Source organism: Paraburkholderia hiiakae (genome assembly GCF_904848665.1).
GTDB lineage: Bacteria > Pseudomonadota > Gammaproteobacteria > Burkholderiales > Burkholderiaceae > Paraburkholderia > Paraburkholderia hiiakae.
Map to the genome: position 1 here is coordinate 1 of NZ_CAJHCQ010000019.1, position 55,835 is coordinate 55,835.

A 55,835-nucleotide genomic window follows, 5' to 3' on the forward strand; every position below is an offset into this window, starting at 1 on the left:
TTGAACTCTGCCGTGTACACCTGGTGCGGTACCTTGAACATCTCTGCTTTCCTTCCTTTGGGTCGAGTTTATACGCGACCTGCTGGAAGGCGAAATTTCAAGGGAAGCTCATTGTTCCCTGCCAATAAACCCGCCTTCGAGTGGGTTTTTTGTTGTCCAGTGAAATCCGATCCTGGCACGCGTTGAAATTTGGGGGACTGTCCATGAAGAAACAAGCACTCGCACAGTTGGCACTCGCTGCCGTTGCAATCGGCATGACCAGCGCGGTACACGCCACCGATGTCAACGTAGGCATCAACGTGGGTACGCCTGTCGTGGTGGCGCCGGCGCCTGCGGCCATCGTCGTGACGCCGGGCTGGCATGGCGACCGCTATTGGGATGGCCACCGTTACTGGACTCGCGACGACTGGGAAAAGCACCATCATCACGATAAGGGTTGGCACTGCCCGCCCGGACACGCCAAGAAAGGCGAGTGCTGATAGGGCCGCCCGTCCGGTCCCGCGCACAGCATGAATGAACCCGGCTTTCGGGTTTCGCTTTTCTGGCGCCCTCGCTCCGCCCCCCCTTCCCGACGATCAGCGCCCGAATCCGTCCGCTTTCGCTTTAGCTTCCCGCCGCGGCCGGTCATTCAGGATCTGGTGACGCATGGGGTCAGTCAGCTTCTTCCAGGCCTTGATCTCATCCCGAGTGCGAAAACAGCCGGTACAGAGCCCGCTTTTACGCTGAAACGCGCACACGTCGATACAGGGTGATTTCGCCGCCATCGCTCACGCCGCCGCGCTTAGCGGATTCACTTCGACCGTGACATGAGAAAGGCTCCGGAAACGACGGAGTGCGCGATGATAGAAGTCCGGGCCATGCGAAGCCTGGTCCGTTGCGACCGACAAAGCTGCACTGAGGTGTCCAGGCCCCACCCGCCAGACGTGAAGGTCGAGCACCCGGTCACCGTTGTCCTCGATCAGGTTACGCACACCCTCGGCCGTGCGGTGATCCGAATTCATGTCCAGCAGGATGGCACCGGTATCGCGCAGGAGACTCCAGGACCAGTTCGCGATCACCACCGCGCCAACAATGCCTGCAAGTGGATCCATCCATAGCCACCCGAACGCGCGGGCAAGCAGTAGTCCGATAATCGCCAGCACAGAAACCGCTGCATCAGCAATCACGTGAACGTACGCCGCGCGGATGTTGTGGTCACGTGTGGCCGCCGCGTGCGCGTCGTCCTGGTCATGCTCTTCAAACTGGATTGTATGTTCGCCATCGGGAAGCTGGACGACGACCTTGAAGGCATGTGGCTCCGGTATGTCGTCCTTCGATTCCAGATAGCCGTCCCGGGCCACGAACTCAAACGTCTGCCGATGCCCGTTTTCACGGACCGTCGTCATGCGCACGTCCGCGGGGTCGCACGTGCCCGCCTGCGCCTGGATCCGGAATACCGGGGGCACGCCGTCCTCGAAAATCGAAACGGTGAAGCGCCCGTCTGCCGTGACGATCTCCGTGACTTCTTCGTGTTCGTGATCGTCGTGGCCGTGTCCATGGCTATGCGTGTGCCCGTGATCATGACCATGACTGTGCCCGTGATGACCGCCACTAAGCAGCCAGACACTGGCAAGATTGACGAGCAGACCGACAACGGCAATGGGTATCGCCTCACTGAAATGAATCGGGACCGGCGCGAACAGGCGGCGCACCGCCTCGTAACCGATCAGGAGTGCGATCATTGCGAGCACGATGGCGCTGGTGAAACCGGCGAGGTCGCCCAGCTTGCCAGTGCCGAAAACGAAGCGTGGATCGCGCGCGTGACGGCGCGCATAGGTGTAGGCGAGCGCCGCGATCAGCATCGCACCCGCGTGCGTTGACATGTGCAGTCCGTCCGCCACGAGCGCGAGCGAACCGAACAGGCTCCCGCCAACGATCTCGGCGACCATCATGGCGCTACAAAGCGCAATCACCATCCAGGTCCGGCGTTCGTTTTCCTCATGGGCGTTGCCGAGAAAAATATGGTCGTGCCCGGCCCCGAAGGCCGCATCTTCAAACCTGCTCATCACGTCTTTCACTTGAAATAACTATGAACCACTTCGATTAACTGTTCCGTGCCGCTCCCATGCTCGTCGGCCGGCTCGGCGTCCACGAGATGCGTGCGGATATGGTCCTCAAGCACCACCGCAAGCAGTCCGTTCATCGCGCCCCGCGAACTGGTGATGAGCTGAAGCACGTCCATGCAACCGCGCTCCTCTTCCAGTGCTCGCTCGATCGCCTCAATCTGCCCCTTGATCCTGCGAACCCGGTTGAGCAGCTTCTGTTTCTCGCGAACGGTATGACTCACGGCATCTCCTTATAGGGTAGGGGGGTATACTAGCACGACGATCACCGGATCGCTGAAGTCCATCGCGACGGACACCCTTTCCTCGTCGTCGGCCCCTGCGAGTTCAACCTGGCGGCTTGCGCTACGTGTTTGATCGCGCGTTAAAACGTCTGTTCGTCAAAACGGACGTCTACAAATACGCCGAGCGATCGGTGCTTCCCCCTCCCTCCGGTAACCGAAAGCACGTTTCACATTGCGGAATACCCTTCGAATTTTCCGGAGCGGTGGCTTTTCGCTTTGTGAAAACATGTTCTACAGCGCAAAAATCGCCATCTATCTTCTTGATAAATAAAGAATAAATAAGTCATATGTCTTATATAAGACATTGCTGCGACGCATCAAGAAAACCCTACAATTGAGTCATGCAGTTCGCTTCGACAGACGCAGCGGCACGCCGAACTTAACTAGTCAAACGCGCTTCCCTCTCAGGAGATACTCATGGCCCAATATCAAGACGACATCAAGGCAGTTGCTGGTTTGAAGGAGAAACAAGGCAGCGCCTGGAATGCCATCAATCCCGAATCGGCCGCACGCATGCGTGCCCAGAACAAGTTCAAAACGGGCCTGGACATCGCGAAGTACACCGCGAAGATCATGCGCGCCGACATGGCCGCCTATGATGCCGACCCGGCTAAGTACACGCAGTCGCTGGGCTGCTGGCACGGCTTCATCGGCCAGCAAAAGATGATCTCCATCAAGAAGCACTTCAACAGCACCGAGCGCCGCTACCTTTACCTGTCCGGCTGGATGGTCGCCGCGCTGCGCTCCGAGTTCGGCCCGCTGCCGGACCAGTCGATGCACGAGAAGACCTCCGTCAGCGCGCTGATCCGCGAGCTGTACACCTTCCTGCGCCAGGCCGACGCCCGTGAACTGGGCGGCCTGTTCCGCCAGCTCGACGCTGCACAAGGCCCGGCCAAGGCCGCCATCCAGGCACAAATCGACAACCACGTTACCCATGTCGTGCCGATCATCGCCGACATCGACGCGGGTTTCGGCAACGCGGAAGCCACCTACCTGCTGGCCAAGCAGTTCATCGAAGCAGGCGCATGCTGCATCCAGATCGAAAACCAGGTGTCCGACGAGAAGCAGTGCGGTCACCAGGACGGCAAGGTCACCGTGCCGCACGAGGACTTCCTCGCCAAGATCCGCGCGATCCGCTACGCCTTCCTGGAACTGGGCGTGGACGACGGCATCATCGTGGCCCGTACCGACTCGCTGGGCGCCGGCCTGACCAAGCAGATCGCCGTGACCAGCACGCCGGGCGACCTGGGCGACCAATACAATGCCTTCCTCGATTGCGAGGAATTGTCGGCCGATGCACTGGGCAACGGTGACGTCGTCATCAAGCGCGACGGCAAGCTGCTGCGTCCCAAGCGCCTGCCGAGCAACCTGTTCCAGTTCCGCGCCGGCTCGGGCGAAGCACGCTGCGTGCTGGATTGCGTCACCGCCCTGCAAAACGGCGCCGACCTGCTGTGGATCGAAACCGAAAAGCCGCATATCGCCCAGATCGCCGGCATGGTCAGCGAGATTCGCAAGGTCATCCCTAACGCCAAGCTGGTGTACAACAACAGCCCGTCGTTCAACTGGACCCTGAATTTCCGTCAGCAGGCGTATGACGCGATGAAAGCCGCAGGCAAGGACGTGTCGGCATACGACCGCGCCCAGCTGATGAGCGTGGAATACGATCAGACCGAACTGGCAGCCTCCGCCGACGAAAAGATCCGCACCTTCCAGGCCGACGCGGCGCGTGAAGCCGGTATCTTCCATCACCTGATTACGCTGCCGACCTACCACACCGCCGCACTGTCGACCGACAACCTGGCCAAGGAATACTTCGGCGACCAGGGCATGCTGGGTTATGTGGCTGGCGTGCAGCGTAAGGAAATCCGTCAGGGCATCGCCTGCGTCAAGCACCAGAACATGTCCGGCTCGGACATCGGCGACGACCACAAGGAGTATTTCAGCGGCGAAGCGGCCCTGAAAGCAGCGGGCAAAGACAACACGATGAACCAGTTCTGATAGCGGTTAGCACTCCAATCAAAACGCCAGCCCATACAGGCTGGCGTTTTTTTATCCGGCGAGATTGCTCGCGGGGTATCGCTTCCGGCACCGGAATCACGGTGTCTCGTTCAGGGATCAAGACCCAGGTGCCCGGCGCGGCGATGCCAGGATTCTCGATTCCACATCGACTCATGCCCTGGTGTAGCCCGTGCACGCAGACTTCCCACGCATTAACCCGGCTCGCCTGCTCGACGACCTCAAGACGTTGCGCAGCTTCGGGGCCACCGGCCCCGGCGTGGTACGCCTGGCGCTTTCGGCGACGGATATCGAGGCGCGCCGCTGGCTCGCCGCGCGCATGACCGACGCTGGACTCGACGCGGCCATCGATGGCGTCGGCACCGTGTTCGGACGCTCGCGCAAGCCTGGCCCCGCGCTCGTGATCGGCTCGCACACCGACACCCAGCCGACTGGCGGCTGGCTCGACGGCGCGCTCGGTGTGATCTATGGCCTGGAAATCGCTCGCGCCCTCGACGAGTGCGACGCAACGCGCGACTTCGCGGTGGACGTTGCGTCGTGGATCGACGAAGAAGGAACGTTTTCGGGTTTCCTTGGAAGTCGAAGCTTTGTGGGCGTTGCGATCGATGCCTCGTTGCGAAGCGCGCGCAATCAAGAAGGTCTGTTGCTCGGCGATGCACTCGCCCAGGCAGGACTCGCGAATCTGCCGCGGGTCACGCTCGATCGCACGAGGCAGCGCGCGTATCTCGAACCGCATATCGAGCAGGGTGGGCGGCTCGAAGCATCGGCGAAATCCATTGGCATCGTGACGACGATCGTCGGCATTCGCGAGTTTCAGTTGTGCTTCACCGGGCAGCGCAATCACGCAGGCACGACGCCGATGTCCATCCGACGCGATGCGGGTGCGGCGCTGGTCGCGTTCATCGCACGTATTGACGATGCGTTTGGCCGCTTGGCGAACGCGGATACGGTGTGGACCGTCGGACGCATCGATCTGGATCCGGGTTCGTTCAGCGTGGTGCCTGGCAAGGCGCTGATGAACCTGCAGTTCCGCGACGCAAACCCCGAGCGGCTACATGCGATGGAAAGCGCGCTTGTCGAGTTAGTCGATGTCTGGAACACGCAACACGCCGTGCACGCGGAGCTGATCGCGTGCGAGGGTGCCGAGGAACCTGTCGCGATGGCCCCGGAATTGCAGGCGCAACTCGCGCAAGCGGCTGAAGCACTCGCGCCCGGACAGTGGACGCAGATGCCAAGCGGTGCGTCGCACGATGCACAGGTCATCGCGCCTCACATTCCTGCCTGCATGCTGTTCGTGCCTAGCATCGGCGGCGTCAGTCACGATTTCATCGAGGACACTGCGGAGGCGCATATCGTGCTCGGTTGCGAAGTTGCGGCGCGGGCGGCAGCGGGAATCGCCCAGGCTTTGCGGCGCCAGGTGTAATGCTTCAGGGCGTGGGTTCAGGGGTTTTGTATGCGCGCGTCGCTGGCAACCTCGCCCTCCACTCGCGCAATGACGCTCAGGTAGTCGGCGGGTGTATCCATGTCGACGCAAAAACGATCGTGCGCCGCCTCGTGGAGAAACACCTCACCGCTATGCTCTGCGATCAACTTGCGGCAGCCCGGATTCAAGCGGCCGCCCACCACCTCGGGGCAATAGCTCGACGCAAACACCACAGGATTGCCTCGCGCGCCTTCGAACATCGGCACGAGGATCGATCCGTACGACATCGACGCGTAGGCCTCGATCAGTTCACGATAGTCGGCCGTTTCGAGGAGCACCTGGTCGGCGAGGCAAATCATCACGGCGTCGCACGGCGCCTGCAGCGCGCAAACACCGCTCGCGACCGAAGTCATCTGTCCTTCCCGGTAGCGTGGGTTGCTCTGGAAACGCACGTCGAGGCCGTCGAGCGCTTCAAATACGGCTCGGCTGTTGAATCCGGTCACGACGACAACCTCTTGAGGTTGTGCCGCAACGAGCGCGCGCACGACGCGCCGCACGGCAGGCTCGCCGCGCACCGGCAGCAACAGCTTGTGGCGCCCCTCCATGCGCGCGGACAAGCCCGCCGCGAGCACGACAGCCGAAAACGTCGCGCCGCTCATTGCTTACCCGCCGGTGGGTCGCCGGGGCGCGCGGCAGCGTCCTGCGCGGCGGCCAGATAGCGCTCGGGAGCACGCTCGAATTCTGTCTTGCAGCAGTCGCAGCAGAAGTACACCTTGCGGCCGCCATAATCGACAACATGTTTCGCCTTCGCGATCTCGACGCTCATCCCACACACGGGGTTCACGTACCAACCCGCCTCTTCCACCGGCGCGCCGAGCGCCTCGCACGGCGGCAATGGCGGAACGGCTTCGGTGGCGATGCTCGCCTGCGGCGCGGCGGCCTGTGCGCGTGCCGCCGCCTCTTCCATTTCGTGCCGCAGGGCGACGAGCCCCGCCACGGCGCCTAGCGCAATCTCCTGCGGCGTGTGCGCATGGATCGCTGGCCCCGCCGGTGCGTGCAACGCCGCCAGCCGGGTCTCCTCGATGCCGCGCAGACGCATAGCCGCGCGCAACTGCTCGGCCTTTCTGTGACTCGCGATCAGGAGCACCGCCACCGCGGCGCTGCGCAACGCCGCTTCGAGCGCATCCTCGTCGCGCTCGCCTTGTGTTGCGACCAGTACGAACGCCGTACCGGCGCGATCCAGCGCAGCGGCGTCGACACCCGGCTGCCCCGCTCGCGCGACGTCGGCCGCGATGCTCGCGCGAAACCCGACGCGCCGCGCAAGCACACACGCTTCGCGTGCCGCGGGCGTCGCGCCGAGCACGGCCACGAGCGGCGCGGGCACGGTGGGCTGGATGAAGAGCTCCAGCGTGCCATTGCTCGCGCACGGCATGGCATGCGCCTCGACTTCGGCCTCGGCCGCCGTCGGATCGTTGCTGATCCGCACGCGGCGGGGCTGCCCTGTGCGGATCGACTGGCGCGCGGCCTCGATGACGATCGTCTGCGAGCAGCCCCCGCCTACCCAGCCATGCAGCGCGCCGCTGGCCTCCACCAGCGCCTGGGCGCCGACGTGTGTCGAGGTTGGCGGGGCCGCACGGATCACGGTGACGACCGCGAACGGCGCGCCTGCATCGATCAGCCGCTGTTCGAGTTGCAGCAGATCCGCGGCGTCCGGAAGGGTCTCGCTGGATTCGGCATGGACATTCATTGCAGCGCCTCGAGAATTTGAGGAAAGATCCGTTCGAGGCCCGCGAGGTCGCGGGCGCCGGAAAACAGGTCGAGATGCGGCAGCGCGGCCTGCATGCCCGCGCTGACGGGTTCGAAGCCGGGACGATCGGCGAGCGGGTTGAGCCAGACGAGCGAATGGCAGCGCCGCCGGATCGCGGCAAGCGACTCGCCGAGCTGTGTCACGTCGCCGGCGTCGTAGCCGTCGCTGACGATCACGACCGCGGTGCGCGCATGCAGCAAGCGCGGCGCGTAGTGCTCGTTGAACCCGACGAGACTTTCGCCGATGCGCGTCCCGCCGGCCCAGCCCTCCGAGATGAGGTGCAGGCGCTCCTGGGCGCGGCGCGGATCGGGGTCGCGCAGCGCTTCGTCGACGCAAACGAGCCGCGTATGAAAGATGAAGCTGTGGACGTCGGACAAACGATCGCTCAGCACGCGCGCAAGCCGCAGGAAGAAGAAGCTGTAGAGGCTCATCGAGCGGCTCACGTCGAGCAGCAGAACGATGCGCGGGCGCTGCCGGCGCTTGCGCCGCCACCCGAGCTCGACCGGCAGCCCGCCGCGCGACACGCTGCGGCGCAGGGTCCAGCGCAGATCGATCGTGCGCCCGAGACTCGCGCGTTGCTCGCGGCGCATCTGGATGCCGCGCAGGCGCTGGGCGAAGCGGCGGATCGCGGCGTCGATGGCGAACAGTTCGGTGCGATCGTTCAGGTGACGGAAATCCTCGTGCGCGAGCGACTCGCTGCGCGTGGCGCCTTCGTTCGCGGCGGCGCCCTCTCCCGCCGCACCGTCGCCGCGTCCCGCGAGCGAAACCGGCATGCCCTCGCTCGCATCGGACGGCCCGTTGGCCGCGTCGTCGCGCGCCAGGGGCCCGGCGCCGCCAGCACGCGTTTGCGCCAACCTGCGCCGGTTCGGCGCCAGGAAATAGGCGTCGAACAGGTCGTCGAAACGGCGCCACTCCTGTGCGCGCGAGCACAGCAGCGCACGCAGGCTCCAGCGCAGCACGTCGCGATCTGTCTGCCCCATGCGCTGCACCACCTCGAGCGTGGCGGCAACGTCCGCGCTCGTAACGCCGAACGCGTTCGCGCGCAGCCAGCCCGCAAAGCCCGCATAGCGCGCGACGAGGCTATCGGCAAGATCGTGCGGCGCGGCGTCATGCGAGGTGCTGTCGATTCCGGTCAGCATGATGCCACCAGTTTTTCAACCACCGGCCGCGTGAGACTGGCCTGATCCTCGCGCGTTTTCACGAGCGCGGCGAGCGAATCCATCACGCGGTCCACGCCGCCTTCGTCGAGCGCGCTCACGCCGAGGCGCAGCAGCGCGGCCACCCAGTCGAGCGTTTCCGCGAGGCCGGGCTTGCGGCGCAGCGCCATTTCGCGCACCGCATGCACGAATTCGACGATCTGGCGCGCGAGCGCCTCCGGCACTTCGGGAACCTGGGTCCGCACGATCATGAGTTCGCGCTGGAACGACGGATAGTCGACGTACTGGTATAGGCAGCGGCGGCGCAGCGCGTCCGAAATCTCGCGCGTGGCGTTCGACGTCAGGATCACGTAGGGCCGCTCGGTCGCGCGGATCACCCCAAGCTCGGGAATCGAGAGCTGGAAATCAGAAAGCAGCTCGAGCAGGTAGGCCTCGAACGCCTCGTCGGTGCGGTCGATTTCGTCGATCAGCAGCACGGGCGCGGGTGTGGCCGTAATGGCTTCGAGCAGCGGACGCTTGAGCAGATAGCGCTCCGAGAAAATGTCCTGCTCCTTGTCCCGCAGAGGCCGCGGGTCCTGCTCGAACAGCTTGATCGCCAGCAGTTGGTGAACGTAGTTCCACTCATAGAGCGCCGCGTGCGCGTCGAGGCCCTCGTAGCATTGAAGCCGGATCAGCGGCGCGTCGAGCAGCCGCGCCAGCGCCTTCGCAACTTCGGTCTTGCCCACGCCCGCCTCGCCCTCCAGCAGCAGCGGGCGGCGCATTTCCATCGCGAGCAGCAGCGCAGCCGCGAAGCTGCGCTCGACGATAAACCGGTGGTCCGCGAGCTTAGCCTGCAGAGCGAGGACGTCCGGCATGCGGTCGGTCGACGTCATGGCGCGCCTCAGCGGCCTTGGGCCTTATGCGTGAAGTGAGCGCGCAGCCAGTCACGCACGATGGCCCACAAAAACGCAATGCCGTTCAGCTCGGCGGATTGCGCAGGCGGTGCCGCCTTGTAAACCGGCGCCGTTGCCGCCGGGTCGGCCGCGGTGGCCGAGCCGGCCGCGTCCGCGGCAGCGCCCGGCGCATCAGGCACGTCCTGCGGCGGCGCCATGGCACTCAGCCGAGCCGAGAAGTTCGCGACAAACTGCTTGAGCAGTTGCTCAGACACGGGCCCCATGAGCCGCCCACCCAGCGCGGCGGCCTTGCCGCTCATCGTCACCTCGCTTCTGCCGACCAAAGTGCAGGTCTCGCCCGTGGGCTGCACACTGGCCGTGAGATCCATCGTCGCCGCCGAGCTACCGGTCGAATCCGTTCCTTTGCCGAGCAGATGCAGGCTGCGCGCCGCGGCGTCGAGCGCAAGCACTTCGATGTCGCCCTTGAACGACATCGTCGCCGGCCCGAGCCGCACCGTGATGTTTCCTTTGTAGTGCGTATCGTCGACGCGCTCGGTAATCTTCGCGCCTGGCATGCAACCGGCCACCGCCTCGATGTCTTGCATCAGCGCCCAGGCGCGGGCCGCGCTCGCGTCGAGCGGAAATGCCTTGTCGAGTACGACTTTCATTCTGGATTCCTCATTCTCGTGCGCTTCGACTCAGGCGGCCCGCGTCAATCCGAGTTCGCGGCATTGCTGCCACACGCGGTACGCGTTGTGCGGCATGTTCATGTGCGTGACGCCGAGATGTGCGAAGGCATCGACCACGGCCGACGTGAAACACGGAATCGAGCCGACGTGCGGCGATTCGGCCACGCCTTTCGCACCGATCGGGTGATGCGGCGATGGCGTCACCGTGAAGTCCGTTTCCCAATGCGGCGTTTCCACGGCCGTCGGCACGAAGTAGTCGAGCAGCGTCGCGCCGAGCAGATTTCCCGCCTCGTCATAGGGCATTTCCTGGCCAAGCGCCACCGCAAACCCTTCGGTCAGGCCGCCATGAATCTGCCCCTCGATGATCATCGGATTGATCCGCGTGCCGCAGTCGTCGAGCGCGTAAAAGCGGCGCACGCGGATCTCGCCGGTATAGCGGTTGATGTCGAGCACGCACACGTAGGCGCCGAACGGAAACGTGAAGTTGGGCGGATCGTAATAGTCGACGGCCTCGAGGCCCATCTCCAGCCCTTCGGGAACGTTGTTGTAGGCGGCCCACGCCACCTCCTTCACGGTCTTGAACTGGTCGGGCGAGCCCTTCAGGACGAAGCGGTCCAGATCGAATTCGACGTCGTCGGGGCTCGCTTCGAGCAGATGGGCCGCGATCCGGCGTGCTTTCTCGCGGATCTTGCGCGAGGCGCGTGCCACCGCGGCGCCTGCGACGGGCGTCGAACGCGAACCATAGGTGCCGAGCCCGTATGGCGCCGTGGCGGTATCGCCCTCTTCCACCGCGATTTTCGAGGCCGGAATCCCGGCCTCCGACGCAATGATCTGCGCATAGGTGGTCTGGTGCCCCTGGCCCTGCGTGATCGTGCCCATGCGTGCGATGGCCGAGCCGTCCGGATGCACGCGAATCTCGCACGAATCGAACATGCCCACGCCGAGGATGTCGCACATTTTCGACGGCCCAGCCCCGACGATCTCGGTAAAGTTCACGAGGCCGATGCCCATGAGCCACTCCGCATCGGGGTCGGCGCGGCGCTGCGCCTGCTCCGCGCGCAGCGCGTTGTAATCGACGGCGGCCAGCACCTTGTTCAGCGCCGTTTCGTAGTCGCCGGAATCGTATTCGAGGCCGAGCGGCGTGGTGTACGGAAACTGGTCCCGGCCGATGAAGTTGCGCAAGCGGATCTCCGCCTTGTCGATGCCAAGCTTCTGTGCGAGCACGTCCACCATCCGCTCGATCAGGTAGACGGCCTCGGTCACGCGGAACGAGCAGCGGTAAGCGACGCCGCCCGGAAACTTGTTCGTGTACACGCCATCGACGCTGACGAACGCATTGGGGATCGCATACGAGCCCGTGCAGACATGGAACATGCCGGCCGGCCACTTGGTCGGATCGGCACACGCGTCGAATGCGCCGTGGTCGGCCACCACATTGACGCGCAGCGCCTTGATGCGACCGTCCTTGTCGGCGGCCAGTTCACCGGTCATGTGGTAGTCGCGCGCGAACGCGGTGCTGGAAAGGTTCTCGCTGCGCGACTCGATCCACTTGACCGGACGCCCGAGCACGATGGACGCCACGATCGACGTCACGTAGCCCGGATACACGCCGACCTTGTTGCCGAAACCGCCGCCGATGTCGGGCGAAATGATGCGGATATTCGACTCGGGGATCGACGACAGCAGCCCGACCACGGTGCGCACGACGTGAGGCGCCTGCGACGTGATGTAGACCGTGAGATCGCCGCGCACCTTGTCGAACGACGCGACGCAGCCGCAGGTTTCGAGCGGACATGGATGCACGCGCGGATACAGGATGTCCTGCCTGACTGTGACCTCCGCACTCTCGAACATGCGGTCTGTCTTGTCGCGGTCACCTATCGTCCACGTGAAAATATGATTAGGATGCCTACGCGCACCATGAGCGCCCGTGTCCTTGTCGCGAATGTCCTCGCGAATCACGGGCGCGTCGGGCTCCAGCGCCTTCATGGGATCGACGAGCGCGGGCAGTTCCTCGTACTCGACTTCGACGAGTTCGGCCGCATCGGCGGCAACATAGCGGTCGTCGGCTACGACGAACGCGACTTCCTGATTCTGGAAGCAGACTTTTTCGTCGGCGAGCACCGCCTGCACGTCGCCTGCGAGCGTCGGCATCCAGTGTAATTTGAGGGGCTTGAGGTCATCCGCCGTGAGCACGGCGTGCACGCCGGGATGCGCGAGCGCGCGCGACTTGTCGATGCGCTTTACGCGCGCATGGGCGTAGGGACTGCGGACCATCACGCCGAACAACATGCCCGGCATCTTGATGTCGTCCACGTAACTGCCCTTGCCCTGGATGAAGCGCGGATCCTCGCGGCGCTTGCGCGAGCAGCCCATGCCTTCGAGCGCGGCGAGACGTTCGAGATTGGCGTCCAGATTGCCCATGACGTGTCTCCCGGCGCTCAGTGCGCGTGTGCCGCGCCCGCTTCGATGAGCGGATGCGAGGTTTCGACCGCTTCGCCGCGCAGCTTGCGCGCCGCGTATTGCACGGCCTTCACGATGTTCTGATAGCCCGTGCAGCGGCACAGGTTCCCCGCCATCCAGTAGCGGATTTCCGCTTCGGTGGGATCGGGGTTCTCCTGCAGCAAGCGGTACGCGCGCATCAGCATGCCCGGCGTGCAGAAGCCGCATTGCAGCCCGTGCTCCTGCATGAAGCCCTCCTGCAGCGCATGCAACGCGCCGCCTTCGGCAAGCCCTTCGACCGTGCGGACCTGGGCGCCCTGCGCCTGCACCGTCAGCAGCGTGCACGACTTCACGGACATGCCGTTGAAATCGACGGTGCAGGCGCCGCAATGCGACGTCTCGCAACCGATATGCGGCCCGGTGTGCTGGCACTTCTCGCGCAACGTGTGAATCAGCAGTTCGCGCGGCTCGACGACGACGTCGACCTCGCTGCCGTTGAGGCTGAACGACACCATGGTTTTGCTGGCCATTTCTCGCTCTCCCTGAGTTATGGGCGTGCCGGGTTCGCGGCCCGTTCGTACGCCGTATTGAGCGCCCTGCGCGTCATCTCGCCCGCCATCGCGCGTTTGTAGTCGGCATCGCCGCGCAGATCCGGCGCCGGATCGCAGGCCGCCATCGCGAGCCGCGCCGCCGTGTCGAGCGCGAGTGTGTCGAAGGGCTTGCCGATGAGCGCCTGCTCGGCGTCCACCGCGCGAATCACCGTGTCGCCGACATTCGTCAGAGCAATGCGCGCGTGCTCGACATCGCCGCCGCCCAGGCGCAACGTGACGGCCGCGGCGGCGGTCGCGAAGTCGCCGGTCTTGCGCTTGAGCTTCGCATAGCAATAGCCAGTGCCGGGTTGCGGCACGGGAATGCGGATGCCGGTCATGATCTCGTCAGGCTCCAGCAGCGTCGCATAGGTGCCGACGAAGAAGCCGTCTGCGCTTACCACGCGCTCGCCGGCCGCGCCTTGCAGCACGAACGACGCATCGAGCGCGATCATCAGCGCCGGATGGTCATTGCCAGGATCGCCGTGCGAAAGATCCCCGCCCAGCGTGCCGCGATAGCGAACCTGCGGGTCGGCAATCTGGCGCGCACCCTCGACGATGAGCGGACAGCGCGCCTGCAGCAACGGTGACCAGATCAGCTCGTTCTCGGTCGTCATCGCGCCGATCCACACCACGCCGTTTTCCTCGCGAATGCCCTTGAGCTCGGCGAGGGCGCCGAGATCGATCAGGTGATCGGGCTGCGCGAAGCGCAGCTTCATCATCGGCAGCAGGCTGTGTCCGCCCGCAAGCAGCTTCGCCGTATCGCCATGCGCGCCGAGCAACGAGAACGCCTCGGACAAGGTTTTTGGAGCGTGGTATTCGAATGGGCGGGGAATCACACTAGTCTCCTTGTTGTCATCGTCCTGCAGTTCAGGATTTCACAATGCAACGCAGCAATTCAACGCGTTTTCGCGAACGGCGTCCTGGCTGCGCCGGGCACCGGAAAACTTGCGCGAAAGAGGGAAAGGACATAAAACGGAGGCAACGTCCCGCCGCCGCAGACGCCACGCACAAAGCCGCGGCCGCATCGGGGAGAACCCTGGATGAAACCGTTCGAGCACGCCATGCCGACCACCGACGCGCGCCGCGCCGAGACTTTTCAGCACCGACTGGAGCAGTTCAATCCGGGCGTGGTGTGGCTCGACGCGCAGGGGCGCGTCAGCGCGTTCAATGACGTCGCGCTGCAGATTCTCGGGCCTGCCGGCGAGCAGTCGCTCGGCGTGGCCCAGGACAAGCTGTTCGGCATCGATGTCGTGCAGTTGCACCCGGCAAAAAGCCGCGACAAGCTGCGCTTCCTGCTGCAGTCGCGCGACGTCGGCGGCTGCCCGGTGAAGTCGCCGCCTCCGGTCGCGATGATGATCAACATTCCCGACCGCATTCTCATGCTCAAGGTGTCACGCATGTCGGACATGAACGGCACGTGCGGCACCTGCATGATTTTTTACGACCTCACCGACCTGACGACCGAGCCGTCCTCCGAGTCGCTTGCCGGCGCGCCCACGCTGCCTCGGCGGCTCTACAAGATTCCGGTGTACCGCAAGAACCGCGTGATCCTGATCGACCTGAAGGACATCGTGCGTTTTCAGGGCGACGGCCACTACACGACGATCGTCACGAAGGACGATCGCTACCTCTCCAACCTGTCGCTCGCCGACCTCGAGTTGCGGCTCGACAGCAACACATTTGTGCGCGTGCATCGCAGCCACATCGTCAACCTGCCGTACGCCGTCGAACTCGTCAAAGCCGAGGACAGCGTGAACCTCGTGATGGACGACGGCGAACGCAGCGTCGTGCCGGTGAGCCGCTCACGCGCCGCACAACTCAAAGAGTGGCTTGGCGTGGTTTGAAGGCAGGCGCCGATCGCTTCACGTCTGCCGACCGGACTCGTTCGTCCTAGAATGAATATCAGGGGGCGATATGAAGCGCGAACTGGTCACGGGGCTACTGTGCGGCGCACTACTTGCCGGTTGCGTGACATCCGGTGTCGAGGTGAGGCCCGAACAGATGGCGAACTTCAGGCACGGCGTGACCACCCTGCAAGACGTGATTACCGCGCTCGGCCCGGCGTCGGTCGAGACCGCGCTGGACGACGGCTCGACGCTGCTTGTGTACACCTACGTGACATCACGTCCGCACCCGGAAAGCTATATCCCGTTCATCGGTGCACTGGTCGCCGGTGCCGACACACACTCGTCTGCGGCCGTGTTCCTGTTCGATTCTCAGGGCCTCCTCAAAAGTGCGAACACCACGAGCTCGAACGTCGGCACGGGCATGACCAGCGCCCATACGGCGCAGCCCAAAGCGCCCGCGCCAGTCTCCGAGGCGCCCGTTGTGGTCAAAAGCGTCCCGCCACCCGCCGTTCAGAACGTCGAGCCGACGCCGGAAGAAGACGTCGAGCCCGCGTCGCAAATGCCCCACGACCCGCAACCAGAAATAACTATTCAGCCGGCTCCCGTTGAATAGCCATCGCCCTTCGTGCAGGAACGTGCGTCCGATCGTGCGCGTACGTGCGCTACAGCACACTTGGCGAAACGTAGCGGGAATACGCTAGGAGTCCAAAATTAGAAGCAGTGAACGCCGAAGGAGTCCGGCAGCGGAGGACGAAATGTCAAACTTGCCCTGGCTTTCGCAATACCCCGCTGGCGTTGCGGCAGACGTCGACCTCGATGACTACCCCTCGATGGCAGCCCTCCTGGAAGAGGCCGTTGCACGCTTTGGCGACAGGATCGCCTTTCATCAGTTCGGAGTGGATCTCACCTATCGTCAGCTGGAAGAGAACTCCGCACGCCTCGCCGCCTATTTCCAGAAAGACCTTGGGCTCAAACCCGGGGACCGCATCGCGCTAATGTTGCCGAACTCGCTGCAACATCCCATCGCGATGTTTGCCGCGCTGCGGGCCGGGCTCACCGTTGTCAACGTCAACCCGCTCTATACCGCGCCGGAACTGGCGAATTTGATCAAGGATTCCGGCGCGCGCGCGATCGTGGTGATGGAGGTTTCCGCGGCCACGCTCCAGCAGGCGCTCGTCCATGCCGCCATTGAGCACGTGATCGTCGCGCGTGTCGCGGAGATGCAGAACTTCCCGAAATCTCTCCTTGTCGACTACGTCGTCCGAAAAAAGAAAAAGCTCGTCCCGGACTGGACGATCGCGGGTGCGATCGCCTTCAGGACCGCCATGACCGCCCGCCCCGCCGCGGACTTCGTCAGGACAGCGCTGAATCGCGAGACAAGGGCATTTCTGCAATACACCGGCGGCACGACCGGTGAGCCCAAAGGGGCCGTGCTGACGCATGGCAACGTGCTCGCCGACGTGCTGATATTTGCCGCGTGGGTCAAGCCGGTGTTTCGGGCGAGCGGCGAAATCACGCTCATCGCACTGCCCCTCTACCACGTGGCTGCCCTGGTGTGCCAATGCCTGGTTTCGTTACATCTGGGAACCCGTTGCATTCTCGTGATGAACCCACGCGATATTCCCGCCCTCGTGAAGGACTTTACAAGGCACCGGCCAACCGTGTTTGGCGGCCTTAACACGCTATTCACGGCGCTGATGAACAACGCAGACTTTGCGGCGCTCGACTTCTCCTCATTGCGCAGTACCTTCGCGGGAGGCACCGCGACCCAGCCTGCAGTTGCCGAGCGCTGGCAGAAACTCACTGGCATCCCGGTGGTGGAAGCCTACGGGCTTTCGGAAGCCGCGGGCGCGGTGACGGCCAATCCCGTCACGCAGACTGCCTTCGAGGGCACGATCGGCGTGCCACTGCCGTCCATGCGCATTGAAATCCGCGACGAAAGCGGCGCGGCTGTACGCGCCGGTATGCCCGGCGAAATCTGCGTCGCAGGACCCGTCATCATGCAAGGCTACTTCAACCGGCCGGAGGAAACTGCCCATGCGATCGGCGCCGATGGATTCTTCTCGACCGGCGATATCGGGATCATGGACGAGCGCGGTGTCATCCGGATTGTCGACCGCAAGCGGGACATGATTCTGGTCTCCGGTTTCAACGTCTACCCGAACGAGGTGGAGGGCGTGCTCTTCCGGCATCCCGGCATTCTGGAAGTCGCGGTCGTCGGTGTGGCGGATTCACAATCCGGCGAGACGCCTGTCGCCTTCGTGGTGAAAAAGGAACCAGGGCTGACCGAGTCGGAAGTGATCGAGTTTGCGCGCACCAGCCTCACCGCTTACAAAGTGCCGAAGCAGGTGGTCTTCGTAAACGATCTGCCGAAAACGCCGGTTGGAAAAGTGCTGAGGCGAGAATTGCGAGAGCGGCTGAGCGTCTAGCGCGGCGCTGCTATTCAGCGGTGTCATAATCGGGGCAGTCGTGCCCCCTGACCTGCGCGACAAGAACCGCGTGCCCCAATTTCATGGATCAACCTGGCGACTTCATCGTGCGCACCATGTCGGCCGACGAGGTGGCCATGTCGGTCGAATGGGCCGCTGCGGAGGGATGGAATCCCGGCCTGCATGATCCGCACTGTTTCAGGGAAGCGGACCCGAACGGTTTCTTCGTCGGCGTTTGGCGCGGCGAGCCGGTGGCGTGCATTTGCGCCGTCGCCTATGACGACAGCTTTGGCTTCATCGGTCTCTATATCGTGAAACCCGGATTTCGCCATAGAGGCTTCGGCATACGAATCTGGCAGCACGGCATGCATTACCTGGGACACCGCAACATCGGTCTCGATGGCGTCGTTGCCCAGCAGGCGAACTACAGGAAGTCCGGGTTCCGGCTCGCATACCGCAACATCCGCTATCAGGGACGCGTGAGCGGCATCGGTTGCGCGCATGTGGTGGCGGCGGCCGACATACCGTTCGAGCAGTTGCTTGCCTACGATCGCCGCTGTTTTCCGGCGCAGCGCGATCACTTCCTCCGCGCGTGGATCGCGCAGCCGGATGCCATTGCGCTCGCAACGATCGACGCGGGCCGGGTCGCCGGATACGGTGTCGTGCGCCGCTGCGAGGCGGGCTGCAAGATCGGCCCGCTCTTCGCCGATGATGCGGGCGTCGCCACCGGCCTCATTCGCGCGCTGGCGGCCCGCGTGCCTCGCGAGGTCATCGTGCTCGACGTGCCGGAAACGAATCCCGCGGCTGTCGCGCTGGCGGAGCGGCACGGCATGACGAGCGTCTTCGAAACCGCGCGGATGTACACGAAAAACGCCCCCGCGATTGCGATTGATCGCGTGTTCGGGGTGACGTCGTTCGAACTGGGGTGAAGTTTCTAAAGCTCGAGCCGCTGTACATAGCCCGTGAGTTCGAGATAGCCGCGTCCGATCGGCTTTGCAGCAGGCTTTGCCGTGCTTGCGCCCGCCTCGAAGGCCGTCACTGCGCCCTCCCAATACACCGCGCCGGTGGTCGCGCGGCTGTCGAATTCCTGATCGTCCATGAGCGGCGCGAGCGTCAGATGCCGGTCCTGCGCATCGACGCGCATCGCCACCGGATACTCGGCGCCGGTATGCGGAGAACGCCACCGGCGCAGCGGTGTGAAGCTGATGCTATCGGGCGATAGCGCGTGCGTGCTTCCATCAGCCGCGCGCAGTGTGCCGCCTGCCCAGAACTTGCGGCCTGCCTTGTCGCGGATCTGCAAGGCCATCAGCGCGCCGCCGTCATCGAAATTGATGCCGATCCAATCCCAGCCAACGGCGTCGTCAGCAAGCGGCGCCGACGACCATTCGTGATCGAGCCACGCCTGCCCGCGCACGTGCTCCCGATTGCCGCGTGAATCACCACCGCGCTCGAGCACCCCGTCGACTTGCAGCCACGGCTGGCTGTAGTAGTAGCTGGCCTCGTCCGGAAGCGGACCTTTGCGGCTATACCCGCCTGCGCCGTTGACGAGCACCGCTTGCGTCGGCGCCAAGGTGAAAGCGAACGCAAAGCCGGGCGTGGCCACGTTCAGGCGGTAGCGGCCGTCCGTATTGCGCTCGAGCGACCAGTCGTCGATGTGGACTGCCGTGTCCGTCTCGCTCGCTTCAGAGAGGCCGAAGCCGCTGCGCGCGACGCGCTGGTCGTGCTGCAGGCTGGCCGCGCGCGGATCGCTCAGCGCCACGTTGGCGAACAGCAATTGATTCGGCGCGAAGCGGCTCGGGTTCGCGTCGTCGAGCGCGGGGCGCGAGCGGAAGAATGTCGCTTCGAAGCCCAGCGATGCGCCGGCATCCGTTTGCAGCCATCCAGTCACGTACCACCATTCGTTGCGATAGCTCGAATGCGCGCCATAGTCGCGCGGGAACACGAGCGGCTGTCCGCTCGTGACCGCCGGGTATTGCGGCATGCCTGCCCACGCGGCGTTCTGCGTGAGGGCGGCTAGCGGCCATAAAAGGAACATGCGCCGTCTCATCGCATCACCAGTCGTCGCGTACGGCGCGCACCGCATCCACCGACATCGCCGCGCGCGAACTTACGAGCGCCGTGAGCGCAGCGGCCGCGACGACCGCCGACGCCAGCGCGGCCAGCAACCCCCACGGCATGTGCACGCTCATCGTCCAGTGAAACGACTGCGGGTTGACGACATGCACGAGCACCATCGCGAGACCCAAGCCCAGCGTCAGCCCGGCTAGCACGCCGAGCAGCGCCACGAGCGCGCCCTCCATCGCGAGCATGACGGCGATCTGGCGACGCATCACGCCGATGTGCCGCAGCATGCCGAACTCGCGCGTGCGGGCAAGCGCCTGCGCGCCGAAGCTCGCGCCGACGCCGAACAGTCCGATGATCACCGCCACCGCTTCCAGCAGATACGTCACGGCGAAGCTGCGATCGAAGATCCGCAGGCTCGCCGCGCGGATCTCGCCCGGCTGCGCGAACTCCAGACGCTGCCCGCCGCGCACGCTCTCGCGCAGGCGCGCGATCGCTTGCGCGGGCGCCACGCCCGAGGCGAGCCATAAGGCCGCATCGGTCACGCGTGTGTCGCGAGTCAGGCGGCGATAGTCGCTCGTGTCGATCACGATGGCGCCGAACTGGCGTGCGTAGTCGCGCCAAATGCCCGCCACCGTGAACGGGAGGCGCTGTCCCGCCAGCGGCAGCGTGATGCGCTGGCCGGGGTGCATCCCATACAGATCGGCGGCCGCCTCGCTGATCCACACTGGCGGCGGATCGCCGGGTTGCGGCACGAGCGGCACCGTCGTCAGCGGCAGACGCGCGGCGGGATTGCGCGCATCGATGGGCCGCGCGAGCAGGCTGACGGGCGGCAGACGAGCATCGAGGGTGATTTGCGTTGCGCGAAGAAACTCTGCGCGGGTCACGCCCGGCCTGGCCGCAATGGCCGCCTGATCGCCCGGCGACAGGAATGCGCTGTCGCCGCCGGGCGCAGCGCGCAGATAGAGCGGCGCGGGCAGCAGCAACTGCAGCCAGTCGTCGACGGCGACGCGAAAGCTCGACACCATGATCGCCATCGCCGTCATCAGGCTGAAGCTCGTGACGATGCCCGCGAGCCCGATCGTCGCGCGGCCGGGGGCGTTGGCAAGCTGCGCCAGCACGAGCTGCGGCAACGCGTGATCCGAGCGGGGCAGCACGGCGAACACAGCGCGGGCGACGGCCGGCATCGCGAGCACGCCGCCCAGCAGCAACAGTGCGATGGCGAGATAGCCGAACACCGGCAAGCCGGCCACGGGTGGCAAGAATGCCGCGACGAGCCCGGCGCCGATCGCGAGCAGGGCCGCCGTGACGGCGCGCTTCGCCCGCAACCGTGCGGTCGGCGCTTCCTCGTCGCCCGCCTTCAGCGCCCGCGCGGGCCGCGCCCTCGCCGCTTCGAGCGCCGGCGCGAGACTGCCAAGTACCGAAGCCCCCACCCCCAGCGCAAAAAATATCGCCGCGGGCATCGCATCGAAATGCACGCGCGGCTGAACCCCTTCGAAATAGCCGCCGCCCAGATCGCCGCCCGCATACCGGAGCACGGCGGCCGCGAGCGCGAAGCCGATGGCGAGCCCCACGGCGGCGCCGAGCACGCCGAGGATCGCGCCCTCCGAGACGACCAGCCACAGCACCCCCCGCTGCGTCACGCCGATCGCGCGCAGCAGCGCAAACTGCGCGCGGCGCCGCAGCACGGCGAGCGCCTGCATCGTGAAGACGAGGAACGCCCCCGTGAACAGCGCGACGAGCGCGAGCACGTTGAGATTCGCGCGATAGGCACGCGAGAGCATCGACGTGCGGTGTGCGTTGTCGCTCGGCGTGACGGCAGCCACACCCGCTGGCATTAGCGGCGCGATCGAACCCGCGAACACTTCTGCGTCGACGCCCGGCTTGAGCTTGATGTCGATGCGCTCGAGCGTGCCGAGCCGCTGCAAGCGCCATTGCGCGGCGCCAATGTCCATCACGCCGACGCGCACCGCATCGCCCGATGCAGGCAACACGCCCGCGACGCGCAGCGCGACTTGAGCGAGCCCGACTTGTACCGTGAGCGTGTCGCCGGGCTTGAGCGCGAGCCAGGTCAGCGCGGCGGGTGAGAGAAACACGGTGTCGGGATCGAGCAGATCGAGGGTGCCAGCCTTTGTGCCAGTCGCGTGCCTCGCTTGATCCGCTCGATCCGCTCGATCCACGCGTCCGACGAGATTCGGCGTGACGTAGCCTGCGCGAAACACGTCGACGCCCAGCAGCTTCAATGACTCGTCGCGCCCCGCGACGCGCGCATCGACCTCGACCACCGGGCTTGCCGCCGCGACCTCGGGCAAACGGGCAATACGCGGATACAGCGCCTCATCGAAGCCCGCGCGCGGCCCGCGCAGTTCGATATCGGCATTGCCCATCAACGAGTTGACGGTAGCCGACAACTCGCCCAGCGCCGCGCGATTGATCAACTGCACGGCGTAGCCCATCGCGACGCCTGCCGCGATCGCGAGAATGCCGATCAACGTGCGCAGCGGATGCGCGCGCATTTCGCCGCCGATGAGCCAGCGCATCGCCTACGCACCGCCTGCGCCGGGCGCGTGCGGCTGGAGCCCGTCGGGCGTGAGCCGCAGCACGCGGTCGGCGGCAGCCGCCACGGCGGCCGAGTGCGTCGCGAGCAGCACGCCCGCGCCGTTCTTTTGCGCCAGATCGCGCAGCAGCGCGAGGATGCGCATCGCCGTGTCGTGATCGAGATTGCCGGTGGGCTCGTCGGCCAGCACGAGACGCGGCTGATGCACGAGCGCACGCGCGATCGCCACGCGCTGCAATTCGCCGCCCGACAGTTCGCGCGGCAACGCGTGCTCGCGCCCGCCGAGCCCGACCGCCTGCAGCACGAACGACACGCGCGCCGGCACGTCTTTCGCGCGCAAGCCGTTCAGGAGCAGCGGCAGCGCGATGTTCTGCGCCGCCGTGAGGTTCGGCAGCACATGGAACGCCTGGAACACGAAGCCCATTTTCTGGCGGCGCTGCAGGGTCCCAGCGTCATCGTCCAGCGTGGTGAGATCATGTCCGTCGAAGACGATGCGCCCCGCATCCGGCCGGTCGAGTCCGGCCGCGAGATTGAGCAGCGTCGATTTGCCCGCGCCGGATTCGCCCATGATCGCGACGCACTCGCCCGAGCCCAGTTCGAGATTCACGCCGCGCAACACGTTGCGCGGCGCGGTGCCGTCGTAGTGCTTCGACACATTGGCGAGCGTCAGCATAGTGAGCCAGATAGCGCGCCTATTCGGCGAGCCCCATGCCGTGCTGCGGCGCGGTCGTGGTCGAGCCGGGGCGGCGCAGCATCTTGTCGACCTCGCCCGCGTGCAACTCCTCGACCTGGATCATCTGGCGCGCGTACTCCTCGAGCGCAACCGAGCGGTCGGCCACGAGCGAGAGCAGCTCGCGGTAAAGACCGAGCGCGATCTGTTCGGCCTCGAGCGATTCGCGCAGGATGGACCCGATATCGAACGTGTGGGAATCGAGCAGCGGACCGATTGCGAGCGACGGATACGCGCCGAGCGTCGTGATCCATTCGCCGGCCTGCTGCGCATGCAAGAGCGATTCGTCCGCCTGCTGCCGCAGCCAGGAGACGATCGGAATGCGGCCGAATCCGAATACCAGGAACGAATAGTGCGTATAGCGCACCACGCCCGCCAGCTCGGATTCGAGGATCTTGTTCAGCACTGCGACGACCGACTCCTTTTCGATCTCAGTCATGTTGCCTCCCATGCAAGGCAAATAAGCGGTGGGGATCGTTCATCACTCCTCCTTCTCGCAGAAATCGTGCAGAAAGCGTGTGCAAGCGCGCCAACGGGTTCGATTGTTGCACTTATCGCGGCTTGGCGCTGCGTTCGGCGCTGCGTTCGGCGCTGCAATCGACAAGAGGCGCCTCGAGCAGCCGCGCGAGCGCAAGGCCCCCTTCGCGCATGATCGAATCGTGATTCCAGCGCAATACGAGCCGCGCGAACGGCGCGAACGCGAGCGCGCTCATCCACGCACTGGCCGTCCTGACGTGCCAGTCGTAGCGCACCACCGTGCGGCTGCCGTCGGCTGCGAAATGCCAGCGCCCCATGCCTTCCAGCGCGCCGCTCGCCTCGCCCTCGAGCGCCACGAGCGGCGTGACGCGCGTCACGCGTACGTCGATGATGACGCGATACGGCAGCACACCCTTCCACGTGTAACGATGCACGGCGCCTAGACCGTCTGTCTCGCCCGACTGCAACTCGCGCACCGCTTCGACATTCTTCCACCACCTGGGCCAGTTCATCGAATCGTGGATCGCGTCCCACACCGGCTGCAACGGCGCCTCGATGCACCACAAGGTGGTCAGACGGAATTGCGCCATCGTTCGCTTCCTCCTTGTTTGCGATACGGCTACGTGTGCATTGCGGGGTGCGAAGCCGTGCTCCAGAATGACCCATCATCCACTTTCGAGTATAGGAGGCGGCGATGACGCTCCCAGACCGCGATTTCGTGGCCGTCGCGCAGGCACGTTTCGATGCGCTCGCAAACTATCAGGTCACCCTGAAATCGACATCGGCGGGCGAGCAAACCGTCGAGGTGCTTTATGGCTACCGCAAGCCGGGTTTTGTTCGGATGGACTTCATCCGGCCGCATGCTGGCGCGACACTCACCTTCAACCCCGAATCGGGGAAGGTCAAGCTTTGGCCATTCGGTATCGACACGTTTCCGAGACTCACGCTGAGCCCCGACAATCACATGATCCAGAGCCCGCAGGGTCATCGCGTCGACGAGTCCGATATCGGCGCACTGCTCGTCAATGTCCGTGAGCTTCAACAGCATGGCGACACGCAGGTCACCGGCGCTGCGACGATCGGCGCGCGCGAGGCGGCGCATGTGATCGTGACGTGCCGGTCTGGACACCCGGCGACCGGCGTGTTCCGTTATGAGTTGTGGTTCGATTTGAGCCATGGTCTGCCCATCAAGGTCGTGAGCGAGGGCGAGTCGCGCAAACCGATCGAAACGGTGCTGATGGAGAACCTGCGCATCGACGTGCCCGCTTCGCAACTCAGGCCGTTTGGCTAGACGCGCGAGCGATGGATGGCGTCGGGCATGTCACTTAATCCTCAGTTTAATCGACGCGTAAACATGACATCCTAGAATGCCCCAATCGCTTAGGATGCCAAATAACCAGCCAGCCCAGGCGTGCACGACGATTAAGCTATCGTCGGAAAACATACGTCTCCTCCCGAATCGTTGCTAACGCAGTTAAAGGCGAATCCGTCGACGGAATCGACCGCGAGCACCCCGCTCGCGGAATCATCTCCGTTACCCGGATCGAAGGGACATGGCATGTTCAGAAACCTTATTGAAGTCGCGAGACAGGTGCGGCGCAGCGAAGACTTCAAGAATGCGCTCAATACGCCACGCCGCCTTTGCCTCCATGCCAGACAACGCCTCAATCGCGGCCACTTCGTCATAGAGATCCGCGCAACTTCGGGCTTCTTTTCCGTGATGCAGATCGTCTTGTGCATCCTCCTGTACTGCGACGAAAAGCGTCTGACGCCCGTCATTTCGGCCCGTGGGGGCAGTTATGGCGACCCGCAAGGCAAAATCGACTGGCTAGCCGAATGCTTTGAAGACCTCGCACCGTCCGCCGTGCCGGAAACGGAGCGGTCCGGTTTGCGAACGTCGGTCGTGCGCGATCTCGGCGATCTTGGTTTTCGCCGTTACGAAGCCGGCCTCGGGCTAGCGCGCGCGAGTGCGCTGTTCCTGTCGAACTATCGGCCAAGCGCATCGATCCGTGAGGAAGTCGAGCGCATCAGCGAGCGGCTCGATATCGGCGCTTCGACACTGGGCGTCCACTTTCGCGGCACGGATAAAAAGTTCGAGGCCCATCCGATCGACTGGAGCACGTTTTGCCAGAGGGTCGAGCGAACACTCGCGGACGACCCGCATCTCACCAACATCTTCGTCTCCAGCGACGAGCAGGCTTTTCTTGACTTCTTCCTGAAGTGGGGCTTCGCCGTGCCCGTGAACGTCGCGCCTGCCACGCTGCTCGCGAGCGGCGAGACGCCGGTGCACTTCAGCGGACATCCCGGACTCGCCATCGGCCGCGAAGCCCTGGTCGCGAGCCTGCTACTCGCAAATTGCGGGCGTTTGATCAAGACGCCCTCCTATCTCTCGGCGTGGTCCAAGATCTTCAATCCGTCGCTGCAGGTGCGACTCGTCGTGCCTCCGCGCGAAAACGCATTCTGGTTTCCCGATAGCCAGATCTGGACCGAGCAGCACAAGCGCGACAACGACCTCGTCAATCCGGAAACCGAAATCGGGGCTTTCGACTCGCCTTTCACGGGCACCGGGACGACGGCAAACGCCGGAACCCTACCCCGATCCTTCGACCTTTGAAGGCGCATCATGCAAGCGAGGAGCGCCGGGCCGCAGGGCTTCGTCGCGCGTAGCGAGACTGGCGGCACACCGCTTGCTTACGCCACGTGAACCACGACATCGCGTCGACGCAATCCAGCGCATTCAAATCAGGGGATGACGAACATGTCCAGCGAAAAGAAGCGCGGCAAACAAGCGAGAGAGGCAAAGCCGAAAGTTTCGAAAGGCGCAGGGTCGTCAAAGGCGTTGCCCAAACCGGGCGAGCGCGCGGCCATCCTGACCGACCAGCGGCGCCTGAAAATGGCGCGCTCGCCTCACGCCTACGTGCGTGGCAATACGACCCGGTTCTACGAATGGATCGTCGAGACGAACGGTGACTCGCTGCCGCGAGGCCCGGCGATCTGGATTTGCGGCGATTGCCATACCGGCAACCTCGGCCCCATCGCGAATCAGGAAGGCAAGGTCGAAGTCCATATCCGCGATCTCGATCAGACCGTGATCGGCAATCCCGCGCACGACCTCATCCGCCTCGGCCTCTCACTGGCGACCGCGGCACGCGGCTCTGCGCTTTCCGGTCTCACTATCGTGCACATGCTGGAGGCGCTCGCAGCGGGCTACGAATCGGCGTTCGGGACAAAGCGCGCGAAGGCGAAATTGTCCGGGCGCCCCGAGCCCGTGCATCTCGCGATGAAAGCGGCCGTACGCCGCTCGTGGCAGCACCTGGCCGAAGAACGCATCGAGGATCTCGAGCCCACGATTCCGCTTGGCAAGCGTTTCTGGCCGCTCACGCGCGCCGAGCGCCGGGAAATCGACACGCTCTTTCGCAACGAAGCCATCGCGAGTCTGCCCACGGGCCTGCGCGGGCGCAACGATGCGGGCAAGGTCGAGGTGATCGACGCAGCGTACTGGGTCAAGGGCTGCAGTTCGCTCGGCAGGCTACGCTACGCGGTGCTGCTCGATGTGGACGGCGGTGTGATCGAGGGCGACGATCTGTGCCTCATGGACATCAAGGAAGGCGTGAAAGCCGCAGCGCCGCGTTACGAAGACGCCTCGATGCCGCGCGACAACGCCGAGCGAGTGGTGGAAGGCGCGCGCCATCTCTCGCCCTTTCTCGGCGAGCGCATGCGGGCGTCCCGCATGCTCGATCGCGCCGTGGTGATTCGCGAGTTGCTGCCCCAGGATCTCAAGCTCGAGATCGATGCACTCGACGAGGGCGAGGCGCGCAAGGTCGCGTTCTATCTCGCGGCAGTGGTAGGCCAAGCGCACGCGCGCCAGATGGATGCGCCGACACGGCGCAGTTGGCTCGCCGAACTCCGGCGCGGCCGCTCGAAAACGATCGACGCGCCGCTGTGGCTCTGGACGAGCATCGTGCAACTGGCGAGCAGCCACGAGGCCGGCTATCTCGAGCATTGCCGTCGCTATGCCACCGGGGTGAATTGAGGCAGCGGCGAGCCCCGCAAACATCGAAGCGCAGGCTCACGCCGCGCTATTCGCGATCTTCGCCTTCAGCGCCTCGATGACCGCCCGCACCTTGCCCGACGGATAGCTCGTCGGCGCAAACACGGCCTGCACGTTCGAAGGCACGCCCGACCATTCGGGCAGCAAGCGCACGAGAGCGCCGGACGCAACATCGGCCCGGGTCGAGAAATCGGTCAGCGCTGCAAAGCCGCCACCCGCGAGGACCGCAGCGCGTGCCGAGGTGGCCGTGTTCACGCTCAACGCGTTCACGCAGCGCACGCGGCGCACGGCTTTGTCGTGGCTCACGCGGCCCGCCGCGAGCCGCCCGGCGTCGCGCGTCAACTCGAGCGTCGACGGATGGCGCAGCACCGTCATCGCGATATGCGGCAAGGACGCCAGTGCTTTCAGCGATCTCGGCATGCCGTACCGCGCGACGAACGCGGGGCTCGCGACCAGCCACCGCACATAGCTGCCGAGTTTCACCGAGCGGTAGTTCGAGTCGGGGAGATTGCCCAGCCGCACAGCCAGATCGATGCCCTCGCCGATCAGATCGACGTAGTGATCGGCACAGACCAGTTCGATTTCGAGCTCGGGATACACGCCGCGCAGATCGACGAGCGCGGGCGCAACGATCTGTGCGCCGTAATCGACAGGCGCGCTCACCCGCAGCGTACCGCGCGCGGGCGAAGCCTCGCCCGACGCTGCCGAAAGCGCCTCTTCCGTCATCTGCAGGATGCGGCAGCTGGCGTCGTAAAACGCGCGGCCCGCGTCGGTCACGGACAGACGCCGAGTGGTGCGCGCGATCAGGCTCGCGCCGATCTCGCGTTCGAGCCGCTGCATATGCGCGCTGACCATCGTCTTGGCAATGCCAAGCCGCTCGGCCGCCGCTGTCAGCGACCCCGCCTCGACCACGGCGACGAACACCGCTAGCCGGTTCAGATTGACGTCGCGCACATCGGTCATCGGCGATTGTCCACTTTCGGTAGAAAATGATTGCAAGCTTAGCAGTCTTCTCGCGCGTGCAGGCATTGCTTAATCTGAGCGCTCCCTGCCGCTGCTTCCCGCAGCGCTTTCGATATGGAGAATGCCGATGCCCGCTGCCCGTCCCGCCACGCCGATCCGCCTTTACACCACGCTGCTTTCCGGTCACGGGCACCGCGTGCGGCTGTTCCTGTCCATGCTGGACCTGCCGTTCGAGATCGTGCCGGTGGATCTTGCCGCAGGCGAACACCGCCAGGACGCGTATCTGACGCTCAATCCATTCGGCCAGGTGCCGACCATCGTCGATGGCGACACGGTGCTGTTCGATTCGAACGCGATTCTCGTCTATCTGGCGAAGCGTTACGGCGATCCGTCGTGGTTGCCGGACGATGCGCCTGGCGCGGCAGCCGTGCAACGCTGGCTTTCGCTCGCCGCCGGCCCGATTGCGTTCGGCCCGTGCGCCGCACGTCTCGTCCACGTATTCAAGCGCGATCTCGATCTGGCACGCGCACAGGAAATCGCGAGGACGCTGCTGCCGCTGCTCGATGCCGAACTCGCGCACAAGCCATTCGCGGCAGGCAATCACGTGACGATCGCCGATATCGCCGCGCATACTTACATCGCGCATGCCCCTGAAGGCGGCGTGTCGCTGGAACCGTACCCGCATCTGCGCGCGTGGCTCGAGCGCGTCGCCGCGTTGCCGGGCTTCGTGCCGATGCCGTCGACGAAAGCGGGCCTGCTCGCCGCCTGAGCGGCACGCGCGTCGTCAACCTGAGGCTGTGATGAACGCTCTCTTCGAACCGACCCCATACCACGCGAGCGGCCCATTTCACGATGGCGAACGTGAGGCTCAATTGCGGGCGGGCGTCGCCGACTTCGCGCTCACAAGCGGCTCGCGCGGTATCCGCGACCACATGCCGGACCAGCATCGCGCGTTCTTCGCGATGCTGCCGTTCATGGTGTTCGGCGGCGTCGATGCAAGCGGACAGCCGTGGGCAACGCTGCGTGCGAACACGGCAGGCTTCGTATCGACGCCGGACAGTCGCACGCTGCGCATCGACGGCGGCGCGTTGCCGGGTGATCCGCTCGAAGGAAGCTGGGTGCCGGGCGCCCGCATTGGCGGGCTCGGCATCCAGCCGCACACACGGCGGCGCAACCGCGTGAACGGCGTGATCGAAGCGGTCAACGGCGACGTGATCACGCTCGCGGTCAAGCAAAGCTTCGGCAACTGTCCGAAGTACATCAACGGACGTGAGCCGACGTTCGCGGGCAATGTGCTGGCGAACGCTTCGGTCGAACATGCCGATTCACTCTCGGAGGAAGACCGCGCTCTGATTGCCCGCGCCGATGCATTTTTTATCGCCAGCGCCAATCTCGATGACGCAGCCGCAGCGGGGCGCGGTGTGGATGTCTCGCATCGCGGCGGCGTGCCCGGCTTCGTGCGGATAGACAACGAGCGCACGCTGACCGCGCCCGACTTCACCGGCAACAATTTTTTCAACACGATCGGCAACCTGCTGCGCGAACCGCGCGCGGGGCTGTTGTTCGTCGATTTTGCGCGCGGCGACCTGCTCTATCTCGCGGTGCGCGCCGAGGTGATCTGGGACGGCCCGGAAATCGCACAATTCCCGATGGCGCAGCGGCTTGTTCGGTTTCATGTGCACGAGGCGCGGCGCGTGCGGGGCGCGTTGCCGCTGCGCTGGTCGGCCGTCGAGTATGCGCCGCAGTTCGAGCAGGCTTTGACTGAATACTTGCCCGCCGCTACGCCGAAAAAAACCGACGCGCCCTCATGGCGCACGCTGCGCGTGGCGGACGTGCGCGACGAATCCCCAACGATCCGCTCGTTCTCTTTCGAACCCGTGGACAATCAGCCACTCGCGCCGTTCGAAGCTGGGCAGTACCTCCCGCTGCGCATCGCCATGCCTGGATCGGACAAGCCGCCCATGCGCACGTATACGCTCTCCGCGGCGCACGATGCCGCACAACCGGCGCGCTACCGGATCAGCGTGAAGCGCGACGGCGCGGTGTCGCGCTGGCTGCACAAACACGCACGTATCGGCTCGCTGATCGACACGCTGGCGCCACGCGGGTCGTTCAAGCTCGACGCACGCAGTCCGCGCGCGATCGTGCTGGCGGCGGCAGGCATCGGCATCACGCCGATGCTGGCAATGCTCGACGCGGCGCTCGCGCTCGAACCGCAGCGCCGTATTCACGTATTTCATGGTACCCGCGGTGAACACGAGAAACCGTTCGCCGCCGTGCTGCGCGAGATCGAACGCGCGCATCCGAACGTGTCGGTGCATCTGTACGATAGCGCCGCGCAGCACGATTCGCCTGCTGGCGACAGGCTCGCGGGCCGCGTCAACATCGATGCGTTGCGCCGCTTCCTGCCGTTCGACGACTACGACTTCTATCTGTGTGGCCCCGAAGCGTTCATGCGCGATCTGTACGACGGGTTGCGCGCGCTGAATATCGCAGACGAGCGCATTCGGTTCGAGGCGTTCGGACCATCGAGTTTGAAGCGCACGTCTGGCCAAGCTCCCGTTGCGACAGAAGCGACAGAAGTCAGACCGGTGACCTTTGCACGCACAGGGAAAACAGTGAGCTGGCAGCCGCAGCAGGGCTCGCTGCTCGATACCGCCGAGCGCTGCGGCACGAACGCGGCGTCCAACTGCCGCTCCGGCATGTGCGGGACCTGCGCCGCGCGCGTGCTGGAAGGACACGTGGAATACGACGAACCACCGGAATTCGACGTCGAGCAAGGCTACGCGCTGATCTGCGTCGGGCATCCGGCGGCGGGTGGTGTGACGCTGGATCTCTAGCCGCCATTCTTGCAGCACGCGCAAGCAGCGCCGAAGTGACTTGCTCGCAGGCGCGTCCAGCGTCAGGTAGGCGCGCGCAGAAACCGCACGACTTCGTCGTTGAATCTCTCCGGAAACTCGATGTTAGAGAGATGCACCGCCGGAAGCACCAGTAATCTCGCGCCTGGAATCGCCTGCGCCATCTGGACGCTATAGCTCGCCGCCGTCACCGTATCGTGCTCGCCGGCAATCACAAGCGTCGGCCGCACGATGCGCACAAGCAACCCCCTCATATCCGCTTCCTGCACGGCACCCCACGAACCGGCAAGGCCATGCCGATTTGTCGTGACCAACATGGCGCGGAACTTATCCACCAACGGATCCGTTGCCTCGAGCATTTGCTTCGGGAACCAGTTTCGCAGGAAGGTCTCGGCAGTGGCCATCATGTCATCGGCCTGCAAGACTGCCGCAATCGGCGCATCCCACCTGGTCGCCGGCCCGAGCCATGGTGCGGTATTGCTCAGCACCAGCCTGTCGATCCGGTCCGGCGCATGCACGCCCAGCCATTGGCCGACAATTCCACCCAGTGAGAGTCCAAGAAAATGCGCGCGTTCCAGGTCGAGCGCGTTCATCAGTTCGAGCACGTCATGCCCCAGACGCGCAAGCGGATACGGCCCCGCAGGAACGCTAGACGCTCCGTGCCCGCGCGCATCGTAGCGCAGCACGCGATAGTGCCGCGTCAATGCGGAAATCTGGCCGTCCCACATGCGCAGCGTAGTGCCGATTGAGTTCGACAGCACAATCGTGGGTTTGTCGTCGCCGCCGTCGAGCCGATACGCAATGCGCGCATCATCCGTCGTCGTGAGGAAGGAAAAGCTGTCCATGACATCTCCTGCAGAGTCGCGCTGGCGGTCGCGGCGCCCTTCGCCGAATACCTTGTGCAACGCCAGTTGGCAGGCCGAGTATGGGCTGTTCCAGTTTCAACTAAAATTACAAAGATAGGACATGGATTGTCATAAAAGTTGACATGGTAGATTTCACGCTTCACGACGTGCAATGCCTCGACGCCGTCATCCGTACTGGGAGCTTCCAGGCCGCTGCGAGCGCACTCCATCGATCCCATCCCGCGGTATTTGCGGCGGTGGCACGACTGGAAAGCCAAACGGGGCTCGTCCTGCTCGATCGCAGCGGCTATCGCGTGAAACTGAGCGCCATGGGCCGTTCGTTTTATGAGCGCATGCAGCCACTCCTGAGCGAAGCGCAAGGCTTGCGTCAGCACGCAGCACAACTGGCCGGCGGCGATGAAAGCGACCTGAACGTGGTCCTTGGCGATCTGTGCCCGCGCCCGATTATGCTGAACCTGCTCGCGCGCTTTTTCGTCACGTGTGCGCACACGCGGCTGAATCTGCATTTCGAATCAGTCGGTGGACCGGTTGAGCGACTGAAGGCCGGCGAAGCCGATCTGATCGTGCATCGTGTAGACACGACTGACCTGTCACTCGAGTGGATTGTGCTCGGCAAGGTCCGCCTGGTTCCTGTGGCAGCGCCTCGCCTGCTGCGAGCCCCGCTACCTGGGACACCGCGTGAGCAGCACTTGCGCGACTACGCGCAATGCGTGATGCGCGATTCCGCTCGCAAGCCGGGTGACTCGAACTATCTGGTAGTCGAGGGGGCCAGGCAGATCACTGTGCCCGACCAGAGCATGAAAAAGGATGTGATCATGCAGGCCCTTGCGTGGGGGCATCTGCCGGACTTCCTGATCGAAGCGGAGTTGCGTAGCGGCGCCTTGAAATCCCTTGCGAGCCGTTGGCTCCCCGGCCATACGGAGACGCTGGTTGCAGCCCGGCGCCGAAACGCGTCCCACGGCCCAGTGGCTCAGCGATTGTGGGCCTGTCTACAGGCAAACGCGCCGATGATCTAGCCGATGCCAAAGCGTGACCGTTCGGCGTTCAGTCGAGCTATATCGCCCAACGCCGATTTTTGCCATACGCAGTTCTTTAAAATAAAACAATAAAGAAAGATAACTATAGAATCGAGTGCTTTAAATTTATTAAATATTGCAATCAATTTAAAGACCAGAGGATATATCCATCATATGATGGAGGCGTAAAACAGAACGCATAGATACAATCCCGCAATGTAGTGGACTTTCGAAAAAATCGTGTACGGTACACATTAAATTGCTTTTAAATGTATTGGGCATTGATTTTTCGATAAATCAAGTGGAATTTTCCTGGGGCGACTGTCGAATTCGACGGCACGATTGGCACTGTGGCGAACCAGTGTCGAGGTTGGGTCGAAATGGAGAAGCTGCTCGCGCGCCTGTGTTTCGTCCCCGCGCATGGGGCGACGCTGCAGACCACGTTGATTCAATCGCTCGCCGATGCGGGCATCGTTGCGATCACACATCAAATGGCCGACGCGTGCGCGGCGCCACTCCTGATCGTGTGCGACACCGTCACGGCTCAGGTTTACGACACGGTAGCCGAAGCGGCGGCACGGACTGACTCTCGCATCGTCGTCATCCTGTTGAACGCGCCAGACCTGGCTCCCGAAGTACCATGGCGTTTAGTGCGCGCCGGAGCCGACGATGTGCTGGCCGCGGATCACGCTGCGTGGCTTGCGGCACGCCTGCACGCCCAGATTCTCCGATGGAACGCCGTCGACGAACTCGTCGCATCCGGACCCGTCGTCGCGTATGCGCCGGGCACGTCGCCCGCGTGGCGCAAAACGCTTAGGCGTACCGTCGAAGTTGCGCGATTCTCAGCGGGTTGTGTGCTTTTGGGTGGTGAAAGCGGAACGGGCAAGCAGGTGCTCGCCGAACTGATCCATGCGCTGGATTCGCGAGAACGCAAAGCCAATCTGGTGACGGTGGATTGCACCACGCTTCTGCCCGAACTGGCCGGAAGCGAACTCTTTGGCCATGAAAAGGGCGCGTTCACCGGCGCAATCGCCTCGCGTGACGGCGCATTTGCACTCGCCGACGGTGGCACGCTGTTCCTCGACGAAATCGGCGAATTGCCTGTCACGTTGCAAGCCCATTTGCTCCGGGTTCTCCAGGAGAAGGAATTCAAACGTGTCGGCGGCAACGCTTTTTCGAGTACCGAATTCCGCCTCATTTCAGCCACCAACCGCGACCTGGCCGACGAGGTGAGAAAGGGACGCTTCCGGCTCGACCTGTTTCACCGCATCGTGTCCTTCAACGTCAGACTGCCGCCGCTGCGCGAGCGGCAAGACGACGTATTGCTGCTTTTCAATCGGTTCCTGCGTGAGTTGATGCCGGACGAACCGTCCCCCGAAGTCGATCGCACAGTTAGCCTGTATTTGCGCCAGCGCGCCTGGCCCGGCAACGTGCGGGAGCTCAAGCAGCTCGCCACGCAGATGGCGACCCATCACGTCGGTGTCGGCCCGCTGACCATTGGCGACATCCCCGAAGACGAGCGATGCAGTTTCGATATGCGCCGGCTAGACTGGCGCGACGAAAAGTTCGAGCAGGCAATCATGCGCGCGGTCGAATTGGGTGCAGGGCTAAAATCGATCGGACAGGAAGCGGAGACCACGGCAATTCGCCTGGCGCTTGGCCTTGCCAACGGCAATCTGCATCGTGCCGCGCAAAATCTGCGAGTCACCGACCGTGCGCTACAGATGCGTCGTGCCGGCGAACGGCAGTTACCCGATAGCAGACATCTCGCCTGAAAGGCCGCGAGTGCGCGCGCGGGCGCGGCATGCGGCGCAACGCCCGCTCGATTTCAGCCGCCGCGAAATCGATCTCGTCCAACTCGTGAGATGCGGTCACGATGAATGACAACTGTGGCACAGCGCTGCCGTACGGTCTGCGCAGCACGGCTTCGATGCCGCGCGCCGCGAGTGCCTTGAAGAGATCGACAGCACGCAAGCCGCCCAGATCCAGCGTCTGTACCGGGAATAGTCCACCGAACGTCTCGATCCCGACAGCATGGAGCCGCTCGCGCAAGCACAGCAGATTGCGCAGCAATCGCGCACGAAGCTTTTCGCCGGACAAGCGGTTCAGCGCCATGGCCGCCAGTCCCGCGCACAAATGCGCGTTCGAGGGCGGACTGCAATGGACGCGTGTCAACGCCTGTCCGCGCAGGTCGTCGATGACGGACTGCGCGCCGGAAATCGCGGCGACAGGTACGCCAAACGCCTTCGCGCACGACGTAACGGTAATGACGTCGGGCACGTCGAGTCCGAGCCACCGCAGCGAGCCGCCACCACCGCAGCCGTAGGGTTGCGCCCTTGACGGCCCGTGGCCGAGGATGCCGAGGGCCTGCGTGTCGTCGGCAACGAGCACGCCGCCCCAGGCACGCACCACGTTCAGCAGCTCGGCGTAGGGCGCGACGCAGCCACCGTCGGGCCAGACTCCGTCGATGAATACGGCTGGCCGGCACCTGCGTCGCGAGGCGTGCCGCTCCAGCAACTTGCGCAGGCTAGCGGGATCGTTGTGCGGAAATCGGAGCACTGGCACGCCCCGCGCGAGCGCCCGTTCGAGCCCCCACCAGGTGATGGTGTACGCGCCTGCGTCGGCCAGCATCAACGTATCGGGTTTCGCGAGCCAGCCGACGAGATCCAAAATCGCATGCAGCGTCGAGGTCATGGCAATACAGCCCTCACGTCCCTGCAGCGCCGCGAGTTCATGCTCGAACCGTGGGGCCGCATGCGCGACCCGCAACGCGGCCGGGACACCCTCGGTCAAGGTGTCCCAGCGCGGCAGCGTGCCGCTTGCGTGCCTCATGCCCAGATAAAGCGCCGAGGTGAAGTCGATCATGACATTGCGCGCTCACCTTACCGCAGCAAGCTGCTTCTGGAGCCGGGAACTCAGCAGGAGCGACGGCGGCGTCGCATCGACCGGGCGGTCCGGCGCGATCAGGTCGACGCCGGTGGCTGCGCGATACGCATGCGCGTAGGCCTGAATCTCCGGTCTCCAGTACCGCAGCCAGCCTTTTGCGCGCATGGGATCGTTGGTGTCGCTCCACGCGCCATAACGGATCGAGAGCACGATCTGCTCGCCATACCGTGCGAGATCGCGGAAATGAATGACGCTGACATCCGTCCAGCCCTGCAGCCGCTTCATCGCATCGACGCGATCCATCCACGGTTCCGGGTAGGCGATCATCGTGCGCGTGGGCAGATACTCGCGAAATTCCGGGCGCGCGAGCAGCCATTGCTCCATCAGCATCTCCATGCGCGCCATTGTCGGCATGTCGCCGATCTGGTTGCTGCCGCCTTCAGACAGAATCATATGCACCTGACGCAACGCGTTGAGCGCCGGGAAGGCGTCGGCCACGACTGTCGTTTGATCGTCCTGCTGGAAGAACTGATGTGCGATACGGAGCAACGTATGGAACGCCTCCAGAAACCGTGAGCGGCTATCCGCCGGGCGCAGGTTGGGAACCGCCTTGCCGGTGAGGGACATGCCATATTCGTGGTCGTACTCATAAGCGCGCCGCGGCAAAGTGAGCCAGTGTTGCTCGTCGTTGATCAGACTCCAGATCAGGTTGTTCAGCGGGCGCAGCGGATCGATTTCGAGGTTGGCCAGCGGATCGTTACCCAGCGGCGATCTGACGTTCTGGAAGCGGCGCTTGATCACGTTGATGGTCTGCGTGAGCATCGCTTCCTCGTACCAGTAGCACCAGATGAGCTCGATGAAACATGGCTCGAGCAATTTATTGCGTAGGAGCCCAAAGCAGTGCTGTCCCCACGCCCGATCTTGCTCGCCGTCGATCTCCGCGCCTAGCGTCGCCTTGAATCCTTCGTCGGGGAACTTCTTCGCGATCAGCGCGAGGTAAGGAAGCGTCAGTTCGTCGGTCCCGTTGATCTTGACGAGGTACCGTTGCCATAATTTTTCCAGATTCACCTTGCCGTCTGTGCATGAGTTCTCGAGCAGATGTTTGAGATCGTGCTCATCGAACGAACGATTGGCGAGCGGAACACCGCAGCTCACCACCAGAAAGGCTTCCGTGGCGACCTTGAGCAAACGGTACGCGTCGGTGTCGTTGAATGGCAGCGAGCGGCGTCTTTGCAGACTCGTATAACGCGCGCGCATTTTTTTTTCGTCATGGCCGATACGTTCGCTCGCCGGCTCGTCGCACAACACTAGCGAAATGAAATCCGAATAGCGCTGGAAGTCGAGCGCTTCCGTGCTCTTGCGAATCGTCACCCACAAGGCCAGATCGTCGGTTGCCGTGTCGAGCGCGCGCTCCATCGTGACCGCAAGCGCCGAGCCCGACGCTACGCCACGCGGCCCAACGACCGCGATCTCCTTGCCGAGGAGTTCGTCGGGATGCCCGCCCACGCCGGGCTTGAGCTTGCCCTCGACCTCCAGGGTATGGTTTCCCAGCGTCAAGCCCGTCGTGTCCCACATCAGCTCTCGCGCATCGGGGTCGATCTTCTCGCCGTCGAGCGGCTTGCCGTCCATCTTCCACTCATAGGTATAGATCGGCGGGTACGGGGGCTGGCCAGTGGGCGGCACGGCCTCCAACATCACCCGCATGCCCTCGTGAATATCCTTGGTGTGGATATTGAGCGTGCAATCTCTGACTGTCATGATGCTCTCCAGTAAATGAAGGGGACTTGCTCGCTCCGCGATGCGTCGCATCGCTCCGATATCAAGCCAGCGCAGCTAACCGCCTCGTCCCGCCTTTCGCATTGGCGCAAAACAGCGACATATCCAGCGTGCCGCGCAACGCCCAGTGCGTGAGCAGCGCCCCAACCAGTTCTCTTTCCTGCGCCGGATCGATCTGCTGGTCCGAACGGGCCTGCGAGATCGCCGCGAGCGCAATGCATGGCGTCAGCGCGAACAACGCTCGCCGGGAACTCGCAAGCGCCGGCCACAACTGCCGCAAGCGCCAAGGGGCAATTCGATCGACCTCCAGCACTTCCTTGAGCGAACGTCCTTTGAGCCTGCGCGGCCGGTGGTTCGCGATTAGCGTGACGAGGCTCGGCATCGTGCTTTCGAGCAGGTCGAACAACCCGCCGTGGCCGCTCATCGCTGCGGGCTTCGGATACAAGGTCATCCACACGCGCTCCAGTTCCTGCCACTGCGGATCGGGGAACAACGCAGCGCCTATCGCGCAACTGAGCCTCACACGCAGCCACGGAACGGGATGAGGATCGTCGTTCGACAAACGAAACACGAACACGCGAGGCAACGTGACGATGCTGATGAGCCCGAGCGTCGAGCCGATTCCCACTCGTGCAATCGCCCAGAAGTCAGCGAGAATCTCGTTGAGCCAGCGGTCCCACAGTTGCCATGCGAGCGCTTCCGGCCGCTGCTGATTCGCGAGCGATCCCAACGTTTCGTGCAAGGAAGTCGCGAGGTCCAGCAGCGCCGCCGCCTGGTGCCCAACCTCGTGGAAGAGCGAAGAGGCGATGCCGGTCCCCACCATGCGCTCGCGCGGCATGCGGATCACTGCCACCGGGCTGTGGCCGCCCCCGGGCAAACGGGTGCGCGCACGGCGAATCGCTCCTCCCCCGCCGCGTTCGAGGTAGCAGATGATGGGCGGCGGCTCGTAGATGCCGGGCAGGCGAATCGCGTCCTGCGCCGCCATGTCCATGCCGGAGAGCCACACGCCCACCCGATGCTCGCTGCGCTGGCTGATGGCGTGCGCGAAGATGTCGAGATGCGTGAGCACGACGTTGAAGCGCAGGCGCAGGAACGTGAAGCGCCGCTGCGCCACCGCCGGCTCGACCCTGCGCGCGTGCGCGCTCGACGACCAGCGGATGAACTCGCCAACGGCCTCGCGCAGCCGGCTGCGTCCGTCGACGAGATAAGCCTCGATCGCCGACTGCGCAGCCGGCATGAGTCCCGCTGCGGGAACCATGGTGTCGGTCAGCGCGAACGGCTGCACCAGTTCGAGCCGGCTCATGAGCGCGAGCGCCTCGGTGTGCAGGAAGCCAACAGCGTCGCTAGCCATGATTCAACCCCTCAGACACCAATGATGTAGATATGCGGACCCCGGCGGATCCATTGACCTCGCTGGCCGGCAAACGCGGCTTGAGGCACGGCCGCCGCGACGCCTGCCATCTGCGGGTAAAACAGCGCCTGCGGCGGCTGCACGACTGCCGCTTGCGACGGCGGTCTCGCAGCAAAGACGGGGGCGGCCGGTGCCGCAGCGGCCGGCGGCCGAGGCGCCGGGAAGCGCGGAGCCGAAACAGGGGGCGCCGGGAAATGCACTGGCATGGCATGTGGCGCCGCGACGCCGGGCACCGCCGCGCGTGCGACGGGCACATTCGCAGCCACGCGATGCGCCAGCGGCACGTTCGGAACTGGCGCGTGCGGAGCGGGAATGCGCGCTGTTGGCGCTTTCGGCATTAGCGCGTGCGGGTGCCGATGGTGACGCAGCGCTGCATTCTGCGCAGTCGCCTCCATCTCCCCCCAGCCGCCGTCACCACCGTCGGGGTACATTCCGTCCGGTATGGCGTCGATATCGTCGTAAGGCGGCGCGATATCCATCGGAGGCGCAACGGCAACCGGTGGTGCGACTGGATAGCGCCGGCGATAGCCACCGTACCTGCTGCGCCGCGTGCGCATGGCATTCATCATGGCCATTCGAACCGCCTGGTTCGGTGGCATCCTGCGATGCGAACTCTTCAGATAACGGCCGGCCTGCGAGGCGAAGTTGACGAAGCCTTCCGCCTGCATATAGGCCTTGTCTTCGCCGGAGAAACCTTCCGTCTCGGCCTCGAGTGATTTGCTCAACGCGCCGCCAAGCGCACCGCCGAGCGCACCGCCTACCGGGCCACCGAAGAACGTGCCGGCGGCCGTCGCGGCAATGGGCAACACCGTTTTGCCTACCGTGCGCAGCGCCCCCCCAAGCGTCTTCAGGACGCCCGGCGCCACCGAGCCGATCCCTTTGCCGATCTTGCTGATCAGGTTGCCGAGGAAATATTCGTATTCCTCTTCATTCGACACGCCCAGCGCCTCCATGGTCAGTTCCATCTCCTCCTCTTCAGAGAGCACGCCTTCGCCTTCGGCTTCCGCTTCCGCCTGCGTGCGACGCGGCTCGGGATGATCGCCCGCGAACTCATATTCGCCGAACCCGAACGATTCACCTTCGGCTTCGTATTCGCCGAACTCCTGTTCGCCCGGTTGCGCGGCGAACTCCACTACCGTCCTGTCCAGGTCATGCATGTCAGCTCCTTCAAGGTTGACGCCCACGATGTGGGCAGGAAGCCACGCGGCCAGGGCCTGTTCACATCAATAACGGACCCCGGCGTTCAGTACGACGATCGTATTGCCGCGACGGACCCAGCGGTGCCGATGTCCGTGGCCAAGCGACTGCCCGCAATGTGGACAGTTCGATTGCGCGAAGCCGCCCGCGAGGCCTGGCGCGAAGCGCTGGGCCGCCCGCATCAGGGCGCCATGCGCGATCGACCGGTCGTCCGCGGTTCCGAAAGCGTTCGCGGCCTCCTGCCCGGCGCTGCCAGCGAAACGAACGAGGCGCCGCGCAAGTTCGAATTCGCGGTCCTCGTTGCTGAGTCCTTCGAGTTCGAGACCGAAGGCCTGCCCCACAGCCGGCAAAAGCGTCGCGCCGATCTGTGCGCCCTCCGGACCGCCGAGCCTGCCGCCAATGGCGCTGCCAATGATTGGCAGCGCCTGCTTCGCGATCGGTTTGATTGAAGAGACCAGCGCCTTGCCGGTATCGGAGCTCAGGAAGCCGCCAATACTTTTCGCGGCGCTGCTAACGACGTCGCCGAGGAACTGCTCGAGCTCCGCTTCGTTGGCGACTTCGAGCGCTTCGGACGCCAGTTCCATTTCGTTTAGTTCTGCGAATGGAGCCGTGGCCTCGCTGGCTTCTGCTTCGCCGTACTGGCCGCCGGGTTGATTCGTGTAGCCGTAGAGAGTGTTCATGAGTGCCGCTCCTTGCAGTTTCCGGGGTGGAGTCGCACCCGGAAGTGCAAGGGCTGTGCCAGTCAGATGACGCTCACGTGCAAGCCTCTATGGACAAGGATCGGCGCGAAGCACAGCACAAGGCTATGGCAGGCGCGCGCGCAACCGGCACGAAGCAGGCTTCGCATCGCAGGGATATTGGGGACCAACAGGCGAAGGTCTCTTCTTCATCCGGTTAGAGACCAGCCCGGCTATGACAGGCGCGATCGCTAAATGCCGTTGTCCGCGCCAATGAGACCCGAGGCTTGCAGATCCTCCAGGTCGGGGAGCGTCGAGGAAAACGCAGTGAATTGCATTGCTTGCTGCGCGAGCGCGGCCAGTCGCGGGAACGATTCGCTGTTGACGGTTCGCGGGATCACCACCGAGGCACTTTGAAACGCCACGACTGCCATGATGTCGGCCTGCGAGATGCGGGACCCGATCAACCACGGGTCCGCGTGCGCGGCTTCGAGCACGCGCAAGCCGCTCTCCATCTGTTCCCGATAGCCGGCCTGCAGGTGCGCCAGCCGGTGTGCCTCGGGACGCAGCATCAGCTCGTCGCAATAGCGGGCCAGCTTGTCGTAGCAGGCGCAGGCGTAGCCGACGAGTTGCATCGCGCGCACGCGCTCCGGGCCGCTCGCGGGCATCAATCGCTGGTCGGCCGGCACGATGCTGTCCAGATAGTCGACGATCGCGTGGCTATCGACGAGCACCTGGCCGTCGTCGAGTTGCAGCGCAGGCACCCGCGCCATCGGACTGAACACTCTCACGCGTTCCGGTTCCCGATACGCGTGATAAGGCAGATGTTCGAAAGGGAGCGTCAGCAGTCGCAGCGTGATCCCCACCCGGCGCGTGTAGCCGGATAACCATGGGCCCACCAGCTTCATCGGCAATCTCCTGCGGTGCTCGTTGGACAGCGCGGAACACCGAGTTTAGCGGCTTTGCGCGCCAGGCGCCGTTGCCGTGGAGCGCCGCGCCAGGCCTGTGGCGCCGTCAGCAGCAGCAGTTTAGACTTCGCGCTGGGCGTGCTGGCCTCGCCCGGACTCGACGAGGTGGGGACATGGATATCGTGGTAGCCATGAAAGTATTCGCCCGTGTGGTGCAGACGAACAGCTTCACGCGCGCGGCCGAAACGCTGGACATGCCGCGCGCCCGCGTGACGGTGGTCGTCCAGAGTCTCGAAGCGCACCTGAAAACACGCCTGCTGCAACGCACAACCCGCAGCATCAACCTTACGCCAGACGGTGCGGCCTGCTACGAGCGGTGTGTGCGCGTGCTCGCGGACATCGACGACATCGAAAGCGCTTTCCTCGGCAAGCAGCGTTCCCCGCGCGGCAAGCTGCGCGTGGACATGCCCGGCGCGCTCGGGCGTCTCATCGTCATGCCCGCGCTGGGTGACTTTCATGAGCGGTATCCGGAGATCGACCTGATGCTCGGCCTCGGCGACAAGCCGGTCGATCTCGTCCAGGAAGGCATCGACTGCGTGGTGCGCATCGGCACCTTGCAGGATTCGTCGCTCGTGGCGCGGCGCGTCGGGGTCTATCAGGCCGTCACGGTGGCTAGCCCCGCGTATCTCGACAAGGCAGGCACCCCGCAGACACTCGCGGAGCTGGCCAATCACCGTGCGGTGAATTACTACTGGCCCCGCACCGGCCGCATCATGCCCCTCATGTTCGAAGCCGACCGCGGCGAGGTGACCGAGGTGAAAATGTCGGGCTCTATCGCCGTCAACGACGCCGAGGCCTATCTGCGCGGCGCGCTAAGTGGGCTGGGGATCGCCCAGGGCGCCCGCTTGATCGCGCTGCCCTACCTCGAATCGGGCGCACTGGTCGAGATCCTTTCACCGTGGAAGCCTCCGACGCTGCCCATTTCCGCTGTTTATCCGCACAGCCGGCATCTCTCCGCCACCGTGCGCGCATTCATCGACTGGATCGCCGAGTTGTTCCGCACGAACCCGTTGATTTCCAGCACCCCGGAAGCCGAAGCGCGGTGCCTTCCGACGAGCGTCGCCGCTCAGGACGTCCATGACGTCGATGGGGCCGACCTGGCGGGGGACGAAACATTGCCACTTGGCTGAGCTGACAATAATCAGGCTTAAAGAACGGGCATTGTTCTTTTTTTCGATAACACTGTTGAGTCGAACGCGAGATTTATCGGGCCGGCGTTAGCCACCACAATCAGACCATTGTTCGTTCGGCGAGTGGTCCCTGCACCGCTGTCCCAACGCAACGCAAGCGCGACGCCAATACAACGCGCACAAGCATGCGCTGCACATTTTTGCGCGGGTGGCGCAAAACTTTAATTCGTCATCCTAATGTTTTGACTCACTACGATCAGGAGCACAATCATGAATCTCAGCGGAAATACCGTATTCATCACAGGCGGCACCTCGGGCATCGGCCGCGCACTGGCAGAAGCCCTCCATCGGCGCGGCAACAAGGTCATCGTCGCGGGGCGGCGCAAGTCTCTGCTCGACGAGATCGCCCGGCTCAATCCCGGTATCGATACCGTCGAACTCAATATCGGCGACGCCACACAGATTCGCGAAGTCGCCGCGCAATTGATCGCGGACAATCCGGCGCTGAACGTCGTGATCAACAACGCCGGCATCATGCCATTCGACGACGCCAGCGGCGCACTCGACGACGAGCAGGCCGTGCGTCTCGTCGAGACCAACCTGCTCGGGCCGGTCCGTGTCAGCGCCGCCTTCGTCGAGCATCTGAAACAGCAGTCCGAGTCGTACATCATCAACAACAGTTCCGTACTCGCGTACGTGCCGCTCGCGGCCACGGCGCTGTACTCCGCGACCAAGGCCGCGATTCACTCGTACACACTTTCGCAACGCTTCGCACTACGTGATACGAGCGTGAAGGTGCTCGAAATCGCGCCGCCCTGGGTCGATACGGACCTCGTCCACAAGAGCGGCGACCCGCGCGCCATGCCGCTCGACGCATTCATCGCCGAAACGCTGAAGCTGCTTGAAACCGCGACGACCGAGGTCGTGGTCGATGCGGCGAAACCGATGCGCGATAACGCAGGCCCCGCCGAACACACTTTCGTCGAACAGTTCAACCAGTTCGTCGCCGATAACCCGATTCCCGTTGAATGAGAGGCGCTTAAGCCATGACCACCGCATCCGAAGAGAAGAACACGACGCTCGTTCTCGAAGCGCTCGAGACGCTGTTCAACAGGAAAGACTACGAGAAGGCCGCGCAGTTCTGGTCCGATACCTACGTGCAGCACAGCCGGCACGTACCGGCCGGACGCGACGGGCTTTTCGGCCTTGTGCGCTCGCTAAGCGATATTCGCTTCGAATACGACATGGCGATCGCCAAAGACGACTTCGTCTGGGTGCACAGCCGCTACACCAGTTCGGCCACGCCCGCCGCCTTGATCGCCGTGGATATCCTGCGCATCGAGGACGGCAAGCTCGTAGAACATTGGGACGTACTGCAGGACGAGCCAACGCGCAGCGAGTCCGCCGGCGGCTATCCGATGTTCGGCAACGCATTCCCGGGTGAGCAATAACGCTCGCGGCAACCGCGGCAGAAAAGGACACAGCAATGAGTACGTTGCTCGAACGCGCCGTAGCGGCGCACGGTGGAATCGACAACTGGAAGAAGCTGCGCACCGCTTCGGCCACCCTCGATATCGGCGGCGCCGTATGGCACCTCAAAGGCCAGCCGGATAGGTTCCGCAATATCGCACTGGTGGCCAGCCTGACACGCCAGCACGTCTCGATCATGTCGCCGGCTTCCGGCTGGCAAGGCACGTTCACGCCGGATGCCGTACGCATCGAGTCGCTTGACGGGCAGACCACCGAAGAGCGGCGCACACCGCGAGACTTTTATCGAGATCATGTTCAGGAGACCTCATGGGATCGTCTGCACGCGCTGTACTTCACCGGCTACGCGCTCTGGACCTATCTGACGATCCCGTTTCTCTATACCTACCCCGGCTTCCATACGGAAGAGCTGCCTGAATGGGAAGAGAACGGCGAAGTCTGGCAACGACTGAAGGTCACGTTTCCCGATTCGGTTGCCAGTCACACCCGCGAGCAGATTTCTTACTTCGGCGAGGATGGCCTGCTACGCCGCCACGACTATACCGTCGACGTGATGGGCGGCGCGCAAGGCGCCAACTATGCATCGGACTACCGAGAACTGAATGGCGTAATGGTCCCAACGACGCGGCGCATCTTTGCCTACGACGAGGCGAGGCAGAAGGTCGGCGAGTCGTTGCTCGTGTCGATCGACTTTCGCACGATCGAGTTCCGCTCCGAGTAGTCGGGCGACCAGGCCTGACCGGCCGCCGGACGGCGCCCCGCGCCGATTATTGACCGAATTGGAATGCCGCTTTCAGCGCACCCCTCTTTCTCCCTTCCTGGACGTCGCCTACATTAACTTCAGGTTCCGCGGGGCAGCAAGCAAGCGCTACCGGCTAGCTTGCGGCCCGCTCCCTGAAAAGGACACGTTCATGAGTCAGGAAACGCTCTACTTCGACGACCTCAAGGTCGGCGACACCTTCACCACAGGCACGCATGAAGTCGGCGCCGCCGACATCAAACGGTTCGCCGCAGAGTTCGATCCGCAGCCGTTCCACCTCGACGACGAAGCGGCCCGCAAAACGATGTTCGGTTCGCTCGCGGCGAGCGGCTGGCATACGGCGGCGATCACGATGCGTCTGCTCGTCGACGATGGCCCGAAGCTGGCCAACGGGGTGCTTGGCGCCGGCTGCGAGATCGAGTGGAAGATGCCGACGCGCCCCGGCGACGTGCTGCATGTCGAAAGCGAGGTGATGGAACTGATCCCTTCGCGCTCGCGCATCGATCTCGGCACCCTGTTGCTGCGCTCCAGAACGCTCAATCAGCAAGGCCAGGTCGTGCAGAACATGACGGCCAAACTGATCGTCGCGCGTCGCCCCGCATAACGCTGAGCACCTGACACCTTTTCAAGGACACGCATCATGATCGTCGACCCCTCCACGCAGAACGCCGCTGCCAACTACAAGCTGCTGATCGGCTCGATCCTGCCGCGCGCCATCGCCTGGGTCAGCACGCTTTCCACGGACGGCGTCGCCAACCTCGCGCCGATCTCGTTCTTCACCGCCGTGGGCCGCAAGCCGCCGATGATTTCCATTTCGATGCAACCCCGCTCCGACGGCGTGACGTTGAAGGACACCTTCGTCAACATCCGCGACACCGGTGAGTTCGTCGTCAATATCGCCAACCTGGCGCTCGCCGATGCGATGCATCGCAGTGCGTATGAATTCCCCTCCGATGTCGACGAGTTCGACGCACTCGGACTCGAGAAGGCCGATTCGCTGACGGTGCGCCCGCCTCGCGTGCAGGCCGCGCCGATCGCGCTCGAGTGCAAGCTCGAGCGGATCATCCAGATCAGCGACTACGACCACGTGATATTCGGCGAAGTGCTCCGCTTCCGGATCCGCGACGACCTCTACCTCGAGCGTGGCCGTATCGACACGGCCGCCCTGCAGGCGGTCGGCCGCCTCGCCGCTGAATACACGGTGGTACAGAGCGCGTTCACGACACCGCTCGACCCACAGGTGCTCGCGCGCCTGCAGAACAAGCGCATCGGCCGCCTCGACGACTTTGACGACAGTTACTCGCCCATCGACGGCGCCAGCTGGTCCGCATCCGGCGCGACACGCTGATCTTCGAACCGCCAGCGAGAGAAACCAGCATGCATCGAACTCATTCGACCCAGCCCGCGCTCGTGTTTATCCACGGGTTTCTCGACGGCGCCCAGATATGGGAGGACGTCACACGGCACCTCGGCCATCGCGCGGCCGGCGCACTGTGCATCGATCTGCCCGGCATGGGTGCGCGCGCCGATGAACCCGGCCCGTTCAGTCTCGACCGCTTCGCGGCGGACGTCACGACTCAGGTGCGCGCGCTGTCGCTGCCGGTCGTCCTCGTCGGCCATAGCATGGGCGCGCAGATTGCCGAGCTGGTCGCACAACGGCTCGTCCAGCAGGTGCGCGGCCTCGTGCTGATGACGCCGGTGCCGCTGCGCGGCGCGGGACTGCCCAATGAAGCCATGAGCGCGTTCCACGCGATCGGCGGCAATCCGGCGGCGCAACGCGAGTTACGCCGCAATGTTTCGGTGAACCTGGATGACGCGCGACTCGAGCGCCTCGGCCAGCTCGGCGATCGCGTCGCCGCCTCGGCCGTCGGCATCTTTGCCGACCTCTGGAACGCGGGACATCCGTCCGGCGCTGAACCCTCCCGATATCGCGGCCCGGTCCTCATCGTCCGCGGCGACGGCGACAGCTTCGTCAACTTCGCAATGATCTCCTCGGGCGTGATGCCGCGCTTCAAGGCGCCTTCCATTGCGTCGATCGAGCGCGCGGGCCACTGGCCGCACATCGAGCAGCCGGCTGCGGTTGCACGCGTCGTCGAGTCGTTTCTCGCCAATATCGAGCATGCGCCCAACGGCGCGCAGTTGCAGGACACGCCCGTCGCGTCGCAAGGATGGACCCGTGCGTTCGAGCAGAAGTCCGCCGACGCCTTTGCGGATGCGTTCGCACTGAACGTCGTGCTCGAAGCAAGTGTGCTCGCGAAGCCGGCCATCGGCATCGAACAGGTCAAGGCCGTGATGACCACGGCCAGCAAGATCTATGAGGCGCTTTCGTTCACCCACGAAGCACACAACGGGCTGCGCGACTACCTCGAATGGGAAGTCCAGGCGTTCGGCGGCGAGCGCATGCGTGGCGTCACGGTCCTCACGAAGAACGCGGCGGGCAAGATTGTTCACGTGGCGATCCATCATCGGCCGCTCGGTGGCGCGCTGAAATTCTCGGCGGAACTCGGCCGTCGCCTGCAAGGCAAGGTCGACGCGAGCCTCTTTTATCCCGGCGCGTGATCGGTATCCGCGCGCGCAATCATCCCGATTCCAGGAGAGTGAAAATGGTCAAACGTAGCGATGTCGAATTCGAAGTGGACGGCGGCGTCAAGCTGCGCGGCTGGCTCTTCACGCCGCCCGGCGAAGGACGGCGCCCCGCCATCACGATGGCGCACGGCTACGCCGGCGTGAAGCAACACGGGCTCGAGCCGTTCGCACGCGCCTTTGCCGAAGCGGGCTTCGTCGTGCTGCTGCACGACCATCGCGGCTTCGGCGCGAGCGAGGGCGCGCCGCGCCACGACATCGATCCGTGGCGTCAGATCGCGGACTGGCGGCGCGCCATCAGCTACCTCGAAAGCCTCGACGTCGTCGATCCGGCGCGCATCGGCCTCTGGGGTACGAGCTATGCGGGCGGCCACGCGATCGTGCTGGGCGCAACCGAGCGGCGTCTGCGCTGCGTCGTCGCCCAGGTGCCGACGATCAGCGGCTACGAACAGGGGCTGCGCCGCATTGCGCCGGAGAACGTCGCGGCAATCGAAGAAGCGTTCGCCGACGACGACCGCGCGCAACTGCGCGGTGAGGCGCCGCGGCGGCAGGCGATCGTGAGTGCCGATCCTGCGGTCGCCGCGTCGTATCGCGCAAAGGACGCAATCGACTTCTATCTGCAGTCCCTGCCGGAAGGCGTCTGGGAAAACAACGTGACGGTGCGCTCGACGCGCGCCGCGCGCATGTACGAGCCCGGCCAGTGGATTGCGCGTGTATCGCCGACGCCCTTGCTGATGGTGGTCGCCACGCACGACGCGATCACGTTGACGGACCTCGAACTGGCTGCTTACGAACGTGCGCTTCAGCCCAAGCGGCTCGTGACGATCGAAGGCGGACACTTCGATCCGTATCTGTCGCAGTTTCAGATTTCCAGCAACGCCGCGCTCGAGTGGTTCAAGCAGCACCTCGGCTAATCTCCGCACTCACGTTTCAAGGATCACTCCATGGCTCACCTGACTGTCAGCTTCGACGACGCGCTCGCGACGATCGTCCTCGACCACCCTCCGCAGAATCGCATCGACGACCGCATGATCGACGAACTGGCTGCGGCCGTCACTGCAATCGAGAGCAGCGAAGCACGCGCGGTGCTTGTGCGTAGCGCTGGCGAAAACTTCTCGTTCGGCGGCGACATCATGAATTGGCCCGACGCGAACCTGCGCGAACTACGAGCGCGTTTCGGCCACTACATGTCCGTGTTCAATCGCTTCGAGCGCCTGCCGCTGCCCGTCGTCGCCGCGGTGCAGGGTCTGTGCTTCGGCGGCGGCGTTGAACTCGCGCTGCGGGCGGACGTGATCTTCGCGGGCGAAACGGCGACCTTCGGCCATCCCGAGCAGACACTCGGTATCGTCACCGTGCTCGGCGGCATCTACCGGGTCGCGGAACGCGCGGGCCGTTCGCGCGCTTCCGAATGGGCGCTCACATCTGAGAAGGTGCCCGCTTCCACCATGGAACGATTCGGCATCGTGAACCGCGTGGTGGCCGATACGGCTCTGCTGGAAGAAGCGACCCAATTCGCGCGCCAGGTCGCCAGCGGCCCCACGCGTGCTTATGCCGCGCACAAGGCGCTGCTGCGCGCATGGGCCGTTGGCGGCGTAGCGGCCGCGGACGAAGCGATGCTCGACGCCGCGATGCCGCTGTTCGACACCGACGACGTGCAACGCGGGCTGCGCTCCGCCGTCGACGCGCTGAAAGCGGGCCGCCCACGCCCGGCGGTGGACTTCAAGGGCTTCTGAAAGCAGCTGCCGCGATTGTGCGGTCTAATGACGTCGTCCCTTCGAACGCAGAGGCCTGTCATGGACCGCATCGCAGCGATGAATGCGTTCGTGCGCGTGGTCGAGGCCGGTACGTTCACGAAAGCGGCCGAGACGCTCGACATGCCAAACGCGTCGCTAACACGGCTCATCCAGAAACTCGAGGAAGATCTGAAGGTGCGCCTGCTGCATCGCACCACGCGCTCGGTGACGGTCACGCCGGAAGGCGCGCTCTACTACGACCGCGTCGTGCGTCTGCTCGCCGACCTCGCGGACATCGAATCGTCGACGACTCATGCCCGGACCAAACCGTCCGGCAAGATCCGTGTCGATGCCGCGACAGCGATCGGCACGCTGGTGCTCATGCCGGCGCTCGACGACTTCTACCGCACCTATCCGGACGTCGCGATCGAGCTTGCGGTCGGCAACGAGCGCGCCGACCTGATTGCCGAGGGCTTCCACTGCGCGATCCGCGCCGGCAACGTCGACGAACCGTTCCTCGTCGCACGGCAAATCGGGACGTTCGGGTTCACCACGTGCGCGACACCAGCGTTGCTCGACGCCCATGGCGCGCCCACCTCGCCGGACCAGTTGAGTGACTTTCCGACCATCGGCATGATCCCGTCGGGCGTGGGCTATCCTGCGTCGTTTCCGTTTTTGTACGACGATCGAAAAGAAGGTCTGCCGCTCAATCACCGGCTCATCGTCAACGATACGAATACTTATCTGGCAGCCGGCCTCGCGAGCCTCGGCATTATCCAGGCACCCGCGTATTCGGTGCGCGACGCCATCGCCGCGGGAAAACTCGTGGCGCTGCTCGAGGACTGGCCGCAGCCGAGCTACCCGGTGCACGTGATCTATCCACCCAACCGTTATCTGAGCGCGAAAGTCCGCGTGTTCATCGACTGGCTCGTCGAACTGTTCGAGCGCGACGAGGCTCTGCGACGCCGGTGAGATTCAGGCGGCCCGCTCGAAAAAATAAATGCCGCGCGGCGCGATACGCGTGCCGCACGGCGAACGCCAACTAGCCCTGTTTTTATTCCGGGGTCTTTAAGGACGGCGGTTGTTGTCCCGGGTAGTCCCAGGGATTAGCCCGAAGGAAGAGTGGGGGGCACCCTTCAGCCTTCGCGGTTCTCTCGAGCCGCTCCAGTTTTGTTTCCAGCGCCGGGTCATTGATTCCAACCTCAGCGAGTTCCGCGATTTGAATTGCCACAGCAGAAATCTGTGAGTCGATCAAAGCGCATCGACCCACAACCGGATTGATATTCGCCGCAGAGAATGTGTCTCTGACTTTCTTCATGAATTCCACATAGACCTGCTGCTCCCCCTCAGGTGTATTGGGCGGAATGTGAATAATCTGCCCTCCCGCGGTAATGCCGACGCCTCCGCCATCCCCACCGTCGAACAGAATCTTGAGCGGCCCCGCTTCGCCCTCGAATCGGATGATATTGACTGCGCCAAAGTTTTCAAATGAGATTTTCATTTTGCAATCTCCTTGCTGAAACTACGGACAACGAAACCCCGCGCGTTGCTGTGTCCGATAACAGCAGCACGTTCCCGTTAATATAAATTGATGCTTTTTTCGCTGATTTTTGGTGGTCTCTCACGCTTCCCGTGCTTATTCGATATCCCCCGGCCTTCTGATTCAAGCACTATTTAGTCAATTTCCTGCTCCCCCGGAACTGGCCGCGAACCGATCCAGCAAACACTGCAGCCGACGCTCCTGAATGTGCAGAATGCCCGGTGTGGATCTGAGTTCGAGCACGCGAGCGTGCCAATAACTCGCACCGAAAATCTCCATCGTTTTATCTGCGCTAATCGCGCTTTCGAGGTGAGCAATTGCGGTGTCGAGATTGTGGACAGTGTAAGGACTGTGAGGTCGCCGTTCTGTCTCTGTCTTTGTTTGAATCGCTTTCTCGCGCCCTGCCCGCCGGCCTCCCGCGTGGCTTTCGTGTTCCTGCGCAAGCAGGGATTGCAGGCGCCGGTCATCAAGCGCGTCGTATTCGATGGAATTGTCTTGCATCGCGCGATCTCCTCGTCAGCCAGGCTATTCAATCGGCCCATGCGTTGATCGTTCACCAATTGCCATCGAGCCCATTCCGGCGCTCGCTGATGATGACGGGCTGGCCAGGATGGTCGTAATTAACAAGGGTCGCATCTGTGCAGACGGTGTGCGCCGCCGCGGCGCCGCGCCGGTGGCGCGCGATGGACTCCAGCAAACTCAGCGTGATGCAGAAACTCCGGTCGATCTGCTCCGTCCAGCGCTTCTGGTCATAGGCGGTCAAGGCCTGGACGAGGACGTCATCGATCTGGTCCGGGAATTTCACGCCGCTCGACTCGATACGGACCATCAGCGCCCTTGCCCGAAGAAGTTCCACCAGGATCGTTGCGTCCGGTTGCGTCGCCGGTTCGGGCTCCGGCCTGCCAGGGCGCGCGCGGGTTTCGTCATCCGGCGCGAAGCGGAAAATGTTCAGCAGGCTTTTGAAGTCGGAATGCGGCGTATGCATGGTGGTGTCCCTTATCGTCCGAGCTACAGTGACTCCATCGTGCTCGTACCGGGGCTCTGGCAAAACCGGCCATGCGGGGGGAAAAACGCCTCCAGAAGGTGGCCCCGGAAGCGTCCCCCGCTATGGGGGGATCGCAGCCTGACGAATTGCGGGTACAGTGGTCCCGACTGGAGAGACGCCCGATGGACAACCTGTATTTCCGCCACGTTCTGCTCGTAGAAGACGAGGGCTTGACGCGTATCGCGATGAAGAGCCTGATTCTGACCTCGGAACCGACGCTCGATATCGACGAGGCCGGCTCGTACGACGCCGCTGTCGAGCGGCTGCAGAACAAGGCTTATGACCTCGTTTTTCTCGACTACCAGATCGGGAACAATCACACCGGGCTCGACCTGCTGCGCTGGCTGCAGGAAAACGAGCGTGCTGCGCATGTGGTGATGCTGTCCGCGCAGGACGACCGCGAAACCGTGCTGGACTGCATCAAGAATGGCGCTGGCGGCTTCATCTCGAAGGCCAGCGAGGAAGGCGGTGCGGTGTTCCGGGAAGCCCTGCAGACGATCCTGAATGGACGGGTTTATCTGCCCAACAGCGTGCTCGGCAAAGGGGGCCATACCCCGCAGTCCCCGGGCCCGAGCAAGGGCGTTCCGATCGACTCGCTGAACCTGCCGCCGCGCCTCGCACAAACTTTGGGTTTTCTTCTGCAGGGCATGTCGAACAAGGCCATCGCGCGCAAGATGAATATCGCGGAGAACACCGCGAAGGAATACATCAGCGATTTGCTGAGCCGCTTCAACGTATCGCGGCGTACGTTCCTGATCGTCGAAATGGCGCGCCGCGGCATTGAGATTCCCACCGTTGCGCACGCCCCAGCGGTCTAACTCGCCCGCGTCGATGCCTCCGTCAATTCGAGCATGCGCGCAATCAGCAAGTCGGGAGACAACGGCTTGCTGAGCACGCAGCGCTCCGGCAACACACCTTGCGTGCTTGCCACGGCTTCGCCCGTCACCACGAGGCACGGCACGGGCCGCGCAACGTGTTCGCCAAGCAGACGGATGACGTCGTGAGCGGTCGACATCTCCGGCAACCGGTAGTCGCTGATGACGAGATCCGGCACGCGCTCGATCGACTGCAGCAGATCGTTGAGTTCGGCTGCGGAGCGAACCGAATCGGACAACACTCCCCATCGCGCAAACAGCGCCTCCATCGACGCGCGCACCAGGCTGTCGTCTTCCACCAGCAACACATAGAGACCGCGCAGCAACGACGATGACGGCGACGCTGCTTCAGTGGGCGGCAGCGTGACATCCTGGAGCGCAAATTGATCCGCCACCGGCATGCGCACCGAGAAACGCGATCCGTGTCCCTCGATCGACTTCAGTTCGAGTCGGTGCCCCTCTAGCAAGGACACCACCGCATTCACGATCGACAAACCGAGTCCAAGCCCTTTCTCGCGGTCCCGCTCCGGGTTGCCGAGCTGCACGAACGGCTGGAAGATCGCGTCCCAATGCTCCGGCGCGATGCCAATGCCGTTGTCGAGTACGTCGAGCCGAACATAATTAGGCATGCGTACCAACCCTACGAGCACCGTGGAGCGCCCTGCTTTCGCTGGATCCGAATATTTGATTCCGTTCGCGATGAGGTTGCTCAACACGCGGGGAATCCAGTCGGCGTCGGTGCGTACCCACGCTGGTCTTTGCAGCGCCTTGGCATAGCGCAGCACAACGCCGCGACTCGCCGCGAACGACGCGAGTTGCGCGACCGTCTCCTCAGTGACCCGGCTCAGGTCGACGCTCGTATAGCTCGGGTCGACGTGCCCCGATTCGAGCTTCGACAGGTCGAGCACCGCGTTGAAGAGCCGCGCCGTCAAGACCGACGCCTTGCGCGCCTCGCCGATCAGCTTGCTCGATGCTTCGACGTCGCGCGCATCCAGCGCTTCGTCGGCCGCGGCAAGAAAGAGGTTGAGCGCATGCATAGGCTGACGCAGGTCATGCGCGGCTGCCGCCAGAAAGCGCGATTTCGCCCGGCTCGCTTGCTCAGCGGTTTCGCGCTGCTGCTCGCGCAACGCGATCAGGGCTTCCGACTTGGTCTGCTGGTCGCGTCGTGCGCGCTCGAGATCATGGTGTTTTTGCGCGAGTTCGGCATTGGCGCTTTGCAGCGCATCGTTGCTATGGGCAAGTGCCTGGACGGCGACATAGCGGTCGCGCACATGCCGCTCGGCGTTCACGTTGACGCTATGACCCAGAACGGCGACGTTCAAAAGGTAGAACATGCCCGCCGCGAAGTTGTCCGGCTCGACCGACCGGGTGACCAGTTGCGTCATCACGATCACGGCGATCACGCACACGGTGAGCATCAGTGTCGCCTTGGCCCGCAGGCGAAGAAAACCGAACAGATAGAAAAGGATTAAATAATAGCCGACGAAAAAATGGGTGAAATTGAACGGGCGTGGCGCGAGCACCGTTTGCATCAACAGGCAGAAACACATGAACGCCAGCCCCGACAGCAGGATCCAGTGTGCAACCTTGTCCCGATGAAATTCGAGTTTGAAGGCGAGTACGATGCCGACGCTCGCGCCTAGCGCACCCGCGCAACGGAACGCGAACACCTCGGGAAAGTACGGCCGGAACACCGCACTGGTCTGCGCAAGACTGATCTCCCAAAAGCCAAAGCACACCCAGATCAGGGTTCCAAGCACTAACGCCGCGCGGCGGAAGTCGGCAAAGCGCCGGCCATAGTCCTCAGTAAATTCCCGTTCGGCCTGCGGATCCTCGAATCGAGCCGGCCAGCAAAGCATGTCGATCAGCCATGCGCGAATCGCGCTGGGCGCATGCGATCGTTTGAGGAATGCCGATTCCGTCGCCGATTGAAACCTGAATATGCTCATCGCATCTCGCCGGTATGCTCGCAGGGCTCGCGAAGCAAGAAGCACGTCTTGTGCTTAGGCGTGCAAATCCATTCTAGTCGGTCACTATCTCGCTCACTCGTAAAGTGTCACGTTGCAGTCGCGGCCTACGCACTCGCTTGAATGCGGGATGGATTTGAGCAGGCAGGCCGCGAATACAGTCGCTCGTTTGTGATCAACCGACGAGCGCCGGCGTTTCTTCTTCCTGTTCGACAGCGATCTTGCCGCGCACGAGCGCCACGTAGGCGAGTGCCGCCAGCAGCGACATCCCGGCGCCGATGTAAAGCGCGAGATCGAACGAACCGGTCTTCTGAACGATGAGACCAGTCACGATCGGCGCGCACGCGCCGCCCAGGTATCCGCCGAAGTTCTGCAGCGAACCGAGCGACCCTGTATAGGCCGCGGGCGCAAAAACGCTGACCATCGCCCATGCGATCGTCGTGGCGGCCGTCCCGCAGAACATGGCGCCCGAAAGGCACGCGATCGCGACCGCGTTGCTCGTGCTCGACACCGCGCAAATGACGAGCAGCGTCTGCACGACGAGGAACACGCACGCGGGCGC

General features: G+C 63.9%; 54 protein-coding genes (1 of these 54 running past the window's edge). 25 read left to right on the plus strand and 29 right to left on the minus strand.

Annotated features, from left to right (window positions below; translation table 11 throughout):
• Nucleotides 1–203 precede the first annotated feature (203 nt).
• Nucleotides 204–479, plus strand: a complete 276-nt coding sequence (locus tag JMY28_RS28915; RefSeq protein WP_201699336.1) for a hypothetical protein — start codon at nt 204–206, stop codon at nt 477–479.
• Nucleotides 480–575: 96 nt separating this feature from the next.
• Here JMY28_RS28915 and JMY28_RS28920 read toward each other — a convergent pair whose 3' ends face one another.
• The 3 genes from JMY28_RS28920 to JMY28_RS28930 are packed head-to-tail and all read right to left on the minus strand — an operon-like array spanning nt 576 to nt 2,326.
• A complete protein-coding gene (locus JMY28_RS28920; RefSeq protein ID WP_201699337.1) occupies nt 576–764 on the minus strand; it encodes a DUF1289 domain-containing protein in 189 nt (62 codons plus the stop codon).
• A gap of 3 nt (nt 765–767) precedes the next feature.
• The gene (dmeF, locus tag JMY28_RS28925; protein ID WP_201699338.1) at nt 768–2,045 is read right to left on the minus strand and encodes a CDF family Co(II)/Ni(II) efflux transporter DmeF; all 1,278 of its coding nucleotides are present in this window, start codon (nt 2,043–2,045) and stop codon (nt 768–770) included.
• A gap of 8 nt (nt 2,046–2,053) precedes the next feature.
• Entirely contained in the window at nt 2,054–2,326 is a 273-nt protein-coding gene (locus tag JMY28_RS28930; RefSeq protein ID WP_201699339.1) for a metal/formaldehyde-sensitive transcriptional repressor, read from the minus strand.
• Between the two features lie 477 nt (nt 2,327–2,803).
• Here JMY28_RS28930 and JMY28_RS28935 point away from each other — a divergent pair, with 477 nt between their 5' ends.
• Together JMY28_RS28935 and JMY28_RS28940 are read left to right on the plus strand one after the other, a co-directional pair.
• Complete coding sequence (locus JMY28_RS28935) at nt 2,804–4,384, plus strand: isocitrate lyase (protein ID WP_201699340.1); 1,581 nt, start codon at nt 2,804–2,806, stop codon at nt 4,382–4,384.
• A gap of 190 nt (nt 4,385–4,574) precedes the next feature.
• On the plus strand, nt 4,575–5,825 hold the full coding sequence (locus tag JMY28_RS28940; RefSeq protein ID WP_201699341.1) for a Zn-dependent hydrolase: 1,251 nt from the start codon (nt 4,575–4,577) through the stop codon (nt 5,823–5,825).
• Nucleotides 5,826–5,842: 17 nt separating this feature from the next.
• On the opposite strand, the gene JMY28_RS28945 is transcribed toward JMY28_RS28940, so the two are convergent.
• From JMY28_RS28945 to JMY28_RS28980, 8 genes are read right to left on the minus strand one after another with little or no spacing between them, the layout of a single operon-like run.
• Nucleotides 5,843–6,484 carry a nucleotidyltransferase family protein gene (locus JMY28_RS28945; RefSeq protein WP_201699342.1) on the minus strand — a complete coding sequence of 214 codons (642 nt, stop codon included), beginning with the start codon at nt 6,482–6,484 and terminating at the stop codon, nt 5,843–5,845.
• A complete protein-coding gene (locus JMY28_RS28950) occupies nt 6,481–7,572 on the minus strand; it encodes an XdhC family protein (RefSeq protein ID WP_201699343.1) in 1,092 nt (363 codons plus the stop codon). Before JMY28_RS28950 ends, JMY28_RS28945 begins: the two co-directional genes overlap by 4 nt.
• Nucleotides 7,569–8,771, minus strand: a complete 1,203-nt coding sequence (locus JMY28_RS28955; RefSeq protein ID WP_201699344.1) for a vWA domain-containing protein — start codon at nt 8,769–8,771, stop codon at nt 7,569–7,571. The genes JMY28_RS28950 and JMY28_RS28955 overlap by 4 nt, the downstream gene beginning before the upstream one ends.
• Nucleotides 8,765–9,661: an AAA family ATPase gene (locus JMY28_RS28960; RefSeq protein WP_201699345.1), complete on the minus strand. Its 897-nt coding sequence runs from the start codon at nt 9,659–9,661 to the stop codon at nt 8,765–8,767. Before JMY28_RS28960 ends, JMY28_RS28955 begins: the two co-directional genes overlap by 7 nt.
• An 8-nt stretch (nt 9,662–9,669) precedes the next feature.
• Complete coding sequence (locus tag JMY28_RS28965; protein ID WP_201699346.1) at nt 9,670–10,329, minus strand: SRPBCC family protein; 660 nt, start codon at nt 10,327–10,329, stop codon at nt 9,670–9,672.
• A gap of 30 nt (nt 10,330–10,359) precedes the next feature.
• Nucleotides 10,360–12,774 carry an aerobic carbon-monoxide dehydrogenase large subunit gene (locus tag JMY28_RS28970; RefSeq protein WP_201699347.1) on the minus strand — a complete coding sequence of 805 codons (2,415 nt, stop codon included), beginning with the start codon at nt 12,772–12,774 and terminating at the stop codon, nt 10,360–10,362.
• A gap of 17 nt (nt 12,775–12,791) precedes the next feature.
• Nucleotides 12,792–13,322, minus strand: a complete 531-nt coding sequence (locus tag JMY28_RS28975; protein ID WP_201699348.1) for a (2Fe-2S)-binding protein — start codon at nt 13,320–13,322, stop codon at nt 12,792–12,794.
• Between the two features lie 17 nt (nt 13,323–13,339).
• A complete protein-coding gene (locus JMY28_RS28980; RefSeq protein WP_201699349.1) occupies nt 13,340–14,218 on the minus strand; it encodes an FAD binding domain-containing protein in 879 nt (292 codons plus the stop codon).
• A gap of 204 nt (nt 14,219–14,422) precedes the next feature.
• Here JMY28_RS28980 and JMY28_RS28985 point away from each other — a divergent pair, with 204 nt between their 5' ends.
• The 4 genes from JMY28_RS28985 (at nt 14,423) to JMY28_RS29000 (ending at nt 18,587) form a co-directional block, all read left to right on the plus strand.
• On the plus strand, nt 14,423–15,226 hold the full coding sequence (locus tag JMY28_RS28985) for a LytTR family DNA-binding domain-containing protein (RefSeq protein ID WP_201699350.1): 804 nt from the start codon (nt 14,423–14,425) through the stop codon (nt 15,224–15,226).
• Between the two features lie 70 nt (nt 15,227–15,296).
• The gene (locus JMY28_RS28990; RefSeq protein ID WP_201699351.1) at nt 15,297–15,842 is read left to right on the plus strand and encodes a hypothetical protein; all 546 of its coding nucleotides are present in this window, start codon (nt 15,297–15,299) and stop codon (nt 15,840–15,842) included.
• 142 nt (nt 15,843–15,984) lie between these two features.
• Nucleotides 15,985–17,658: an AMP-binding protein gene (locus tag JMY28_RS28995; RefSeq protein ID WP_201699352.1), complete on the plus strand. Its 1,674-nt coding sequence runs from the start codon at nt 15,985–15,987 to the stop codon at nt 17,656–17,658.
• An 83-nt stretch (nt 17,659–17,741) separates the two neighbouring features.
• Complete coding sequence (locus tag JMY28_RS29000; RefSeq protein WP_201699353.1) at nt 17,742–18,587, plus strand: GNAT family N-acetyltransferase; 846 nt, start codon at nt 17,742–17,744, stop codon at nt 18,585–18,587.
• A 5-nt stretch (nt 18,588–18,592) separates the two neighbouring features.
• On the opposite strand, the gene JMY28_RS29005 is transcribed toward JMY28_RS29000, so the two are convergent.
• The 5 genes from JMY28_RS29005 to JMY28_RS29025 all read right to left on the minus strand — a co-directional run bounded on the left by JMY28_RS29005 (nt 18,593) and on the right by JMY28_RS29025 (nt 24,073).
• Complete coding sequence (locus JMY28_RS29005) at nt 18,593–19,705, minus strand: lipocalin-like domain-containing protein (protein ID WP_201699354.1); 1,113 nt, start codon at nt 19,703–19,705, stop codon at nt 18,593–18,595.
• A gap of 4 nt (nt 19,706–19,709) precedes the next feature.
• Nucleotides 19,710–22,259, minus strand: a complete 2,550-nt coding sequence (locus tag JMY28_RS29010) for an FtsX-like permease family protein (RefSeq protein ID WP_201699355.1) — start codon at nt 22,257–22,259, stop codon at nt 19,710–19,712.
• A 3-nt stretch (nt 22,260–22,262) separates the two neighbouring features.
• Complete coding sequence (locus JMY28_RS29015; RefSeq protein WP_201699356.1) at nt 22,263–22,949, minus strand: ABC transporter ATP-binding protein; 687 nt, start codon at nt 22,947–22,949, stop codon at nt 22,263–22,265.
• 19 nt (nt 22,950–22,968) lie between these two features.
• The gene (locus JMY28_RS29020) at nt 22,969–23,445 is read right to left on the minus strand and encodes a ferritin-like domain-containing protein (protein WP_201699357.1); all 477 of its coding nucleotides are present in this window, start codon (nt 23,443–23,445) and stop codon (nt 22,969–22,971) included.
• A gap of 112 nt (nt 23,446–23,557) precedes the next feature.
• On the minus strand, nt 23,558–24,073 hold the full coding sequence (locus JMY28_RS29025; RefSeq protein ID WP_201699358.1) for an SRPBCC family protein: 516 nt from the start codon (nt 24,071–24,073) through the stop codon (nt 23,558–23,560).
• A gap of 104 nt (nt 24,074–24,177) precedes the next feature.
• On the opposite strand from JMY28_RS29025, the gene JMY28_RS29030 reads away from it, so the two are divergent.
• The 3 genes from JMY28_RS29030 (at nt 24,178) to JMY28_RS29040 (ending at nt 27,516) form a co-directional block, all read left to right on the plus strand.
• On the plus strand, nt 24,178–24,774 hold the full coding sequence (locus tag JMY28_RS29030) for a LolA-like protein (RefSeq protein ID WP_201699359.1): 597 nt from the start codon (nt 24,178–24,180) through the stop codon (nt 24,772–24,774).
• A gap of 267 nt (nt 24,775–25,041) precedes the next feature.
• Nucleotides 25,042–26,097, plus strand: coding sequence for an O-fucosyltransferase family protein (locus tag JMY28_RS29035; RefSeq protein ID WP_236597095.1), 1,056 nt, complete (start codon nt 25,042–25,044; stop codon nt 26,095–26,097).
• A gap of 144 nt (nt 26,098–26,241) precedes the next feature.
• On the plus strand, nt 26,242–27,516 hold the full coding sequence (locus JMY28_RS29040; RefSeq protein ID WP_201699360.1) for a DUF2252 family protein: 1,275 nt from the start codon (nt 26,242–26,244) through the stop codon (nt 27,514–27,516).
• Nucleotides 27,517–27,552: 36 nt separating this feature from the next.
• Here JMY28_RS29040 and JMY28_RS29045 read toward each other — a convergent pair whose 3' ends face one another.
• A complete protein-coding gene (locus JMY28_RS29045) occupies nt 27,553–28,497 on the minus strand; it encodes a LysR family transcriptional regulator (RefSeq protein WP_201699361.1) in 945 nt (314 codons plus the stop codon).
• 127 nt (nt 28,498–28,624) lie between these two features.
• On the opposite strand from JMY28_RS29045, the gene JMY28_RS29050 reads away from it, so the two are divergent.
• Together JMY28_RS29050 and JMY28_RS29055 are read left to right on the plus strand one after the other, a co-directional pair.
• Complete coding sequence (locus tag JMY28_RS29050) at nt 28,625–29,266, plus strand: glutathione S-transferase family protein (protein ID WP_201699362.1); 642 nt, start codon at nt 28,625–28,627, stop codon at nt 29,264–29,266.
• Nucleotides 29,267–29,297: 31 nt separating this feature from the next.
• Nucleotides 29,298–31,337: a 2Fe-2S iron-sulfur cluster-binding protein gene (locus JMY28_RS29055; RefSeq protein WP_201699363.1), complete on the plus strand. Its 2,040-nt coding sequence runs from the start codon at nt 29,298–29,300 to the stop codon at nt 31,335–31,337.
• 62 nt (nt 31,338–31,399) lie between these two features.
• Here the strand turns inward: JMY28_RS29055 and JMY28_RS29060 are convergent, their stop codons facing one another.
• The gene (locus JMY28_RS29060) at nt 31,400–32,200 is read right to left on the minus strand and encodes an alpha/beta fold hydrolase (protein ID WP_201699364.1); all 801 of its coding nucleotides are present in this window, start codon (nt 32,198–32,200) and stop codon (nt 31,400–31,402) included.
• Nucleotides 32,201–32,343: 143 nt separating this feature from the next.
• On the opposite strand from JMY28_RS29060, the gene JMY28_RS29065 reads away from it, so the two are divergent.
• Both JMY28_RS29065 and JMY28_RS29070 read left to right on the plus strand, forming a co-directional pair.
• Entirely contained in the window at nt 32,344–33,237 is an 894-nt protein-coding gene (locus tag JMY28_RS29065; RefSeq protein ID WP_201699365.1) for a LysR family transcriptional regulator, read from the plus strand.
• A 380-nt stretch (nt 33,238–33,617) separates the two neighbouring features.
• Nucleotides 33,618–35,012 carry a sigma 54-interacting transcriptional regulator gene (locus tag JMY28_RS29070; protein ID WP_201699366.1) on the plus strand — a complete coding sequence of 465 codons (1,395 nt, stop codon included), beginning with the start codon at nt 33,618–33,620 and terminating at the stop codon, nt 35,010–35,012.
• Here JMY28_RS29070 and JMY28_RS29075 read toward each other — a convergent pair.
• From JMY28_RS29075 to JMY28_RS29100, 6 genes are all read right to left on the minus strand, one after another.
• The gene (locus JMY28_RS29075; RefSeq protein ID WP_201699367.1) at nt 34,942–36,102 is read right to left on the minus strand and encodes an aminotransferase class I/II-fold pyridoxal phosphate-dependent enzyme; all 1,161 of its coding nucleotides are present in this window, start codon (nt 36,100–36,102) and stop codon (nt 34,942–34,944) included. The two genes, JMY28_RS29070 and JMY28_RS29075, sit on opposite strands and share 71 nt — an antisense overlap.
• A 12-nt stretch (nt 36,103–36,114) precedes the next feature.
• Nucleotides 36,115–37,881 (minus strand): 8-amino-7-oxononanoate synthase, encoded by a 1,767-nt coding sequence (locus JMY28_RS29080; protein WP_201699368.1) that lies wholly within the window; start codon nt 37,879–37,881, stop codon nt 36,115–36,117.
• A gap of 61 nt (nt 37,882–37,942) precedes the next feature.
• Nucleotides 37,943–39,250, minus strand: coding sequence for a hypothetical protein (locus tag JMY28_RS29085; protein WP_201699369.1), 1,308 nt, complete (start codon nt 39,248–39,250; stop codon nt 37,943–37,945).
• Between the two features lie 11 nt (nt 39,251–39,261).
• The gene (locus tag JMY28_RS29090) at nt 39,262–40,467 is read right to left on the minus strand and encodes a hypothetical protein (RefSeq protein WP_201699370.1); all 1,206 of its coding nucleotides are present in this window, start codon (nt 40,465–40,467) and stop codon (nt 39,262–39,264) included.
• 66 nt (nt 40,468–40,533) lie between these two features.
• On the minus strand, nt 40,534–41,187 hold the full coding sequence (locus JMY28_RS29095; protein WP_201699371.1) for a hypothetical protein: 654 nt from the start codon (nt 41,185–41,187) through the stop codon (nt 40,534–40,536).
• Nucleotides 41,188–41,435: 248 nt separating this feature from the next.
• Nucleotides 41,436–42,092 carry a glutathione S-transferase family protein gene (locus tag JMY28_RS29100; protein WP_201699372.1) on the minus strand — a complete coding sequence of 219 codons (657 nt, stop codon included), beginning with the start codon at nt 42,090–42,092 and terminating at the stop codon, nt 41,436–41,438.
• Between the two features lie 173 nt (nt 42,093–42,265).
• Here JMY28_RS29100 and JMY28_RS29105 point away from each other — a divergent pair, with 173 nt between their 5' ends.
• From JMY28_RS29105 to JMY28_RS29150, 10 genes are all read left to right on the plus strand, one after another.
• Nucleotides 42,266–43,282 carry a LysR family transcriptional regulator gene (locus JMY28_RS29105; protein ID WP_201699373.1) on the plus strand — a complete coding sequence of 339 codons (1,017 nt, stop codon included), beginning with the start codon at nt 42,266–42,268 and terminating at the stop codon, nt 43,280–43,282.
• Between the two features lie 270 nt (nt 43,283–43,552).
• Nucleotides 43,553–44,314 carry an SDR family oxidoreductase gene (locus tag JMY28_RS29110; RefSeq protein ID WP_201699374.1) on the plus strand — a complete coding sequence of 254 codons (762 nt, stop codon included), beginning with the start codon at nt 43,553–43,555 and terminating at the stop codon, nt 44,312–44,314.
• A gap of 14 nt (nt 44,315–44,328) precedes the next feature.
• Nucleotides 44,329–44,733 carry a nuclear transport factor 2 family protein gene (locus JMY28_RS29115; RefSeq protein WP_201699375.1) on the plus strand — a complete coding sequence of 135 codons (405 nt, stop codon included), beginning with the start codon at nt 44,329–44,331 and terminating at the stop codon, nt 44,731–44,733.
• A 35-nt stretch (nt 44,734–44,768) separates the two neighbouring features.
• Nucleotides 44,769–45,491: a hypothetical protein gene (locus JMY28_RS29120; protein WP_201699376.1), complete on the plus strand. Its 723-nt coding sequence runs from the start codon at nt 44,769–44,771 to the stop codon at nt 45,489–45,491.
• A gap of 190 nt (nt 45,492–45,681) precedes the next feature.
• A complete protein-coding gene (locus tag JMY28_RS29125) occupies nt 45,682–46,134 on the plus strand; it encodes a MaoC family dehydratase (RefSeq protein ID WP_201699377.1) in 453 nt (150 codons plus the stop codon).
• Nucleotides 46,135–46,170: 36 nt separating this feature from the next.
• On the plus strand, nt 46,171–46,878 hold the full coding sequence (locus tag JMY28_RS29130; RefSeq protein ID WP_201699378.1) for a flavin reductase family protein: 708 nt from the start codon (nt 46,171–46,173) through the stop codon (nt 46,876–46,878).
• Between the two features lie 29 nt (nt 46,879–46,907).
• Nucleotides 46,908–48,089, plus strand: a complete 1,182-nt coding sequence (locus tag JMY28_RS29135; protein WP_201699379.1) for an alpha/beta fold hydrolase — start codon at nt 46,908–46,910, stop codon at nt 48,087–48,089.
• Nucleotides 48,090–48,133: 44 nt separating this feature from the next.
• Nucleotides 48,134–49,027: an alpha/beta hydrolase gene (locus JMY28_RS29140; protein ID WP_236597096.1), complete on the plus strand. Its 894-nt coding sequence runs from the start codon at nt 48,134–48,136 to the stop codon at nt 49,025–49,027.
• A gap of 30 nt (nt 49,028–49,057) precedes the next feature.
• On the plus strand, nt 49,058–49,846 hold the full coding sequence (locus JMY28_RS29145) for an enoyl-CoA hydratase/isomerase family protein (protein ID WP_201699381.1): 789 nt from the start codon (nt 49,058–49,060) through the stop codon (nt 49,844–49,846).
• 60 nt (nt 49,847–49,906) lie between these two features.
• Nucleotides 49,907–50,818: a LysR family transcriptional regulator gene (locus JMY28_RS29150; RefSeq protein WP_201699382.1), complete on the plus strand. Its 912-nt coding sequence runs from the start codon at nt 49,907–49,909 to the stop codon at nt 50,816–50,818.
• A gap of 82 nt (nt 50,819–50,900) precedes the next feature.
• Here JMY28_RS29150 and JMY28_RS29155 read toward each other — a convergent pair whose 3' ends face one another.
• The 3 genes from JMY28_RS29155 to JMY28_RS29165 form a co-directional block, all read right to left on the minus strand.
• Complete coding sequence (locus JMY28_RS29155) at nt 50,901–51,347, minus strand: hypothetical protein (protein ID WP_201699383.1); 447 nt, start codon at nt 51,345–51,347, stop codon at nt 50,901–50,903.
• A gap of 177 nt (nt 51,348–51,524) precedes the next feature.
• Nucleotides 51,525–51,887, minus strand: a complete 363-nt coding sequence (locus JMY28_RS29160; protein WP_201699384.1) for a hypothetical protein — start codon at nt 51,885–51,887, stop codon at nt 51,525–51,527.
• Between the two features lie 52 nt (nt 51,888–51,939).
• Nucleotides 51,940–52,371, minus strand: a complete 432-nt coding sequence (locus JMY28_RS29165; RefSeq protein ID WP_201699385.1) for a hypothetical protein — start codon at nt 52,369–52,371, stop codon at nt 51,940–51,942.
• A 182-nt stretch (nt 52,372–52,553) separates the two neighbouring features.
• Between JMY28_RS29165 and JMY28_RS29170 the strand changes: the two genes are divergently transcribed.
• Complete coding sequence (locus JMY28_RS29170; protein ID WP_201699386.1) at nt 52,554–53,249, plus strand: response regulator; 696 nt, start codon at nt 52,554–52,556, stop codon at nt 53,247–53,249.
• On the opposite strand, the gene JMY28_RS29175 is transcribed toward JMY28_RS29170, so the two are convergent.
• Together JMY28_RS29175 and JMY28_RS29180 are read right to left on the minus strand one after the other, a co-directional pair.
• Nucleotides 53,246–55,255: an ATP-binding response regulator gene (locus JMY28_RS29175; protein ID WP_201699387.1), complete on the minus strand. Its 2,010-nt coding sequence runs from the start codon at nt 55,253–55,255 to the stop codon at nt 53,246–53,248. The two genes, JMY28_RS29170 and JMY28_RS29175, sit on opposite strands and share 4 nt — an antisense overlap.
• 193 nt (nt 55,256–55,448) lie before the next feature.
• Nucleotides 55,449–55,835 carry the 3' portion of an MFS transporter gene (locus tag JMY28_RS29180; RefSeq protein WP_201699388.1) on the minus strand. Its footprint extends 924 nt past the window's final position, so the window shows 387 of its 1,311 coding nt (coding positions 925–1,311); its start codon lies off the right edge, out of view; it ends in the stop codon at nt 55,449–55,451.

What these genes read in the sequence shown, in the direction of transcription:
- JMY28_RS29125 (WP_201699377.1), top strand. Translation starts at nt 45,682, where the DNA reads ATGAGTCAGGAAACGCTCTACTTCGACGACCTCAAGGTCGGCGACACC.
- JMY28_RS29060 (WP_201699364.1), bottom strand. Translation starts at nt 32,200, where the DNA reads ATGGACAGCTTTTCCTTCCTCACGACGACGGATGATGCGCGCATTGCG.
- JMY28_RS29085 (WP_201699369.1), bottom strand. Translation starts at nt 39,250, where the DNA reads ATGGCTAGCGACGCTGTTGGCTTCCTGCACACCGAGGCGCTCGCGCTC.
- JMY28_RS29025 (WP_201699358.1), bottom strand. Translation starts at nt 24,073, where the DNA reads ATGGCGCAATTCCGTCTGACCACCTTGTGGTGCATCGAGGCGCCGTTG.
- JMY28_RS29045 (WP_201699361.1), bottom strand. Translation starts at nt 28,497, where the DNA reads ATGACCGATGTGCGCGACGTCAATCTGAACCGGCTAGCGGTGTTCGTC.
- JMY28_RS29135 (WP_201699379.1), top strand. Translation starts at nt 46,908, where the DNA reads ATGCATCGAACTCATTCGACCCAGCCCGCGCTCGTGTTTATCCACGGG.
- JMY28_RS29065 (WP_201699365.1), top strand. Translation starts at nt 32,344, where the DNA reads ATGGTAGATTTCACGCTTCACGACGTGCAATGCCTCGACGCCGTCATC.
- JMY28_RS28950 (WP_201699343.1), bottom strand. Translation starts at nt 7,572, where the DNA reads ATGAATGTCCATGCCGAATCCAGCGAGACCCTTCCGGACGCCGCGGAT.
- JMY28_RS29015 (WP_201699356.1), bottom strand. Translation starts at nt 22,949, where the DNA reads ATGCTGACGCTCGCCAATGTGTCGAAGCACTACGACGGCACCGCGCCG.
- JMY28_RS29145 (WP_201699381.1), top strand. Translation starts at nt 49,058, where the DNA reads ATGGCTCACCTGACTGTCAGCTTCGACGACGCGCTCGCGACGATCGTC.
- JMY28_RS29000 (WP_201699353.1), top strand. Translation starts at nt 17,742, where the DNA reads ATGGATCAACCTGGCGACTTCATCGTGCGCACCATGTCGGCCGACGAG.
- JMY28_RS29040 (WP_201699360.1), top strand. Translation starts at nt 26,242, where the DNA reads ATGTCCAGCGAAAAGAAGCGCGGCAAACAAGCGAGAGAGGCAAAGCCG.
- JMY28_RS28920 (WP_201699337.1), bottom strand. Translation starts at nt 764, where the DNA reads ATGGCGGCGAAATCACCCTGTATCGACGTGTGCGCGTTTCAGCGTAAA.
- JMY28_RS29010 (WP_201699355.1), bottom strand. Translation starts at nt 22,259, where the DNA reads ATGCGCTGGCTCATCGGCGGCGAAATGCGCGCGCATCCGCTGCGCACG.
- JMY28_RS29160 (WP_201699384.1), bottom strand. Translation starts at nt 51,887, where the DNA reads ATGCAAGACAATTCCATCGAATACGACGCGCTTGATGACCGGCGCCTG.
- JMY28_RS29020 (WP_201699357.1), bottom strand. Translation starts at nt 23,445, where the DNA reads ATGACTGAGATCGAAAAGGAGTCGGTCGTCGCAGTGCTGAACAAGATC.
- JMY28_RS28915 (WP_201699336.1), top strand. Translation starts at nt 204, where the DNA reads ATGAAGAAACAAGCACTCGCACAGTTGGCACTCGCTGCCGTTGCAATC.
- JMY28_RS29175 (WP_201699387.1), bottom strand. Translation starts at nt 55,255, where the DNA reads ATGAGCATATTCAGGTTTCAATCGGCGACGGAATCGGCATTCCTCAAA.
- JMY28_RS29095 (WP_201699371.1), bottom strand. Translation starts at nt 41,187, where the DNA reads ATGAACACTCTCTACGGCTACACGAATCAACCCGGCGGCCAGTACGGC.
- JMY28_RS29070 (WP_201699366.1), top strand. Translation starts at nt 33,618, where the DNA reads ATGGAGAAGCTGCTCGCGCGCCTGTGTTTCGTCCCCGCGCATGGGGCG.
- JMY28_RS29165 (WP_201699385.1), bottom strand. Translation starts at nt 52,371, where the DNA reads ATGCATACGCCGCATTCCGACTTCAAAAGCCTGCTGAACATTTTCCGC.
- JMY28_RS29120 (WP_201699376.1), top strand. Translation starts at nt 44,769, where the DNA reads ATGAGTACGTTGCTCGAACGCGCCGTAGCGGCGCACGGTGGAATCGAC.
- JMY28_RS28965 (WP_201699346.1), bottom strand. Translation starts at nt 10,329, where the DNA reads ATGAAAGTCGTACTCGACAAGGCATTTCCGCTCGACGCGAGCGCGGCC.
- JMY28_RS29075 (WP_201699367.1), bottom strand. Translation starts at nt 36,102, where the DNA reads ATGATCGACTTCACCTCGGCGCTTTATCTGGGCATGAGGCACGCAAGC.
- JMY28_RS28935 (WP_201699340.1), top strand. Translation starts at nt 2,804, where the DNA reads ATGGCCCAATATCAAGACGACATCAAGGCAGTTGCTGGTTTGAAGGAG.
- JMY28_RS29090 (WP_201699370.1), bottom strand. Translation starts at nt 40,467, where the DNA reads ATGCATGACCTGGACAGGACGGTAGTGGAGTTCGCCGCGCAACCGGGC.
- JMY28_RS28955 (WP_201699344.1), bottom strand. Translation starts at nt 8,771, where the DNA reads ATGCTGACCGGAATCGACAGCACCTCGCATGACGCCGCGCCGCACGAT.
- JMY28_RS28995 (WP_201699352.1), top strand. Translation starts at nt 15,985, where the DNA reads ATGTCAAACTTGCCCTGGCTTTCGCAATACCCCGCTGGCGTTGCGGCA.
- JMY28_RS28960 (WP_201699345.1), bottom strand. Translation starts at nt 9,661, where the DNA reads ATGACGTCGACCGACCGCATGCCGGACGTCCTCGCTCTGCAGGCTAAG.
- JMY28_RS28985 (WP_201699350.1), top strand. Translation starts at nt 14,423, where the DNA reads ATGAAACCGTTCGAGCACGCCATGCCGACCACCGACGCGCGCCGCGCC.
- JMY28_RS29035 (WP_236597095.1), top strand. Translation starts at nt 25,042, where the DNA reads ATGTTCAGAAACCTTATTGAAGTCGCGAGACAGGTGCGGCGCAGCGAA.
- JMY28_RS29150 (WP_201699382.1), top strand. Translation starts at nt 49,907, where the DNA reads ATGGACCGCATCGCAGCGATGAATGCGTTCGTGCGCGTGGTCGAGGCC.
- JMY28_RS29140 (WP_236597096.1), top strand. Translation starts at nt 48,134, where the DNA reads ATGGTCAAACGTAGCGATGTCGAATTCGAAGTGGACGGCGGCGTCAAG.
- dmeF (WP_201699338.1), bottom strand. Translation starts at nt 2,045, where the DNA reads ATGAGCAGGTTTGAAGATGCGGCCTTCGGGGCCGGGCACGACCATATT.
- JMY28_RS29105 (WP_201699373.1), top strand. Translation starts at nt 42,266, where the DNA reads ATGGATATCGTGGTAGCCATGAAAGTATTCGCCCGTGTGGTGCAGACG.
- JMY28_RS28975 (WP_201699348.1), bottom strand. Translation starts at nt 13,322, where the DNA reads ATGGCCAGCAAAACCATGGTGTCGTTCAGCCTCAACGGCAGCGAGGTC.
- JMY28_RS29170 (WP_201699386.1), top strand. Translation starts at nt 52,554, where the DNA reads ATGGACAACCTGTATTTCCGCCACGTTCTGCTCGTAGAAGACGAGGGC.
- JMY28_RS29005 (WP_201699354.1), bottom strand. Translation starts at nt 19,705, where the DNA reads ATGAGACGGCGCATGTTCCTTTTATGGCCGCTAGCCGCCCTCACGCAG.
- JMY28_RS28945 (WP_201699342.1), bottom strand. Translation starts at nt 6,484, where the DNA reads ATGAGCGGCGCGACGTTTTCGGCTGTCGTGCTCGCGGCGGGCTTGTCC.
- JMY28_RS29050 (WP_201699362.1), top strand. Translation starts at nt 28,625, where the DNA reads ATGCCCGCTGCCCGTCCCGCCACGCCGATCCGCCTTTACACCACGCTG.
- JMY28_RS29130 (WP_201699378.1), top strand. Translation starts at nt 46,171, where the DNA reads ATGATCGTCGACCCCTCCACGCAGAACGCCGCTGCCAACTACAAGCTG.
- JMY28_RS29055 (WP_201699363.1), top strand. Translation starts at nt 29,298, where the DNA reads ATGAACGCTCTCTTCGAACCGACCCCATACCACGCGAGCGGCCCATTT.
- JMY28_RS29155 (WP_201699383.1), bottom strand. Translation starts at nt 51,347, where the DNA reads ATGAAAATCTCATTTGAAAACTTTGGCGCAGTCAATATCATCCGATTC.
- JMY28_RS29110 (WP_201699374.1), top strand. Translation starts at nt 43,553, where the DNA reads ATGAATCTCAGCGGAAATACCGTATTCATCACAGGCGGCACCTCGGGC.
- JMY28_RS29115 (WP_201699375.1), top strand. Translation starts at nt 44,329, where the DNA reads ATGACCACCGCATCCGAAGAGAAGAACACGACGCTCGTTCTCGAAGCG.
- JMY28_RS29100 (WP_201699372.1), bottom strand. Translation starts at nt 42,092, where the DNA reads ATGAAGCTGGTGGGCCCATGGTTATCCGGCTACACGCGCCGGGTGGGG.
- JMY28_RS29080 (WP_201699368.1), bottom strand. Translation starts at nt 37,881, where the DNA reads ATGACAGTCAGAGATTGCACGCTCAATATCCACACCAAGGATATTCAC.
- JMY28_RS28990 (WP_201699351.1), top strand. Translation starts at nt 15,297, where the DNA reads ATGAAGCGCGAACTGGTCACGGGGCTACTGTGCGGCGCACTACTTGCC.
- JMY28_RS29030 (WP_201699359.1), top strand. Translation starts at nt 24,178, where the DNA reads ATGACGCTCCCAGACCGCGATTTCGTGGCCGTCGCGCAGGCACGTTTC.
- JMY28_RS28970 (WP_201699347.1), bottom strand. Translation starts at nt 12,774, where the DNA reads ATGGGCAATCTGGACGCCAATCTCGAACGTCTCGCCGCGCTCGAAGGC.